The organism is Leisingera sp. UBA4491, from assembly GCF_002388965.1.
Classification (GTDB): Bacteria; Pseudomonadota; Alphaproteobacteria; order Rhodobacterales; family Rhodobacteraceae; genus Leisingera; species Leisingera aquaemixtae.
In genome coordinates, this window is record NZ_DGNN01000021.1 from 1 (window position 1) to 56,693 (window position 56,693).

53 protein-coding genes and 1 pseudogene (1 of these 54 running past the window's edge) are annotated in these 56,693 nt (G+C 64.3%); 40 read left to right on the forward strand and 14 right to left on the reverse strand.

The window, feature by feature from the left end:
• Positions 1-268: 268 nt before the first annotated feature.
• A complete protein-coding gene (locus B2P87_RS11170) occupies positions 269-1,549 on the forward strand; it encodes a DUF3422 family protein (protein WP_141889978.1) in 1,281 nt (426 codons plus the stop codon).
• Here the strand turns inward: B2P87_RS11170 and B2P87_RS11175 are convergent.
• The 4 genes from B2P87_RS11175 to B2P87_RS11190 all read right to left on the reverse strand — a co-directional run bounded on the left by B2P87_RS11175 (position 1,485) and on the right by B2P87_RS11190 (position 6,615).
• Entirely contained in the window at positions 1,485-2,558 is a 1,074-nt protein-coding gene (locus B2P87_RS11175; RefSeq protein ID WP_141889979.1) for a YeeE/YedE family protein, read from the reverse strand. The genes B2P87_RS11170 and B2P87_RS11175 overlap by 65 nt on opposite strands.
• A 232-nt stretch (positions 2,559-2,790) precedes the next feature.
• Positions 2,791-3,762 carry an ABC transporter permease gene (locus tag B2P87_RS11180; RefSeq protein ID WP_208764526.1) on the reverse strand — a complete coding sequence of 324 codons (972 nt, stop codon included), beginning with the start codon at positions 3,760-3,762 and terminating at the stop codon, positions 2,791-2,793.
• Complete coding sequence (locus B2P87_RS11185; RefSeq protein WP_058287879.1) at positions 3,755-4,762, reverse strand: ABC transporter permease; 1,008 nt, start codon at positions 4,760-4,762, stop codon at positions 3,755-3,757. Before B2P87_RS11185 ends, B2P87_RS11180 begins: the two co-directional genes overlap by 8 nt.
• 149 nt (positions 4,763-4,911) lie before the next feature.
• Positions 4,912-6,615 carry a peptide ABC transporter substrate-binding protein gene (locus B2P87_RS11190; RefSeq protein WP_141889980.1) on the reverse strand — a complete coding sequence of 568 codons (1,704 nt, stop codon included), beginning with the start codon at positions 6,613-6,615 and terminating at the stop codon, positions 4,912-4,914.
• 342 nt (positions 6,616-6,957) lie between these two features.
• On the opposite strand from B2P87_RS11190, the gene B2P87_RS11195 reads away from it, so the two are divergent.
• The 5 genes from B2P87_RS11195 (at position 6,958) to B2P87_RS11215 (ending at position 13,215) form a co-directional block, all read left to right on the forward strand.
• Complete coding sequence (locus B2P87_RS11195; protein WP_141889981.1) at positions 6,958-8,778, forward strand: ABC transporter ATP-binding protein; 1,821 nt, start codon at positions 6,958-6,960, stop codon at positions 8,776-8,778.
• A gap of 2 nt (positions 8,779-8,780) precedes the next feature.
• Positions 8,781-9,488, forward strand: a complete 708-nt coding sequence (locus B2P87_RS11200) for an SDR family NAD(P)-dependent oxidoreductase (protein WP_141889982.1) — start codon at positions 8,781-8,783, stop codon at positions 9,486-9,488.
• Entirely contained in the window at positions 9,485-10,651 is a 1,167-nt protein-coding gene (gene argE, locus B2P87_RS11205; protein WP_141889983.1) for an acetylornithine deacetylase, read from the forward strand. The genes B2P87_RS11200 and argE overlap by 4 nt, the downstream gene beginning before the upstream one ends.
• A gap of 200 nt (positions 10,652-10,851) precedes the next feature.
• Entirely contained in the window at positions 10,852-12,018 is a 1,167-nt protein-coding gene (locus tag B2P87_RS11210) for a M20 aminoacylase family protein (protein WP_141889984.1), read from the forward strand.
• Between the two features lie 33 nt (positions 12,019-12,051).
• Positions 12,052-13,215, forward strand: coding sequence for a M20 aminoacylase family protein (locus B2P87_RS11215; protein WP_141889985.1), 1,164 nt, complete (start codon positions 12,052-12,054; stop codon positions 13,213-13,215).
• Between the two features lie 111 nt (positions 13,216-13,326).
• On the opposite strand, the gene B2P87_RS11220 is transcribed toward B2P87_RS11215, so the two are convergent.
• From B2P87_RS11220 to moaA, 3 genes are read right to left on the reverse strand one after another with little or no spacing between them, the layout of a single operon-like run.
• Positions 13,327-14,385 (reverse strand): glycosyltransferase family 4 protein, encoded by a 1,059-nt coding sequence (locus B2P87_RS11220; RefSeq protein WP_141889986.1) that lies wholly within the window; start codon positions 14,383-14,385, stop codon positions 13,327-13,329.
• Positions 14,378-15,694 carry a 3-deoxy-D-manno-octulosonic acid transferase gene (locus tag B2P87_RS11225; RefSeq protein ID WP_141889987.1) on the reverse strand — a complete coding sequence of 439 codons (1,317 nt, stop codon included), beginning with the start codon at positions 15,692-15,694 and terminating at the stop codon, positions 14,378-14,380. Before B2P87_RS11225 ends, B2P87_RS11220 begins: the two co-directional genes overlap by 8 nt.
• Before the next feature lie 2 nt (positions 15,695-15,696).
• Entirely contained in the window at positions 15,697-16,707 is a 1,011-nt protein-coding gene (gene moaA / locus B2P87_RS11230) for a GTP 3',8-cyclase MoaA (RefSeq protein ID WP_058287888.1), read from the reverse strand.
• Positions 16,708-16,797: 90 nt separating this feature from the next.
• On the opposite strand from moaA, the gene B2P87_RS11235 reads away from it, so the two are divergent.
• On the forward strand, positions 16,798-17,247 hold the full coding sequence (locus B2P87_RS11235) for a hypothetical protein (RefSeq protein ID WP_244940788.1): 450 nt from the start codon (positions 16,798-16,800) through the stop codon (positions 17,245-17,247).
• A gap of 88 nt (positions 17,248-17,335) precedes the next feature.
• Here the strand turns inward: B2P87_RS11235 and B2P87_RS11240 are convergent, their stop codons facing one another.
• Genes B2P87_RS11240 through glmU form a run of 3 tightly spaced genes read right to left on the reverse strand, consistent with a single transcriptional unit; the run spans position 17,336 to position 21,200 of the window.
• Positions 17,336-18,019 carry a DNA alkylation repair protein gene (locus B2P87_RS11240; RefSeq protein ID WP_141892047.1) on the reverse strand — a complete coding sequence of 228 codons (684 nt, stop codon included), beginning with the start codon at positions 18,017-18,019 and terminating at the stop codon, positions 17,336-17,338.
• A 5-nt stretch (positions 18,020-18,024) separates the two neighbouring features.
• Positions 18,025-19,845, reverse strand: a complete 1,821-nt coding sequence (gene glmS, locus B2P87_RS11245; RefSeq protein WP_141889988.1) for a glutamine--fructose-6-phosphate transaminase (isomerizing) — start codon at positions 19,843-19,845, stop codon at positions 18,025-18,027.
• Positions 19,845-21,200 carry a bifunctional UDP-N-acetylglucosamine diphosphorylase/glucosamine-1-phosphate N-acetyltransferase GlmU gene (gene glmU, locus B2P87_RS11250; RefSeq protein WP_141889989.1) on the reverse strand — a complete coding sequence of 452 codons (1,356 nt, stop codon included), beginning with the start codon at positions 21,198-21,200 and terminating at the stop codon, positions 19,845-19,847. The genes glmS and glmU overlap by 1 nt, the downstream gene beginning before the upstream one ends.
• Before the next feature lie 131 nt (positions 21,201-21,331).
• On the opposite strand from glmU, the gene B2P87_RS11255 reads away from it, so the two are divergent.
• Together B2P87_RS11255 and B2P87_RS11260 are read left to right on the forward strand one after the other, a co-directional pair.
• A complete protein-coding gene (locus tag B2P87_RS11255; protein ID WP_008556586.1) occupies positions 21,332-21,994 on the forward strand; it encodes an HAD-IA family hydrolase in 663 nt (220 codons plus the stop codon).
• A 79-nt stretch (positions 21,995-22,073) separates the two neighbouring features.
• Positions 22,074-23,267: a DegT/DnrJ/EryC1/StrS family aminotransferase gene (locus B2P87_RS11260; RefSeq protein ID WP_141889990.1), complete on the forward strand. Its 1,194-nt coding sequence runs from the start codon at positions 22,074-22,076 to the stop codon at positions 23,265-23,267.
• Here B2P87_RS11260 and B2P87_RS11265 read toward each other — a convergent pair.
• Positions 23,255-23,713 carry a CreA family protein gene (locus B2P87_RS11265; RefSeq protein WP_286852499.1) on the reverse strand — a complete coding sequence of 153 codons (459 nt, stop codon included), beginning with the start codon at positions 23,711-23,713 and terminating at the stop codon, positions 23,255-23,257. The genes B2P87_RS11260 and B2P87_RS11265 overlap by 13 nt on opposite strands.
• 164 nt (positions 23,714-23,877) lie before the next feature.
• On the opposite strand from B2P87_RS11265, the gene B2P87_RS11270 reads away from it, so the two are divergent.
• Positions 23,878-24,531, forward strand: a complete 654-nt coding sequence (locus B2P87_RS11270) for a DUF1236 domain-containing protein (protein ID WP_141889991.1) — start codon at positions 23,878-23,880, stop codon at positions 24,529-24,531.
• 159 nt (positions 24,532-24,690) lie between these two features.
• Positions 24,691-25,851: an isovaleryl-CoA dehydrogenase gene (locus B2P87_RS11275; RefSeq protein ID WP_141889992.1), complete on the forward strand. Its 1,161-nt coding sequence runs from the start codon at positions 24,691-24,693 to the stop codon at positions 25,849-25,851.
• A 96-nt stretch (positions 25,852-25,947) separates the two neighbouring features.
• Here the strand turns inward: B2P87_RS11275 and B2P87_RS11280 are convergent, their stop codons facing one another.
• Complete coding sequence (locus B2P87_RS11280; RefSeq protein WP_141889993.1) at positions 25,948-26,550, reverse strand: OmpW/AlkL family protein; 603 nt, start codon at positions 26,548-26,550, stop codon at positions 25,948-25,950.
• Between the two features lie 149 nt (positions 26,551-26,699).
• On the opposite strand from B2P87_RS11280, the gene B2P87_RS11285 reads away from it, so the two are divergent.
• The 29 genes and pseudogenes from B2P87_RS11285 to B2P87_RS11425 all read left to right on the forward strand — a co-directional run bounded on the left by B2P87_RS11285 (position 26,700) and on the right by B2P87_RS11425 (position 54,895).
• The gene (locus B2P87_RS11285) at positions 26,700-28,229 is read left to right on the forward strand and encodes an AMP-binding protein (protein ID WP_141889994.1); all 1,530 of its coding nucleotides are present in this window, start codon (positions 26,700-26,702) and stop codon (positions 28,227-28,229) included.
• Between the two features lie 76 nt (positions 28,230-28,305).
• On the forward strand, positions 28,306-29,910 hold the full coding sequence (locus tag B2P87_RS11290) for a carboxyl transferase domain-containing protein (protein ID WP_141889995.1): 1,605 nt from the start codon (positions 28,306-28,308) through the stop codon (positions 29,908-29,910).
• A gap of 87 nt (positions 29,911-29,997) precedes the next feature.
• Positions 29,998-31,935 carry an acetyl/propionyl/methylcrotonyl-CoA carboxylase subunit alpha gene (locus B2P87_RS11295; protein WP_141889996.1) on the forward strand — a complete coding sequence of 646 codons (1,938 nt, stop codon included), beginning with the start codon at positions 29,998-30,000 and terminating at the stop codon, positions 31,933-31,935.
• Positions 31,936-32,015: 80 nt separating this feature from the next.
• Entirely contained in the window at positions 32,016-32,873 is an 858-nt protein-coding gene (locus B2P87_RS11300) for a hydroxymethylglutaryl-CoA lyase (protein WP_141889997.1), read from the forward strand.
• A 20-nt stretch (positions 32,874-32,893) separates the two neighbouring features.
• Positions 32,894-33,676 carry a crotonase/enoyl-CoA hydratase family protein gene (locus B2P87_RS11305; protein ID WP_141889998.1) on the forward strand — a complete coding sequence of 261 codons (783 nt, stop codon included), beginning with the start codon at positions 32,894-32,896 and terminating at the stop codon, positions 33,674-33,676.
• A 233-nt stretch (positions 33,677-33,909) separates the two neighbouring features.
• The gene (locus tag B2P87_RS11310) at positions 33,910-34,275 is read left to right on the forward strand and encodes an NADH-quinone oxidoreductase subunit A (protein ID WP_024090668.1); all 366 of its coding nucleotides are present in this window, start codon (positions 33,910-33,912) and stop codon (positions 34,273-34,275) included.
• Positions 34,266-34,799, forward strand: coding sequence for a NuoB/complex I 20 kDa subunit family protein (locus B2P87_RS11315; RefSeq protein WP_027237089.1), 534 nt, complete (start codon positions 34,266-34,268; stop codon positions 34,797-34,799). Before B2P87_RS11310 ends, B2P87_RS11315 begins: the two co-directional genes overlap by 10 nt.
• A gap of 17 nt (positions 34,800-34,816) precedes the next feature.
• Complete coding sequence (locus B2P87_RS11320) at positions 34,817-35,422, forward strand: NADH-quinone oxidoreductase subunit C (protein ID WP_141889999.1); 606 nt, start codon at positions 34,817-34,819, stop codon at positions 35,420-35,422.
• On the forward strand, positions 35,422-36,645 hold the full coding sequence (locus tag B2P87_RS11325; protein ID WP_208764539.1) for an NADH-quinone oxidoreductase subunit D: 1,224 nt from the start codon (positions 35,422-35,424) through the stop codon (positions 36,643-36,645). The genes B2P87_RS11320 and B2P87_RS11325 overlap by 1 nt, the downstream gene beginning before the upstream one ends.
• Positions 36,642-37,100: a hypothetical protein gene (locus B2P87_RS11330; RefSeq protein WP_141890001.1), complete on the forward strand. Its 459-nt coding sequence runs from the start codon at positions 36,642-36,644 to the stop codon at positions 37,098-37,100. The genes B2P87_RS11325 and B2P87_RS11330 overlap by 4 nt, the downstream gene beginning before the upstream one ends.
• Positions 37,100-38,269, forward strand: coding sequence for an NADH-quinone oxidoreductase subunit E (locus tag B2P87_RS11335; protein ID WP_141890002.1), 1,170 nt, complete (start codon positions 37,100-37,102; stop codon positions 38,267-38,269). The genes B2P87_RS11330 and B2P87_RS11335 overlap by 1 nt, the downstream gene beginning before the upstream one ends.
• A 44-nt stretch (positions 38,270-38,313) precedes the next feature.
• Positions 38,314-38,541 (forward strand): DUF5337 domain-containing protein, encoded by a 228-nt coding sequence (locus B2P87_RS11340; RefSeq protein WP_058287906.1) that lies wholly within the window; start codon positions 38,314-38,316, stop codon positions 38,539-38,541.
• Positions 38,542-38,547: 6 nt separating this feature from the next.
• Positions 38,548-39,845 (forward strand): annotated as a pseudogene (gene nuoF, locus B2P87_RS11345) (NADH-quinone oxidoreductase subunit NuoF).
• A gap of 6 nt (positions 39,846-39,851) precedes the next feature.
• Positions 39,852-40,268 carry an MAPEG family protein gene (locus tag B2P87_RS11350; RefSeq protein WP_141890004.1) on the forward strand — a complete coding sequence of 139 codons (417 nt, stop codon included), beginning with the start codon at positions 39,852-39,854 and terminating at the stop codon, positions 40,266-40,268.
• Positions 40,265-40,630 carry a hypothetical protein gene (locus B2P87_RS11355; RefSeq protein WP_244940789.1) on the forward strand — a complete coding sequence of 122 codons (366 nt, stop codon included), beginning with the start codon at positions 40,265-40,267 and terminating at the stop codon, positions 40,628-40,630. The genes B2P87_RS11350 and B2P87_RS11355 overlap by 4 nt, the downstream gene beginning before the upstream one ends.
• A gap of 101 nt (positions 40,631-40,731) precedes the next feature.
• Positions 40,732-41,136: a DUF5333 domain-containing protein gene (locus B2P87_RS11360; protein WP_141890005.1), complete on the forward strand. Its 405-nt coding sequence runs from the start codon at positions 40,732-40,734 to the stop codon at positions 41,134-41,136.
• Between the two features lie 3 nt (positions 41,137-41,139).
• A complete protein-coding gene (nuoG, locus tag B2P87_RS11365) occupies positions 41,140-43,158 on the forward strand; it encodes an NADH-quinone oxidoreductase subunit NuoG (protein ID WP_141890006.1) in 2,019 nt (672 codons plus the stop codon).
• On the forward strand, positions 43,155-43,541 hold the full coding sequence (locus B2P87_RS11370; protein ID WP_141890007.1) for a hypothetical protein: 387 nt from the start codon (positions 43,155-43,157) through the stop codon (positions 43,539-43,541). Before nuoG ends, B2P87_RS11370 begins: the two co-directional genes overlap by 4 nt.
• Positions 43,542-43,547: 6 nt before the next feature.
• Positions 43,548-44,585: an NADH-quinone oxidoreductase subunit NuoH gene (gene nuoH, locus B2P87_RS11375; protein WP_058287913.1), complete on the forward strand. Its 1,038-nt coding sequence runs from the start codon at positions 43,548-43,550 to the stop codon at positions 44,583-44,585.
• A gap of 3 nt (positions 44,586-44,588) precedes the next feature.
• Complete coding sequence (gene nuoI, locus B2P87_RS11380) at positions 44,589-45,083, forward strand: NADH-quinone oxidoreductase subunit NuoI (protein ID WP_058287914.1); 495 nt, start codon at positions 44,589-44,591, stop codon at positions 45,081-45,083.
• Between the two features lie 73 nt (positions 45,084-45,156).
• Positions 45,157-45,591 carry a carboxymuconolactone decarboxylase family protein gene (locus B2P87_RS11385; RefSeq protein ID WP_141890008.1) on the forward strand — a complete coding sequence of 145 codons (435 nt, stop codon included), beginning with the start codon at positions 45,157-45,159 and terminating at the stop codon, positions 45,589-45,591.
• Positions 45,588-46,190, forward strand: coding sequence for an NADH-quinone oxidoreductase subunit J (locus B2P87_RS11390; RefSeq protein ID WP_141890009.1), 603 nt, complete (start codon positions 45,588-45,590; stop codon positions 46,188-46,190). Before B2P87_RS11385 ends, B2P87_RS11390 begins: the two co-directional genes overlap by 4 nt.
• 4 nt (positions 46,191-46,194) lie before the next feature.
• Positions 46,195-46,500, forward strand: coding sequence for an NADH-quinone oxidoreductase subunit NuoK (nuoK, locus tag B2P87_RS11395; RefSeq protein ID WP_008553673.1), 306 nt, complete (start codon positions 46,195-46,197; stop codon positions 46,498-46,500).
• 6 nt (positions 46,501-46,506) lie between these two features.
• Positions 46,507-48,618 (forward strand): NADH-quinone oxidoreductase subunit L, encoded by a 2,112-nt coding sequence (gene nuoL, locus B2P87_RS11400; protein WP_141890010.1) that lies wholly within the window; start codon positions 46,507-46,509, stop codon positions 48,616-48,618.
• Positions 48,618-50,165: an NADH-quinone oxidoreductase subunit M gene (locus tag B2P87_RS11405; RefSeq protein WP_141890011.1), complete on the forward strand. Its 1,548-nt coding sequence runs from the start codon at positions 48,618-48,620 to the stop codon at positions 50,163-50,165. Before nuoL ends, B2P87_RS11405 begins: the two co-directional genes overlap by 1 nt.
• A gap of 15 nt (positions 50,166-50,180) precedes the next feature.
• Entirely contained in the window at positions 50,181-51,620 is a 1,440-nt protein-coding gene (nuoN, locus tag B2P87_RS11410; RefSeq protein WP_141890012.1) for an NADH-quinone oxidoreductase subunit NuoN, read from the forward strand.
• A gap of 69 nt (positions 51,621-51,689) precedes the next feature.
• Complete coding sequence (locus tag B2P87_RS11415) at positions 51,690-52,436, forward strand: biotin--[acetyl-CoA-carboxylase] ligase (protein WP_141890013.1); 747 nt, start codon at positions 51,690-51,692, stop codon at positions 52,434-52,436.
• Between the two features lie 12 nt (positions 52,437-52,448).
• A complete protein-coding gene (locus B2P87_RS11420) occupies positions 52,449-53,231 on the forward strand; it encodes a type III pantothenate kinase (protein WP_058287921.1) in 783 nt (260 codons plus the stop codon).
• A complete protein-coding gene (locus B2P87_RS11425; protein ID WP_141890014.1) occupies positions 53,228-54,895 on the forward strand; it encodes a ribonuclease J in 1,668 nt (555 codons plus the stop codon). The genes B2P87_RS11420 and B2P87_RS11425 overlap by 4 nt, the downstream gene beginning before the upstream one ends.
• Positions 54,896-55,112: 217 nt before the next feature.
• Here B2P87_RS11425 and B2P87_RS11430 read toward each other — a convergent pair whose 3' ends face one another.
• Both B2P87_RS11430 and B2P87_RS11435 read right to left on the reverse strand, forming a co-directional pair.
• The gene (locus B2P87_RS11430; protein WP_058287923.1) at positions 55,113-55,292 is read right to left on the reverse strand and encodes an RSP_7527 family protein; all 180 of its coding nucleotides are present in this window, start codon (positions 55,290-55,292) and stop codon (positions 55,113-55,115) included.
• Positions 55,293-55,506: 214 nt separating this feature from the next.
• On the reverse strand, positions 55,507-56,693 hold the 3' portion of the coding sequence (locus tag B2P87_RS11435) for a DEAD/DEAH box helicase (protein WP_141890015.1). 217 nt of this gene lie beyond the right edge of the window; only the last 1,187 of its 1,404 coding nucleotides appear in the window; its start codon lies beyond the right edge, outside the window; it ends in the stop codon at positions 55,507-55,509.

Consider the following 56,693-nt stretch of genomic DNA (forward strand, 5'->3'; position numbering starts at 1 on the left):
AGCAGAGCCTCGATACGCTGCTGGGCCTGATCCAGTAGGTCAATGCTCAACAAGACAGGGAAAGGCGCTCCAACCGGGGCGCCTTCTCAATTTCCGGACCCTTCTTCTGGCTGAAAATATCCCGGGGGAGGCCGCAGGCCGGGGGCAGAGCCCCCAGAAACACCGGCCCTGTATACCATTGCATTCACCTAACGCATTGAAATAAAACATTTCTGTACATCTTTACGAGGGCGTTCTATGGTCACCGGCATTGCCCCGGAGACCAAGAATGCCCCCGATCCAGGACCACCCCCTGCGGTATCCGCTGACCAACGAACTGCACGCCCGGCCGTTCCCCGCCATGTCCAGCCCCTGCACGGTGGTCTACCTGGCGGTCAAACAGCCCAATGAGGCCGAACACCGCGACCGGATGCAGGATCTGCACCATCTGACGGATCTGCTTGACCGCCACGGTGCGCCGCACCCGCAGCCGGGGGCGACTCATTATATGGCGCAGATCGGCCGCCACATGCTGAAGTGGGAACAGCATACCGAGTTCGTCAGCTATACCGTCTACAGCGACGGGACCGGCACCCGGGCCTTTGATCCGGCGGATTTTGAGGTGTTCCCGGCGGAATGGCTGGCCGCCGCGCCGGGCCAGCGCATTACCTCCACGATGTTCCGGGTCGAGCCCCGGCCTGCGGACGCCGCAGTCAAGACCCTGGCGCAGGAGTGGTTCGTGCCGGAAAGCGTGGTGGTCTCGCAGGTGCTGGACGGCAGCGCGGTGATTGCGGGCGATTTCCGCATCGACCCGGCGGGCCACATGCGGTTTGCGGTGTTTCCGAACGCGGAGACCGGCAGCCAGCGCATCGGCCGGATTGTGCAGCGCTTGTGCGAGATCGAAACCTACCGGGCGATGGCGATGCTGGGGTTCTCCCGCGCCCGCGGCCTGACTCCGACCATCAGCGCGCTCGACACCCATCTGAGCGAGATGATGGTTGCGATGACAGCCGGATCAGCACCGGCTGAGCAGACCTTGTCGCAGCTGCTTACGGTCTCCGCCGAGCTGGAGGCGATGGCGGCGCGCTCTGCTTTCCGGTTCAGCGCCACCGGGGCCTATGACGCCCTGGTCAGCCAGCGCGTCAGCCTGTTGCGCGAGACGCGGTATGAGGGGTTCCAGACGCTGGCGGAATTCATGCTGCGCCGGTTTGAGCCGGCAATGCGCACGGTGAAATCCACCGAAAAGCGGCTGGAGACGCTGGCCGACCGGGCCCGCAGGGCAGGGGAGCTGCTCCGGACCCGGGTGGATGTCGAGCGGTCTGCGCAGAACCAGGCGCTGCTGGCCAGCATGGACCGCCGCGCCGATATGGCGCTCAGGCTGCAGCACACGGTTGAGGGGCTGTCGGTGGTGGCGATCAGCTATTACGCGGTGTCGCTGGCCGCCTATGCGCTTTACCCGCTAACAACGGCGCTGGATATCAGCAAGGGCAGCCTGACGGCGCTGATCACTCTGCCGGTTGTCGGGCTGGTATGGCTGGCCGTGCGGCGGATCCGGAAGAAGCTGCACTGAGCACGGCGTTCATGCCGAGGCCGCCAACTGCGATGAAGGCCAGCGCCAGCAAGGCTGCGAGGCTGAGCGTCGGAATGCCTGCCAGCCCGGCGCCCACGGTGCAGCCGCCGGCCAGTACGCCGCCCATGCCCATCAGCAGAGCACCGGCCAGGTAACGGCCGGTCTGGCGGGGGCTTTCGAAGCTTTGCCACTGGAAGCTGCCGCTGACCACCGTGGCGGCCAGCGCACCGGCCAGCACCCCGCCGGCCAGCCCGGCGCCAAATCCCGCAGGGATGGAGCTGGAGGCGATCACGAAGAACAGCGTGTCGGCGGCAGGGGCGGTGAAGGAGAGGCTCTCCATCGCGATGGGGTCGAATTCGTCAAACAGCACATAGCCGGTGCCAACCCAGGCCACGGGCACCAAGAGGCCGAGCGCCGCCGCGCCAGCAAGCGTGGGCGCCCGGTTGCCGGAGCGCAGCGCGGTCAACAGGGCTGCCGCCACGATCACACCGCTCCACAGCAGTGCGCCGCCGGGCAGGGCGGCAAGGGAGACCTGCTCCCCCGCGGGCAGGGTAACCGCGCCAAGCGCGGTGCGCACCGGGGCCAGCACGCCCTTCAGCGTGGCATGGGCCGTGATGGCAAAGACAGCCATCACCATAAGTGCCCGCAGGTTGCCGCTGCCCGCCAGCACCAGCAGACGCGAGGCGCAGCCGCGGGTCAGGATCATGCCGGCGCCGAACATCAGCCCGCCAAGCGCGATGGCCAAGAGCGGCAGGTCCTGCGCCATCAGCCGGTGCTCCGCAAAGCTGATCCAGCCCTGCGCCACGGCCGCCTGGGTGCCGGCAACGGCCACCGCCAGGGCCATTGCCCAGACGCCTGCGGCCTGGCGGCGGTCCTCACCAGCCAGGGCGCGGCGGAAGCAGAAGCGGGTCAGCTGCGCCAGCACGCCGAACAGGACGCCGATGCCAAGCGCAAACAGGACGGAAACCTCCCGTGCTGTGGTCTCTTCAAAGCCGAATGTTTCGAACATGGCGCTCTCCAGCTGCGGATTTGGAACGTTTTCCCGCAATGGCGGGTTTTTCGTGCCCGGGCAAGCGGCGGACGGCGGTCAAAACAGGGCAGGGGCGGGAAGAAGTTCCGGCTTGGGCAGGCCGGGCGAAATGCTGATTTTGCCGGACAGCGCTGCTGCAAAACAAACTGGCCGCTTTGGGGAAAGCGGCCAGAAGGCATGTTTTTATTTGAATGTGTGCGTGCGTTCCGCCTCAGCGGCCGCGGATCCGCGGATCCAGCGCATCGCGCAACCCGTCGCCCAGGTAATTCACGCTCAGCACCGTCAGCGAGATCGCCATGCCGGGCCAGAACACCCGCTCAGGATACTGCTGCAGGTAATCGGTCGCATCGAACAGCAGCCGTCCCCAGGTCGGGAAGTCCGGCGGGAAGCCGAGGCCGAGGAAGGAGAGCGAGGATTCCGTAATGATCGCCGTGGCGATGCCCAGCGTGGCCGAGACCATGATCGGCGACAGCACATTGGGCAGGATGTGCCGGGTGATCAGCCCGCTGTTGGTGGTGCCGATGGAGCGCGCCGCCATCACGAACTCGCGCTCTTTCAGCGCCAGCACATCGCCGCGCACGATCCGCGCGGTCGGCATCCAGCTGGTCACCCCGATCGAGGCCACGATCAGGATAAAGATCCCCTGTTCCGGCCCGAAGGCCGCATTCAGCGGCTCGCGGAACAAGAGCATCATCACCAGCAGCAGCGGCAGAAGCGGCAGCGCCAGGAACAGGTCGGTCATCCGCATCAGCGGGCCGTCCAGCCTCTTGAAGAAGCCGGCCAGTACCCCGATGAAGGAGCCCAGGAACAGCGCCAGCAGCATCGCAGTCAGGCCCACGGAAACCGAGGTCGCGCCGCCTGCCATCATCCGGGCCAGCATGTCGCGGCCCAGCTGATCGGTGCCGAAGGGATGCGCCCAGCTGGGGCCCTGGTTGCGGGCGCGGATGTCGATCTTGGTGGCGTCAATGTCCCAGACATAAGGCCCCAGGTAGACCGCCAGGATGATGAACAGGAACAGGGCCCCGCCCATCAGCGCGCCGCGGTGCGATTTGAACTGGTCCCAGACATCCTGCCACTGGCTGCGCGGCGGGTTGTGAAGCTCCTCCAGCGCGCCGGCGCCGGGCACCGCGGTCGAGGCGGGCGCCATGCCTTCGTCGGGCACAAAGCGTTCCTTGTCAGTCATAGCGGATCCTCGGGTCAAGAATGCCGTACAGCACGTCGGCGATCAGGTTGAACAGCACGATCAGCACCGCAAAGATGAAGGTGAGCGTCTGCACCATCGGCAGGTCGTTGGCCTGGATGGCGCCGATCAGAAGCTGGCCGATGCCGTTCACCTTGAACACCTGCTCGGTGATGATGGCACCGCCAAAGATCGACGGGATGCCGAGCGCGATCACGGTGACCACGGGGATCATCGAGTTGCGCAGTACGTGGACCATCACCACCACATATTCGCTCAGGCCCTTGGCGCGGGCGGTGCGGACATAGTCCTGGTTCAGGTTGTCCAGCATCGAGGCGCGCATGAAGCGGGAGAGCTGCGCGGTGATCTGCAGCGCCAGCACCATCACCGGCATGATCATCTGCTTCAGCTGGTAGACAAAGCTGTCCCAGCTGTCGACGGTATGAGTGGTATCATAGATCGACGGGAACCAGCCCAGCTGCACCGAGAAGATCACGATCACCAGCACGCCGGAGAAGAACGGCGGCACCGAGAAGCCCACCATCGACACGAAGGTTCCCAGCTGGTCGAACCAGCTGTACTGGCGGTAGGCGGAATAGATGCCGATCGGCAGCGCGATCAGGATGGCGACCACATAGGCGGTGCCGACCACCCACAGGGTCTGCGGGATACGCTGGATCACGATGTCCATCACCGGCGAACGGGTCTGCCAGGAGATCACCCTGAGGTCGCCTGCAGAGAAGGAGGTGCCCAGGTAGTGGTCGATCAGAACCTGCGGCTCGATCCAGAAGAACTGCACCAGCCATTTCCAGAAACGGATATGCATCGGCTGGCCAAGGCCAAGCGCCTCGCGCATTTTCTCTTTGACTTCAGGGGGCACGGTCAGGGGAACCTGCGCCATCGGGTCGCCCGGGGCGAGCTCCAGCAGCAGGAAGATCACGAGGCTGATGAACAGCAGTGTTGGTACTGCCAGGATCAGCCGCCGGATTGTAAAGGTCAGCATCAGGTAGGCGCCTTTGCAACTTGTATTAAGGTCGGAGCAGGCGGGGAGGGCCTCACATCCATGTCACGCGCAGGCGGTTAAACGTAACCAATGCTGAATGGCAAGGGGCCCCGATGTAACGTCAGGGCCCCAAGTGAGGCAAGCGCTGCTTACTTGATGCGGTACCAGTCAGCTGCGTTCCACAGCTCGCTGTCCCAGACGTTCAGGTGAACGCCGCCCAGCGTGTTGGAGTGCGCCGACAGGCGGCCGCGATGCACCAGCGGGATCATGCCGCCGTTTTCGACCATGATGTCGTTGAGGCGGCGGCCGATTTCGGCGCGGGCCTCAAGGCCGGCAGTCTTGGTCAGCTCAGCGTGCAGCTGGTCGAACTCCTCGTTGCAGAAGCGCGAGATGTTCTCACCCTGCCACTGGGATTCCGGTTTCGGTGCCTTGTCGCACAGGCCGTTGGCCAGATAGGCCTGCGGGTCGGTGCCGTCGAAGTTGTTGGCGTACATTTCCACGTCAGCATAGAACTTCTGGAAGGTGTCGGGCGAACCCGGGTCGCCGCCGAAGAACACCGAGGCGTTGATGTTGCGCAGCTCGGATTCGATGCCGATCTGGCTCCACCACTCCTTGATCAGCGCCTGGAAGTCCTGGCGCACGGCGTTGGTCGAAGTCTGGTACAGGATCTTCATCGGCTTGCCGTCCGGGGTTTCCCGCACGCCGTCGCCATTGGTGTCCTTGTAACCAGCTTCCTCCAGCATCGCCTTGGCGCCTTCGATGTCCTGAGTGGAGCAGTCAAAGGTGTCAGACGCAAAGGCCGCAGGCGCAGGCACCCAGTTGCAGCCGACCTTGCCGGCCTTGCCATAGCCGATTTCCACCAGCAGCGGACGGTCGATGGCCATCGACATCGCCTTGTAGACCGCCGGGTCCTTCAGGAACGGATGCGGATGCTTGGCGGTGGAGCGCTCGCCCTCCGGCAGGTCCGGCGACGGGTCGGTCTGGTTCAGCATGATGCGTTCCACCAGCGAGCCGAAGCCCGCAACCGGCTTGCCCTTGCCGCCTGCTTCCATCTGGGCGATCACTTCCGGCGCCAGCTGCAGGTTCCAGGCATAGTCGAACTCGCCGGTTTCCATCACCGCGCGGCCCGCAGCGGTTGCGTCACCGCCGCCCTTGAACAGCACCTTGGCAAACGCGGGCTTGGCCGGATCGCGGTAGTTGGGGTTGGCCGACATGGTGATCACGTCGTTCGGCTTGAACTCATCCACCACAAACGGACCGGTGCCGATGGGGGCAAAGTTGGCGTCGGTGCATTCCGGCGCCCGGGCGCCCATGCAGTTCTCGAACTGCGCTTTCTGCAGGATCGGGCTTTCACCGCCGGAGAACGGGCCATAGGGGAAGGGGGTCGGCTTGTCGAAGGTGACCTTGACGGTCATGTCGTCCACCAGCTCGACGGAGGTGACACCCTCGAACTTGGTCAGCTGCGCGCAGCCGCCTTCGGGGTGCATACAGTAATCGGCGGTGAACTTCACGTCATGAGCGGTGAAGTCGGTGCCATCGGACCACTTGATGCCGGGTGCGATCTTCCAGGTGATCGAGGTCAGGTCTTCGCTGACGCCGCCGTTCTCGACGGTCGGGATCTCGGTTGCCAGATAGGGCACCATGTTGCCCTCGGGGTCATAGCGGGCCAGCGGCTCAATCACCAGCGAGGCGGCCTGGATGTCCTTGGTGCCGCCGGACAGGAACGGGTTCAGGATCGACGGCGCCTGCCAGTAGATGATGTTGACCTGGCCATCGGACCCGCGCTCAGCAAAGGCTGCCGGCGCCAGGGCCGCCGTGGCAACGGCCCCCATCAATAGGGATTTGAGTTTCATCACACTCTCCTTGTCGGACACGTTTTGTGTCTTTTTGTTGGCCGGACCGCAGCGGGCCCGGAGATTTGCCGCATGGCTGCGGAAGGGTCGCAATCGCACCTGCGCGCAGGCCGGAATTGCAGGCATTAAGCACTCTTAACATGTTGCCGGACAGACCGGCGCATGACGCTCTGCAGGCAACCACGCGGGTATCGAAAACCACTTCCCGGGAAATTGCAAATTCCAATTTTAAAAACCCTATGCATTATTTGCATGAGCATTTTTGTGCAAAGTAGAGTTTACTCCGGATGCTGGGGCCGCCATCCGCGGCTGGCCCGGGGAATGAAAGATAGGGAAGCCGTCATGCTGGACAACGCCATTGCGTCCATTCGAAACCTGCGTGTTGAGTTTCAGACCAAGGATGGCCCGGTGGTCGGGGTGGAGAACGTCTCCTTTGACGTGAGCCCGGGCGAAACCGTCTGCATCGTTGGGGAATCCGGCTCCGGCAAATCGGTTTCCTCGCTGTCGCTGATGCGCCTGGTGGAATTCGGCGGCGGCGAGATTGCGGGCGGCGAGCTGCTGTTCAACCGGCGGGAGGGCGGCGAGACCGACCTGGCCGCCTCCGAGCAGGATATGATGAAGCAGATCCGCGGCAATGAGATCGGCATGATCTTCCAGGAGCCGATGACCGCGCTGAACCCGGTGTTCACTGTCGGCCGCCAGCTGACCGAGGGCCTGCGCATCCACAAGAACATGTCCAAGGCCCAGGCCGAGGAACGCGCGCTGGAGCTGCTGCGCCAGGTCCGCATCCCGGAACCGGAGCGGCGCCTGCGGCAGTACCCGCACGAACTGTCCGGCGGCATGCGCCAGAGGGTGGTGATCGCGATGGCTATGGCGTGCGAGCCGCGGCTGCTGATCGCGGACGAGCCGACCACCGCGCTGGACGTGACCATCCAGGCCGAGATCCTGGCGCTGATGGACCGGCTGAAGCGCGAGACCGGCACGGCGGTGATGTTCATTACCCATGACATGGCGGTGGTGGCACAGATGGCCGACCGCGTGGTCGTCATGTACCGCGGCAACAAGGTCGAGGAAGGCCCCGTCGAGGAGATTTTCGAGAACCCCAAGCACGACTACACCAAGGCATTGCTGGCGGCGGTGCCGAAGCTGGGCGAAATGCGCGGCAAGCACTACCCCGAGCCGATGAAGCTGATGGGGGTCGAGGACCAGAAGATTGAGCCGATCAAGGGCACCGACGAGGTGCTTCTGGACGTGCAGAACCTGACCACCCGCTTTCCGGTCAAGGGCGGCCTGCTGCGCCGCACCATTTCCAACGTGCACGCGGTCGAGGACGTGTCCTTCAAGGTCCTCAAGGGCCAGACCCTGTCGCTGGTCGGGGAATCCGGCTGTGGCAAATCCACCGCGGGCCGCTCGATCCTGCGGCTGGTGGAGCCGCTGTCGGGCAAGGTGGATTTCGAAGGCCGCGACGTTCTGAAATTCAGCGCCTCCCAGATGCACAAGGCGCGCCAGGACATGCAGATGATCTTCCAGGATCCCTTTGCGTCCCTGAACCCGCAGATGCAGCTGATCGACCAGGTGGCAGAGCCGCTCCGCAACTACGGGCTGGCCAAGGGATCGGAGCTGCACGACCGCGTCGCCAGCCTGTTCGACCGCGTCCACCTGCCGCGCAGCTTCATGCGCCGCTACCCGCACGAGATGTCCGGCGGCCAGCGCCAGCGCATCGCCATTGCCCGCGCCCTGGCGCTGAACCCCAAGCTGATCGTCGCGGATGAGGCCGTCTCGGCGCTCGACGTGTCGGTGCAGGCGCAGGTCCTGAACCTGATGATGGAGCTGCAGGCGGAACTGGGCCTTTCCTTCCTGTTCATCAGCCACGACATGGCGGTGGTGGAACGCGTCAGCCATCAGGTGGGCGTCATGTACCTGGGCCGCATCGTTGAGATCGGCCCCCGCGACCGCGTGTTCGAGAACCCGCTGCACGCCTATACCCAGGCGCTGATGAAGGCGGTCCCGATCGCCGACCCGCGCCAGCGCAAGTCGGAGAAAGAGCTGAACTTCAAACCGATCCCGTCGCCCATCCATGAGGTCGGCTATCAGCCGGAGCCGTCGGAGTATCTGGAACTGGAGCCCGGCCATTTCGTGCTGACCACCGACAGCGGCTACTGATCATGATCCCGACACCGCAGGACCGGCCTGTTGCCTTGGTGACAGGGGCTGCCCGCGGGATCGGGCAGGCCATCGCTCAGGCGCTGGCCGCAGACTACTCCGTTGCGATAACCCATTTGGAAACCCGGCCTGAGGGCGACACTTTTCTGGCCGTACGCGCAGATTTCCGTGACCCGGAAGCTCCGGCGATGGTGGTGGAGCGCACGCTGCAGCATTATGGCCGGATAGATCTGACCGTTAATAATGCCGGTGCTTTCGCATCGGAGGGTCCGGAAGTTTTCGACTACTCTGCTCTGCGGGAAATGTTCGATGTAAACCTCTTTGCCGCTCAGGGATTGCTGGCTGCCGCGCTTCCACATCTTCCGCCTGGCGCGGCCGTGATCTCGATTTCTTCGGTGAATGCAACTTTGCCTCCGGCTGGAGCCGCGCTGTTCGGGGCCAGCCAGGCGGCGCTGGAACTGTGGACCCGCGGCATGGCAAAAGAGCTGGGAGCGCGCGGTATCCGGGTCAATGCCGTGGCTCCGGGGGCGGTCAATGATCCGCATAACCCAAGGCCGCCGGAGCTGGTGGCTGAATTTGAAGAGTTGACTGCGCTGGGCCGTTTGCCCTCACCAACCGATATAGCGGCGGCGGTTCGCTTCCTGGCCGGAAACGAGGCAAGCTTCGTAACCGGCGAGGTGCTTACCGTCTCAGGGGGCTACAGATTATGACTGCGAAACTGACACCGCTGGAGATCATGGGGCGCCTGGTCTCTTTCCCGACGGTGAGCCGGGATACCAACCTGCCGCTGGTGGAGTGGGTGCAGGACTATTTGTCCTCCCATGGCATTGAAAGCCACCGCTGGGTGGACCCGGACCAGCCGCACAAGGCTGCGGTCTTTGCCCATGTTGGCCCTTGGGAAGAGGGCGCGGTGGTGCTCTCGGGCCATACCGATGTGGTGCCGGTGGACGGCCAGCCCTGGGACACCGACCCGTTCACGGTGGTGGAGAAGGACGGCAAATACTTCGGCCGCGGCACCTGCGACATGAAGGGCTATGATGCCCTCGCCATCTGGGCGCTGGTCGAGGCACATGAGCAAGGCGTCAAACGCCCCCTGCAACTGGCGCTGAGCTTTGACGAGGAAATCGGCTGCACCGGGGCGCCGCCGATGATCGAGGCAATGCAGCCCGTGCTGCCCAAGGGCTCCGCGGTGATCGTCGGGGAACCTTCGATGATGAAGGCGGTGACCGGCCACAAGGGCGGCACTGGATTTGCTACCCATGTTGTCGGGTTCGAGGTGCATTCCTCGCTCATGCACACCGGCGTCAGCGCCATCATGCAAGGCGCCCGGCTGATCGACTGGGCCAACCAGAAAAACACGGAGAACATGGCCAAGGAGCCGGGGGAGGTGCAGGCGATGTTCACCCCGCCCTGGAGCACCTGCCACGTCGGCATGATCGAGGGCGGCACCGCCCACAATATCACTGCCAAGGACTGCCGCTTCATGATGGATTTCCGGGTGGTGCCGGGGGAGAACCCTGCCGGTTGGGAGGCCGCCTATCTCGCCAAGGTCCGTGAGGTGGAGGCAGAGATGCAGGCCGTCCATCCGGAGGCCCGTATTGACGTGTCCAAGCATTTCGACGTCCCCGGCCTGGTGCCGGAACAGGACGGCGCCGCGGAGGCGCTGGTGCGCAGCCTGACCGGCGACAACGGCTCCCATGTGGTCAGCTACGGCACCGAGGCGGGGCAGTTCCAGCAGGCGGGCTACTCCGCCGTCATCTGCGGCCCCGGCGACATCGCCCAAGCGCATCAGCCGAACGAGTACATCACCGTGGCGCAGTTCAACGCGGGCCACAGCTTCATGCGCGGGCTGGTAAAGAAGCTGCGGGCCTAAGCTGCGCGTACCTTGAAACCGGGCGCAGGATGCGCAGATTGATGCCAGGCGGTGCACAGACGGTGCACAGGGGGTGCACGCATGCCACCCCCGCTCTGGCGGGTCGCGCCGCGTCCCGGCGGCACCGGATACTTGCGAAGCTAAGTTTTTTCGCGGACAGTCTGCCGCAACGGAACCTGAAACATAAAAGGGAGGGGAATATGCCGGCCAAGAACCGCTTTGCCGAGATGCACCAGGAGATCACCGCCTGGCGCCATCACCTGCACGAGAACCCCGAACTGATGTACGAGGTGCATGAAACCGCCGCCTTTGTGGTGGAGCGGCTGAAGGCGTTCGGCATCACCGATATCACCACCGGCGTCGGCCAGACCGGCGTGGTGGCGGTGATCGAGGGCAAGACCAACACCTCCGGCCGCGCCATCGGCTTGCGTGCCGATATGGACGCTTTGCCGATCCCCGAAGCCTCGGGTGTGGACTATGCCTCCAAGATGCCGGGCGTGATGCACGCCTGCGGCCACGACGGTCATACGTCGATGCTGCTGGGGGCGGCCAAGTACCTTGCAGAGACACGGAATTTCGACGGCAAGGCAGTGCTGATCTTCCAGCCCGCGGAGGAAGGCGGTGCCGGCGGCAAGGCGATGTGCGACGACGGTCTGATGGACCGCTGGGGCATTCAGGAGGTCTATGGGCTGCACAACATGCCGGGCCTGCCGGTCGGCGAATTTGCCATCCGACCGGGCCCGTTGATGGCGTCCTCGGACGAATTCATCATCACCGTCACCGGCAAGGGCGGCCACGCCGCCGCCCCGCATGAGGCAATTGACACCACGCTGGCGGCCTCGCAGATCGTGGTCTCGCTGCATTCCATCGTCTCGCGCAATGTGGACCCGGTGAAACGGGTGGTGCTGACCGTCGGCACCTTTGAAACCGACAGCACGGCGTCAAACGTGATTGCCCATACCGCCAGGCTGCAAGGCACCGTCCGCACGCTGGACCCCGAATACCGCATTCAGGCCGAGGAGTGGGTGCGCCGGGTTGCCGAAAGCACAGCTGCGGCCTTTGGCGCCACGGCGGAGGTCGAATGGGTGCCGGGCTATCCTGTTACAATAAATGATGAAAACGGCACCGCCCACGCGGTGGAGGCGGCGCAGGCGGTCGCGGCCAAAGTGAACGCCGTGACCCCGCCGATCATGCCGTCCGAGGATTTCTCCTACATGCTGGAGCAGCGCCCCGGCGCCTATATCTTCCTTGGCAACGGCGACACCCAGATGTGCCACCACCCGGCCTATGTCTTTGATGACGAAGCGATCCCGCTGGGATGCAGCTGGTTCGCCGAGCTGGTGGAACGAAGAATGCCCGCGGCCTGAGGCTGCGGGGACAGACAACCAAAGGAGTGAGAAATGCCGGTCAAGAACCGCTTTGCCGAACTGCAGGATGAAATCACCGCCTGGCGCCGTGACATCCACGAAAACCCGGAAATCCTGTTCGAAACCCACCGCACCAGCGCGCTGGTGGCGGAGAAGCTGCAAGACTTCGGCTGCGACGAGGTGGTGACAGGCATCGGCCGCACCGGGGTTGTCGGCGTGATCAGGGGCAAGGCGGACAGCTCCGGCAAGGTCATCGGCCTGCGCGCTGACATGGACGCGCTGCCGATCCACGAGCAGACAGGCTTGGACTACGCCTCCAAGACCCCCGGCGCGATGCATGCCTGCGGCCATGACGGCCACACCGCGATGCTGCTGGGCGCCGCCAAGTATCTGTCGGAAACGCGCAATTTCGACGGCACCGTGGTGGTGATCTTCCAGCCGGCCGAGGAAGGCGGCGGCGGTGCCAAGGTGATGTGCGACGACGGGCTGATGGACCGCTGGGGCGTGCAGGAAGTCTATGGCCTGCACAACTGGCCGGGCCAGCCGCTGGGCACCTTTGCCATCCGCCCCGGATCTTTCTTCGCCGCCACCGACCAGTTCGACATCACGTTTGAGGGCCGCGGCGGCCATGCCGCCAAGCCGCATGAGACCATCGACACCACTGTTCTGGCTGCACAGGCAGTTTTGGCGCTGCAGACCATCGCGTCGCGCAATGCCGATCCGGTGCATCAGATTGTGGTCTCGGTGACGTCCTTCGAGACCTCCTCCAAGGCGTTCAACGTGATCCCGCAGAAGGTGCAGATCAAGGGCACTGTGCGCACCATGTCCAAGGACATGCGCGACCTGGCCGAAAAGCGGATCAAAGAGGTCTGCACCGGCATCGCGGCAACCTTCGGGGGCACTGCCGATGTCACCTATAACCGCGGGTATCCGGTGATGGTGAACCACGAGGAGCAGACGGAATTTGCCGCCAAGGTGGCGGCCAGTGTCTCCGGCTCCTGCGAGGATGCGCCGCTGGTGATGGGCGGCGAGGATTTCGCCTTCATGCTGGAAGAGCGCCCCGGCGCCTATATCCTGATGGGGAACGGCGACACCGCGATGGTGCATCACCCGGAGTACAACTTCAACGACGAGGCCATTCCGGCGGGCTGCAGCTGGTGGGCGGAGATCGTCGAGCAGCGGATGCCGGCGGCTTAAACGGTGCAGGGGAGGGGGCTGTCTGCCCCCTCTTGAGCCTGCGGCTCAATTCACCCCCGAGGATATTTACAGCCAGATGAAGAGGGATCAGGTTGCGCTATGGCGCAGGGGTCAGTGCTCCAGCATCTCGCGGTAGATGGCGACCAGAGTCTCGGCCTCCTTCTCCAGCGCGAAGTTGGTCATGGCGTGCTTGCGAGCGGCCACGGACCATTCTGCTAGCCGGCCTTCGGTGGACAGCACGTCGTTGATGGCCGCCACCATCTGCCCGGTTTCGCCGGGGTCGATCAGCAGGCCGGTCTCGCCGGGCGCGATCAGCTCCTCAAAAGCGCCGACGCGGGTGGCCACCGCCGGCACGCCGCAGGACATCGCTTCGAGCGGGGTGAGGCCGAACCCCTCCCAGCGCTGCGGCGCGACGTAGAGGTCCAGCGCCTGATACCAGCGGGAAACCTCCCAAACCGGCACCTCCGGCGGGAACAGCAGCCGCTCGGAGAGGCCGGCAGCCTCGACCCTGGCGCGCAGTTCCTTTTCGAACGCAACGTGTTTTTCCGTCGCGCGGCCCATCACCAGGCCGACCGCCCTGGGATGGGCTTTCAGCACCTCCAGCATGGCGTCGACAAAGACATCGGTGCCTTTTTGCGCCCGGATCCGCCCGTAGCAGCCGATCAGGATGGCGTCTTCCGGCAGGCCCAGCTCGCGCCGCAGCGCCGGTTTGTCGGCGGGCGGGGAGAATTCTTCGGTGTTGATCCCGTGATGCACCACCTGCACGGGCTTTTCCAGATAGGCCGCGCCCTTGGCCGAGGTGGCGATCACCCGGTCCATCCTGGACATCAGCCACTTGGTATAATCCGAGTGGTGGCGCTGCGAGGCGGAGGTGAACAACAGCTTCAGCCGCTTGCCCAAGAGGTATTTCAGCGCCAGTCCGCCCAGCATTTCCACATTGCGCCGGGCGTGCCAGACGCGGGCGCCTGCGGGGCCGTTGCGGCTCATGAACACAAGCTGCGCCGCTGACAAATGCGGCATATCTGCGGGCAGGCCGCTGCCTGCGGTGGCGATGGCGATGTGTCGCCGCTGCAGCGGCACCAGCCGCACGATGGTGGAGGTGACGCCGGACAGGCGGCGTTTGAAGTTCGGCGCGATGACTTCAACCGTGCGGGCGTCCACTTCAGCCATCGCAGCCTCCTTCATGGGGCAGAAGCGCCAGCAGGGCGTCCACCGTTGTGTCCAGTTGATCCGACTGCCGGGAGATGAACTGCGCAGCCGCATCGCGGGCGGACTGGAAAGCTCCCGGCTTCTCAAGCCATTCGGCAACCTGGCCTGCCAGTTCCGCCGCTGTGCGTACTTCCGCCGCGGCGCCAAGGGCGGTCAGCTCTGCATAGGTCTCGGCAAAATTGTAGTGCCCGGTGCCGGAGATCACCGCGGCGCCCGCCTGCATCGGCTCAAACGGGTTGTGGCCGCCGATGTCGCGCAAGGAGCCGCCCAGGAACACCAGCGGGCAGAGCGCGTACCAAGTGCCAACCTCGCCCAGCGTGTCGGCCAAATAGACTTGCGTCTGGGTGCCGGGCAGAACGCCCTTGCTGCGCCGCGCGCAACTGAGGCCCGCCTGTTTGACCAGCGCCTCCACTTTGCCGCCGCGTTCCGGGTGGCGGGGGGCCAGCAGCAGGCAGAGACCGGGGTGCTGTTTCTGCAGCGCCTTGTGGGCCTCCAGCACGGTTTCTTCCTCACCTTCGTGGGTGGAGGAGGCGACCCAGACCGGGCGCTCGCCAATGCTGCCGCGCACCTTGGCGAGGGTGTCTTGATCGACCGGCAGCGGCGCAGAGACGGCCTTGAGGTTGCTGCCGGGGCGGATGCGGTCCGGGGCGGCTCCCATCGCCTTGAGGTTCGCAGCTGTCTTCCGGTTCTGAGTGACCAGCAGATCGAACTGATCCAGGATGAACCGCGCGGTGTCCGGGCGTTTTGTCCAGCCCGCGACCGATTTGTCCGAGAGCCGCGCGTTCAGCAGCACCAGCGGGCAGCCTGTTTTGCGGGCGCGCACCAGCATCTGCGGCCACAGCTCGCTTTCGACAAACACACCCAGATCCGGGCGCCAATGGGCCAGAAAGCGGTCCACGGCGGCAGCGGTGTCCAGGGGCGGGAACTGGTGGCGGCAGCGCGGCGGCATCCGTTTGGCGATCAGCTCAGCCGACGTGGGCGTGCCGGAGGTGATCAGGAATTCAGCATCCGGCGCCTGTTCGCCCATGCGGGCAATCAGGGTCAGCACCGACAGGCTTTCCCCGACCGAAGCCGCATGGAACCAGATCAGCCGCCCGGCCGGGCGCGGCAGGGAGGCATGGCCGAGGCGTTCGCGCACGCGGTCTTCCGGCAGGCCATAGTCGCGCAGCTTGCCCGCGACCTTGCGCCAAGCAAAGGGGGCGATCAGCGCGCTGGCGCCGCAGTAAAGGGAATAGAGCAGCGTCGCGCGCGCTGGGGCGGTCCTGGACATGGTCAGCCGCCGGTGTGGCTCATGTGGCGGGACATCTTGCCGCCGACGTCTTGCCGCGAATAGTCGAAGTCATGGCCGCGGGGCTTGTCGCCGATGGCGGCGCGGATGGCGGCCTCCAGCACACCAGCGCCTTCCTCGTTGGCGCGCAGCGGCGCGCGCAGGTCGGCTTTGCCTTCCTGGCCGAGGCAGGTGTAGATCTCGCCGGTGCAGGTGACCCGCACCCGGTTGCAGCTTTCGCAGAAGTTATGGGAGAGCGGGGTGATGAAGCCGATCTTCTGGCCGGTTTCCTCCAGCCGCACATAGCGGGCCGGGCCACCGGTGCGCTCTGCCAGATCGGTGACGGTGTAGTGGTTTTCATACTCCGCGCGCACGTCCTTCAGCGACCAGTACTGGCCGATGCGCTCCATATTGCCGATGTCTTCGCCCATTGGCATCACCTCGATCCAGGTGAGGTCCATGTCCCGCTCGGCGCACCAGCGGGTGATGGCGGGGAGTTCCTGCTCGTTAAAGCCCTTGAGCGCCACGGCATTGATCTTGACCCTGAGGCCCGCGTTCTGTGCCGCATCAATCCCCTTCAGCACCTGCGGCAGGCGGCCCCAGCGGGTGACATCGGCGAATTTCTGTTCGTCCAGCGTGTCGAGCGATATATTCACCCGGCGCACCCCGGCGGCGTAAAGGTCGTCGGCGTATTTCACCAGCTGCGAGCCGTTGGTGGTCAGCGTCAGCTCTTTCAGCGCGCCGGTGTCCAGATGGCGGCTCATCGCCTGGAAAAAGGTCATGATGCCGCGGCGCACCAATGGCTCGCCGCCGGTGATCCTGAGCTTCTCGACACCCAGCCGGATGAAGGTGGAGCACAGCCGGTCCAGTTCCTCCAGCGTCAGCAGGTCCTTCTTGGGCAAAAAGGTCATGTTTTCCGACATGCAATAGACGCAGCGGAAATCGCAGCGGTCGGTGACCGAGACGCGCAGGTAGGTGATTGCGCGGGCGAAGGGGTCGATAAGCGGTGCCGTCATGCTTCCTAGGTAAAGCGGGGCACCGCCCGCGGCAAGGGGGGACAGCTTTTGTGTCTGGCAAAGAGTTTCGCGCAAAGCTAGGGTTTGCCTATGCGTATGATAATCCTTTCCCTTACTTCGATTTCCCTGCTGGCGGCTTGCGAGGGCATCCAGCTGAATTCTTCCGTTCTGAACGGGCAGGACAGGCCGGCGGTGGCTGAGCCGCAGGACCCTGTGCTGGAGCCTGTGCCCGGGATTGATACAGCAGAGGCGGATCCGGCAGCGCCTGCGGGCTCTTCTGCGCCGTCATTCCGCGGCTCCGCCACCACGGTGGCGTCGCTGGGCGATCCCTCGGTTCCGGGGATGTGGATGGAGACCCCGCTGGTGGCGGCGGAGCAGCAGGCGCTGATCCGGACCAGCCGCAACACCGAGGCGGTGGTCACCCTGAAGCCCGTGCCGGGCACGGACACGGGCAGCAGCCGGCTGTCGATCAGCGCCATGCGGGCGCTGGGCCTGCCGCTGACCGAGCTGGCCGAGGTGCAGGTCCTGCCCGCGGGCTGAGCTCTGTTTTCCCGGAAGGGGGAGCGCCCGCCCTCTTGGGGCGGGGGCGTGCGCTGCCCGGCGGCTGCCGGGCGGGACCCTGGCAGGCCTAGGCGTGTTTCAGGTATTTCGCCGCTTCCTTGCGGGCAAAAGCTTTCATCTGAGCGCCATGCGCGTCCAGAAAGGCGCGGGTGTGGGCGGCGTCATGCTTGCTGAGGTCGCGCAGCCACCAGCCGATGGCCTTTTGAATGAACCAGTCCCGGTCCGGCACGTAGCCGGCCGCCCAGCCCAGAACACGCTCGCGCGCTTCCTGATCCGCCGGTTTCAGGTTATTCATCTTGGCCCAGGGCAGGGTGGCCACCAGCGCGGCGCGCCGGGTCCACATGTGATCAGATTGCGTCCAGCGCTCCACCGTATCCAGCCGCGCAGGCTCTGCCTGCAGGCGCTTGGCGATGGCAGAGCAGGCGTGGTCGGCAATCGCCCAGCTGTCGAAGTCCGGCACCCAGGATTGCAGCAGATCCCAGACGGCCGCGTCGTCCTTGATCCGGGCTTGGGTCAGCAGCTTGGCAGCGGCAATGCGGGCCTCGAAGACATCGCTATCCCACAACGCCTGCGCGAGCGAGACGCGCTCCTCAGTGGTCAGGGCCTGCCGCCAAGATTTGGTCAGGTCATTGGTGGCCGGGTTGGGCACCCCAAGCACTTCGCGGCTCTGCTTGTGGTAGGCGGCCATCTGCTCTGCCCGGCCGGGTTCCGCCTGGGCCTTGAGCTGCGCCAGCGCCTCCTGCAGTGTCACGCTGGTCACTCCACCGTCACCGATTTCGCCAGGTTGCGCGGCTGGTCCACGTCGGTGCCTTTGGCAACCGCGGTGTGATAGGCCAAGAGCTGTGCAGGAATGGCATAAAGGATCGGCGACAGCGCCTCCTTGACCTTCGGCATCCGGATTGCGCACCAGACGTCGTCGCCGGCCTCGTCAATCCCGTCCTGGTCGGAGATCATCAGAACCTTGCCCTTGCGGGCCAGGACTTCCTGCATGTTGGAGACGGATTTGTCGAACAGCGAGTCCCGCGGCGTCAGCACCACCACCGGCATGTTCTTGTCGATCAATGCGATGGGGCCGTGCTTCAGTTCGCCGCTGGCATAGGCTTCGGCGTGGATATAGCTGATTTCCTTGAGCTTCAGCGCGCCTTCCAGCGCCAGCGGATACATCAGGCCGCGGCCCAGGAACAGCACGTCGCGGGCCTCGCTGACCTTCTGCGCGGCTTGGCGGATCGCCTCGTTCTGCTCCAGCGCGGCGGACAGCACGTTGGGCAGCCCGCGGATGGCGGTGGCGTAACCGGCCATGTCCTCGGGCGAGAGGTGCCCGCGGTCGCAGGCCGCCTTGAGCGCCAGCGCCAAGAGCACGGTCAGCTGGCAGGTGAAGGCCTTGGTGGAGGCGACGCCGATTTCCGGCCCAGCAAAGATCGGCAGCGCCAGATCGCTTTCCCGCGCAATGGAGCTTTCGGGGACGTTCACCACCGACAGGATCTTGTCCGCTTTTTCCCGGCAATAGCGCAGGGCGGCCAGGGTGTCGGCGGTCTCGCCCGACTGGGACACGAACAGCGCCAGCGTCTTGGCGGGGACCGGCGGCTCGCGGTAGCGGAACTCCGAGGCGATATCGACTTCAACCGGCAGCCTGGCGATTTGCTCGAACCAGTATTTCGCGGTGACGCAGGCGTAATAGGCGGTGCCGCAGGCCACCATGGTCAGCCGATCAACCTGAGAGAAGTCGACCTCTCCGGGCAGCCGCACGGTGTCTTCCTCGACCGGCAGGTAATGGCGGATTGCCTCGGCAATCACCTGCGGCTGCTCGGCGATTTCCTTGGCCATGAAATGCTTGTGGCCGGCCTTGTCGACCTGAGCGGCGTCGATCTGGATGGTTTTGGTCTCGCGGTTCACGATGTCGCCATGCGCGTTGCGGATTTCCGCGCCCGCGCGGGTGACAACAGCGCGGTCGCCTTCCTCCAGATAGGTGATCCGGTCGGTCAGCGGTGCCAGTGCGATGGCGTCGGAGCCCACGAACATCTCGCCGTCACCGTGGCCGATCGCCAGTGGCGAGCCCTTGCGGGCGGCGATGATCAGATCCTCCTCGCCGTCAAACAAGAACGCGAGTGCAAAGGCGCCCTCCAGCTGGTTCAGCGTCGTAAAGGCCGCATCAACGGGGGTAAGCCCCTCTTTCAGATACCGTTCCGTCATCAGGGCAACGGTTTCGGTGTCGGTCTCGGTGCGGAACTCCATGCCGCAGTTCAAAAGCTCTGCACGCAGTTCCTTGTAGTTTTCGATGATGCCGTTGTGGACCACGGCCACCGCGCCGGCGCGGTGGGGATGGGCGTTGCTGACCGACGGCGCGCCATGGGTGGCCCAGCGGGTGTGGCCGATGCCGGACTTGCCGGCCAGCGGCTCATGCACCAGGAGGTCGCTGAGGTTCACCAGCTTGCCGACCGCGCGGCGGCGGCGCAGGGTGCCGTTGTTCACGGTGGCGATGCCCGCACTGTCATAGCCGCGGTATTCCAGCCGCTTCAGCGCCTCGACCAGGATCGGGGCGGCTTCGTGATTACCGAGAACGCCGACAATTCCGCACATCACTTGGCTCCCTTCTGCAATCGGGCCTTCTTGGCGCGCAGCATCTCCATCAGCTTGCGCGCGCGGCCCGGTTTGTTGGTTTGTTCGGCGCGGCCAATGGCCAAGTCGCCGTCTTCGACATTCCTGGTCACCACCGCGCCGGTCGCCGTCATCGCTTCATTGCCGATCCGGACCGGGGCCACCAGCATGGTGTTCGACCCGATAAAGGCGCGGGCACCGATCTCGGTGCGGTGCTTCATCACCCCGTCATAGTTGCAGGTGATCGTCCCTGCGCCAATATTGGCCGCCTCGCCGACAAAGGCATCGCCGATATAGCTAAGGTGGTTCACCTTGGCGCCTTCGGCAATCTCGGCGTTCTTAATTTCGACGAAATTGCCGATGTGTGTGTTCTCCGCCAGTTCCGCGCCGGGGCGCAGGCGGGCATAAGGACCGACCTTGGCGCCGCGGCTGACGTGGCAGCCCTCCAGGTGCGAGAACGCCCGGATCAGCGCGCCGCTTTCCACCGTCACGCCGGGGCCGAAAACCACGTTGGGCTCGATCACCGTGTCGCGGCCGATAAAGGTGTCAAAAGCGAGGTAAACCGTTTCAGGCGCCATCAGGGTGACGCCCAGGTCCAGCAGCTCTGCCCGGGCGCGCGCCTGGAACAGCGCATCGGCCTGTGCCAGCTCGGCGCGGGAATTGACGCCCAGCGTCTCCGCCTCGTCGCAGGACACGGCGGTCACCTTCAAGCCCTCGTGCCTGGCCAGCTCGACCAGATCGGTCAGGTAATACTCGCCGGAGGCGTTCTCATTGCCGACCTTGGCGATCAGATCAAAGATTGCGCTGGCTTTGCCAGCCATCAGGCCGGAATTGCAGAAGGAGATGGCGCGCTCCGCCTCGCTAGCGTCCTTGAACTCGACGATCCGCTCCAGGCTGTCGCCATCCATCACCAGACGGCCATAACGGCCCGGGTCGGCGGCCTCGAACCCCAGGATCACCAGATCGGCGCGCTGGCGGGCCTCGACCATGCGTTCCAGGGTTTCGGCGCTGACAAAAGGCGTGTCGCCATAGAGCACCACCACATCGCCCTCGAACCCGTCCAGCGCGGCGCGGGCCTGATCGACCGCGTGCGCGGTGCCCAGCTGCTCTTCCTGCAGGACGACCTCGGCCTCTTCGTCGATCTCTGACACTGCGGCGCGCACTGCCTCTGCCCCGTGGCCTGCCACGATGATGGTGCGCTCCGGCGCCAGCGCCCGGCCTGCGGCCATCGCGTGCTCCAGCATCGGCGCCTGGGCGATCGGGTGCAGGACTTTGGGGAGGTCGGAGTTCATCCGCGTGCCTTTTCCGGCCGCCAGGATGACAAGGGCAATGCTCATAATCGCTTTTCTCTTTGTCTTTTTAGCGCTCCCGTTTTATCCGCTAACAGGCGGGGCGCAAGGGATGGCGCCATCAAACTAGATTGCGGCCTGCAACATGCGGCGGCGGAAAAGTGCCGAAAGGGCAGGGAATGCGGACGGTTATCTTCGATCTGGACGGCACGCTGGCGGATACGTCGGGCGATCTGCTGGCCGCGGCCAATTTCTGTTTCCGGCAGATGGGGCTGGGCGATGTGCTGAGCCATCCCGGCGATGCAGGCATTGCCCTGCGCGGCGGCCGCACGATGCTGACCGCAGGCCTGAAACGGGCCGGTCAGTTCAACCCGGCCACGGTGGATGAGTTCTACCCGGTGCTGCTGGAGGCGTACCGGGATGCCATCGACCATCACACCGTGCTTTATCCGGGCGCGATGGCCGCGGTGGAGGCGTTGAAATCCGCAGGCTTTGGCGTTGGGATCTGCACCAACAAGCCCGAGGCGCTGGCGGATCAGCTGATGCGCAGCCTGGGCGTGCGTGACGCCTTTGCCTCGCTGGTCGGGGCGGACACGCTGCCGGTGCGCAAACCCGACCCCGCGCCGCTGTTCGAGGCCGCCCGCCGCGCAGGCGGTGATCCGGCCCGCACCCTGCTGGTGGGCGACAGCGACACTGACCGCAGCACTTCCGCCAATGCGGGCGTGCCGTCAGTGCTGGTGACCTTTGGCCCCTCCGGCGATGACATGGGCGCGCTCAAGCCCGAGGCGCTGTTGCACCGGTTCGAGGACCTTCTGGACGTCGCAGAGCGGCTGATTGCGTGATCCCGTAACTCAGTTCCGGGAAAACCGTCTGTCCGGCTTGCCTCTTGACCACTGACCGCCCGCGGCTCACAAACGCCGCATGAGCGAGACATTTACCGGGTCTTTCACCCAGCAGGAACCCATCCCCGAAGACGCCATCGAGGCTGCGCTGGCCGTGCTCCGCCACGGGCGGCTGCACCGCTACAACGTGGCCGAGGGCGAGGCGGGGGAAACCGCGCTGCTCGAACAGGAGTTCGCGGCGCAGATGGGCGCGAAATACTGCCTGGCCGTGGCGTCCGGCGGCTATGCGCTGGCGACGTCGCTGCGGGCGGTCGGGGTAAAGCCTGGCGACAAGGTGCTGACCAACGCCTTCACCCTGGCGCCGGTGCCGGGCTCCATCGCCTCCGTCGGGGCGGAGCCGCTGTTTGTCGAGGTGACCGAAAACCTGACGATCGACTTGGATGACCTTGCCGCCAAGGCGGATCAGGCAAAGGTGCTGATGCTGTCGCACATGCGCGGGCATCTGTGCGACATGGACCGGCTGATGGAGATCTGCAATGCGGCAGGCATCACCGTGATCGAGGATTGCGCCCACACCATGGGCGCCTCGTGGAATGGGGTGCTGTCGGGCCGCCATGGCGCGGCCGGCTGCTATTCCTGCCAGACCTATAAACATGTGAATTCGGGCGAGGGCGGGCTGCTTGTCACCGATGACGACGAAATCGCCGCCCGCGCCATCATGATGTCCGGCTCCTACATGCTTTACGGCCGCCACCTGGCCGCGCCGGGACCGGAGGTGTTCGAGCGGGTGAAATACGAGACCCCGAACATCTCGGGCCGGATGGACAACCTGCGCGCCGCCATCCTGCGGCCGCAGCTGCGCGATCTGGACACCCAGGTGGCGCGCTGGAACGACCGCTACCGCGCGGTGGAGGACGGCCTGCGCGGCACGCCCGGCCTGACGGTTGTGGAGCGGCCGAAGCAGGAGATTTATGTCGGCTCCTCCATCCAGTTCCTGCTCTTGGACTGGAGCGAAGACGCGGTGCAGGAGGCTGTCCGCCGCTGTGCCGCCCGCGGGGTGGAACTGAAATGGTTCGGCACGCCGGAGCCAGTGGCCTTCACCTCCCGCTATGACAGCTGGCGCTATGCGGACACCCCGCGGCTGCCGCAAAGCGACCGCATCCTGGCAGGCATCATCGACATGCGGGTGCCGCTGACCTTCAGCCTGGAGGACTGCGCCCAGATCGCCCGGATCATCCGCGCCGAGGTTTCCGCCGTTTATCAGTCGGGCTGATACAGCGGCACGGTCGAGATCGAGACCTTGGCAGAGCCGTCCGTCAGCTCAGCCGCGTGGGCGACGTAGATCAGCGTCTGGTTGGCTTCATCAAACAGGCGCTTGACCCGCAGCGACTTGAGGATGATGGACCGGGACTCCCGGAACACGTCCTCGCCGTCATCGCTGCGGTCGATATCCCCCAGCGTGATTGGCCCGGTCTGGCGGCAGGCCAGCGAGGCGTTGGAGGGATCCTCGAACCAGTTGCCTTTGGACAGGCGGTCGATCAGCCCGCGCTCGAAATAGGCGATGTGGCAGGTGACGCCTTCGACCTTGGGGTCGGAGATCGCCTCGATCACAATGTCATTGCCGACCCAGTCGACCCCGATCTGGCCGATCTCCTCGGCGGCGGCGGGCAGGCTCAGCATACAGAATGCGGCAGCCAGGGCGCGGTTCAAACGTTTCATGAAAATCTCCTGATTCTATCGGGCGGTGCGGGGTGCGCCCGCCTTATCATTACTTACGCGCAGAAGCGGGGAAGGATCCATGGAACCTTTTTCCGCCGGTGGAGTTACTCCTGCTCAACGGCGCGTTGAGGCGCCGCAGACAGGAAATGGAAGAGGAGACTACTATGTTTACGCCGAAACGCGCCCTGACCGCATCTGCCCTGGCCCTGCTGGCTGCACCGGTTTGGGCCGGCGCCCAAGTGCAGGCCGTGACCGACCTGAACCTGCGCGCAGGCCCCGGACCGCAGCACGAAATCATCGGTGTTATCTCCAAAGACGGTGCTGTCAAACTGGACGGCTGCCTTGAGCAGAGCAACTGGTGCAAGGTCGGCTATGACGGTGCCGAAGGCTGGGCCTATGGCGAGTATCTGACCGAAACCGTTACCGAGAAATACATTCCGGTTGTCGCCAAGGACAGCCCGGTCGAAGTCACCACCGTGACCTATGAAAACACCGGTGAAGCCGATGCGCCGCTGGGGGCAATCGGCGGTGCCATCACTGGCGGTCTGATTGCAGGCCCGGCCGGGGTTGTTGCCGGCGCGATCGCCGGGGCTGCCGCAGGTGAAGCAGCTGTGCCGGACGAGGAAGTGGTGACCTATGTGCGCACCAACGCGACCGAACCGGTTTATGTGCAGGGCGAAGTGGTGACTGGCGTGATCATCCCGGAAGAAGTCCAGCTGACAGACATCCCGGACTCGAACTTCCGTTACGTTTATCTGAACGGCCTGCCGGTTCTGGTGGAGGCGGACAGCCGCACCGTGATCCACGTAGTCCGCTGATTTTCCTGATACTGTCTGATTGCGGGCGGCCCTGACGGGCCGCCCGTTTTCGTGCGCGCACCAGCACCCGGGGTCAATGCGATTGACGCGAATCATGTGGTCGTCTATTGAATTGAACAACTGTTCATATAATCGGCTGTGCCCTGGAGGATCTGCGGGATGTTCAACGCAAGCATGAGTTTTGATCTTGGTGAGGATGTTAACGCCCTGCGCGATATGGTTCACCGCTGGGCGCAGGACCGCGTCAAGCCGATGGCGCAGGAGATCGACCAGAAAAACGAATTCCCTGCCGATCTTTGGCAGGAGATGGGCGAGCTGGGCCTGCTGGGCATCACAGTGCCGGAGGAATTCGGCGGCGCCGGCATGTCCTATCTGGCCCACACCGTCGCGGTGGAGGAAATCGCCCGGGCCTCGGCCTCCGTCTCGCTGTCCTACGGCGCGCATTCCAACCTGTGCGTCAACCAGATCAAGCTGAACGGCAACGCCGAGCAGAAGCAGAAATACCTGCCCCGGCTGATCTCGGGCGAGCATGTTGGCGCGCTGGCAATGTCCGAGGCGGGCGCGGGCTCTGACGTGGTGTCGATGTCGCTGCGTGCCGAAAAGCGCAACGATCACTTCCGCCTGAACGGCAACAAGTACTGGATCACCAACGGCCCGGATGCCGACACGCTGGTGGTCTACGCCAAGACCGATCCGGAGGCGGGCTCCAAGGGGATCACTGCGTTCCTGATCGAAAAGGAAATGAAGGGCTTCTCCACCTCCAAGCATTTCGACAAGCTGGGGATGCGCGGCTCCAACACGGCTGAACTGGTGTTCGAGGATGTGGAAGTCCCGTTCGAGAACGTGCTGGGCGAAGAGGGCAAGGGCGTGCGCGTTCTGATGTCCGGCCTGGACTATGAGCGTGTGGTGCTGGCGGGCATCGGCCTCGGCATCATGGCGTCTTGCATGGATGAGATGATGCCCTACATGGCGGAGCGCAAGCAGTTCGGTCAGCCGATCGGGAACTTCCAGCTGATGCAGGCCAAGATTGCCGATATGTACACGGCGATGAACTCCGCCCGGGCCTATGTCTATGAAGTGGCGAAATCCTGCGACAATGGAACCGTGACCCGCCAGGACGCGGCGGCCTGCTGCCTTTATGCCTCCGAGGTGGCGATGACCCAGGCGCATCAGGCGGTGCAGGCCTTCGGCGGCGCGGGCTACCTGTCCGACAACCCGGTCGGCCGCATCTTCCGCGATGCCAAGCTGATGGAAATCGGCGCAGGCACCAGCGAGATCCGGCGGATGCTGATCGGCCGCGAGCTGATGGGCACCATGTAACAAAAGAAAACCCCGCGCTTCCGAGGGAGGCGCGGGGTTTGAAACAAGCCTGGCGGCACGAGGTCAGCCGCCAGACCGGAACCAGGTCACTTAGGATCAGAAGCGGTGCACGTAAGCGAAGTTCACGACAACCGGATCGATCTCTGCGGTGCCGATGCTGGCGCCGTTCAGGGTCGCGTCGGTGTCGATGTCCATCCAGCGCACGTTGAACCGCAGCGCGCCATTGTCGGAGATCTGGTAGTCGGCACCGGCGTTGACCGCCACACCAAAGCTGTCGTCAAGGTCCAGCGTGCCAAGCGCGGTCTCTTCCTCGAAGAAGGTGGTGTAGTTCAGGCCCAGGCCCACGAACGGCTTGACCTTGCCGGCGGTCGGGAAGTGGTAGTTGACCGACAGGGTCGGCGGCAGCTGCTTGGCGGACGCTGCAAAAGCGCCGTTCAGGCGGATGTCGTGCTCAAACGGCGAGGCCGCCAGCAGCTCGACACCCCAGTTGTCGCGGAAGAAGTATTCAACGGTCAGCGACAGCGCGGTGCCATCGTCGATATCCGCGGCGGCGCCAGCCAGGGTGCCATTGCCGGATTTCGGGTTGACGTTGGCGATACCAACACCAACGGTCCAGTCGCCTTGCTGCTGGGCCAGCGCGGGGCCGGCCAGGGCGGCGAGGGCAGAAGTCAGTGCCAAAGCGGAAACCATGCGTTTCATCGGGTGCGTCCCTTTTCTTGTGTTTACCCCGCAGTGGTGCCCCATGGAGCGGCGGAAAACTCTGATCTGGATCAAGGGCCGGATCGCTTTGCTATTGAAAATCCAGTGAAAAATTGCATGGCTGCCATGCGTTTCAGGAATGTCTAAATATGCATGATGCTTGTAACATTCCTGGACTTCGCCCGGATGGCAGCTGGGACCTGCCGGAGCAGCTGAACATGGCGGCGCAATGCCTGGCGCATCCGGCTGAAAAGACCGCCCTGATCGACATGACCGCCGCCGCGCGGCGCGACATTTCTTATGGCGAGCTTTCGGAGATGACCGACGGGCTGGCCCGCTATCTGCTGACCCGCATCCAGCCCGGCGACCGGGTGGGCGTGCTGCTCAGCCAGTCGCCCTGGTGCGCCGCGGCGCATCTGGCGATCTGGAAGGCGGGCGGCATCTCGGTGCCGCTGTTCAAGCTGTTCAAACACGATGCGCTCGCATCGCGTGCCGGTGACGCGGGCGTGCGCTTCGTCTTCACCGATGCCGAGGGCGCCGGCCTGCTGGGGGATCTGGCCGAAGCGGTGATCGCGGACAGCGCCGGGCTGGAGGGCGCACCGGTCCCCTTCGCGGATACCGCGCCGGAAACCCCGGCGGTGCTGATCTATACCTCCGGCACCACCGGCAGCCCCAAGGGCGCGCTGCACGGCCACCGGGTGCTGACCGGCCACCTGCCGGGAGTTGCCATCAGCCATGACCACCTGGGCCAGCCGGGCGATGTCCTCTGGACCCCTGCCGACTGGGCCTGGATCGGCGGGCTGTTCGACGTGCTGATGCCGGGCCTGGCGCTGGGCGTTCCGGTGGTTGCCGCGCGGCTGGACAAGTTCACACCGGAGGCTTGCGCCGATCTGATCGCCAAGGCCGGGGTGCGCAACATCTTCTTCCCGCCAACCGCATTGCGGATGCTGAAGGCAGCGGGGCAGGGGCTCCACGGTCTGCGTTCCGTTGCCAGCGGCGGAGAGCCCCTGGGCGCAGAGATGCTCGCCTGGGGCCGGCGCCGCTTGGGCGTCACGATCAACGAATTCTACGGCCAGACCGAATGCAACATGGTGGCCTCCTCCTGCGCTGCGGGTTTTGAGCCGCGCCCGGGCTGCATCGGTAAGGCGGTTCCGGGGCATGAACTGGCAGTGATCGACGAAGCCGGGAACCCCACGGAGGATGAGGGCGATGTCGCCATCCGCCGCGGCTCCGCCTCGATGCTGCTGGAATACTGGAACCGGCCCGAGGAGACCGCCGCCAAGTTCCGGGGGCCTTGGCTGGTGACCGGCGACCGCGGCATCTGGGAAGGGGAATACCTGCGTTTTGTCGGCCGCGAGGATGATGTGATCACCTCCGGCGGCTACCGCATCGGCCCGGCGGAGATCGAAGATTGCCTGCTGACCCATCCGGCGGTGGCGACCGTGGGCGTGGTCGGCAAGCCGGATCCGCTGCGGACGGAAATCGTCAAGGCTTATGTGGTGCTGAAGGCAGGGGGCGACGCCTCCGAGAAGGAACTGCAGGACTACGTCAAGGACCGGCTCGCGCACTATTCCTATCCGCGCGAAGTGGCGTTCCTCGACGCGCTGCCGATGACCGTGACCGGCAAGGTGATCCGCAAGGAGCTAAAGGCGCGGGCTGCGGGGGAGACCGCGCAATGACCCGCGGTGTTGCATACCCGGCGCACGCCGCGCCAACCGGAAATAAAGATCTCAACCCTATAACGGGAGAGTGGACATGAAACTCACATCCAAGGCGTTGCCTTCCTCGGAAGGCTTCAAGCAGAACCGCGAGGCGCATCTGGCGGCCCTTGCGCAGATCAGCGAGGCGGCCGAGGCCGCGCGCATGGGCGGCGGCGAGAAATCCCGTGAACGCCATGAAAGCCGCGGCAAGATGCTGCCGCGCCGCCGGGTGGCGAACCTCTTGGATCCGGGTTCCCCGTTCCTGGAAATCGGTGCCACCGCGGCACACGCAATGTATGACGGCGCAGCACCTGCGGCCGGCGTGATCGCGGGCATCGGCCGGGTGCACGGACAGGAGGTCATGGTGGTCTGCAACGACGCCACCGTGAAGGGCGGCACCTATTACCCGATGACTGTGAAGAAACACCTGCGCGCGCAGGAGATCGCCGAGGAGAACCGCCTCCCCTGCATCTACCTGGTCGACTCCGGCGGCGCCAACTTGCCGAACCAGGATGAGGTCTTCCCCGACCGCGACCACTTCGGCCGCATCTTCTACAACCAGGCGCGGATGTCGGCCAAGGGCATCCCGCAGATCGCTGTGGTCATGGGGTCCTGCACCGCGGGCGGCGCCTATGTGCCCGCGATGTCGGACGTCACCATCATCGTGAAGGAGCAGGGCACCATCTTCCTCGCGGGCCCGCCGCTGGTGAAGGCTGCCACGGGCGAGGTCGTCAGCGCCGAGGACCTGGGCGGCGGCGACGTGCACACGCGCCTCTCCGGTGTGGCCGATTACCTGGCCGAGGACGACGCCCACGCGCTGGCGCTGGCGCGGCGCGCGGTGCAGTCGCTGAACATCACCAGACCGCTGACGGTGAACTGGGCGACCCCGGAAGAACCCGCCTATGACCCTGAGGAAATTCTTGGCGTGGTGCCCGGCGACCTGCGCACGCCTTATGATATTCGCGAGGTGATCGCGCGGCTGGTCGACGGCTCCCGCTTTGACGAGTTCAAGCCGCGCTTCGGCGAGACGCTTGTGACGGGTTTTGCCCACCTCAAGGGGTGCCCCATCGGGATCATCGCCAACAACGGCGTGCTGTTCTCGGAAGCCGCTCAGAAAGGCGCGCATTTCGTGGAGCTGTGCAGCCAGCGCAAGATCCCGCTGGTGTTCCTGCAGAACATCACCGGCTTTATGGTGGGCCGGAAGTACGAAAACGAGGGCATCGCCCGCCACGGCGCCAAGATGGTGACCGCGGTGGCCACCACCAATGTGCCGAAAGTTACCATGCTGGTCGGCGGCTCCTTTGGCGCGGGCAACTACGGCATGTCGGGCCGCGCCTACCAGCCGCGCTTCCTGTGGACCTGGCCGAACTCCCGCATCTCGGTGATGGGCGGCGAGCAGGCGGCGGGCGTGCTGGCGACGGTGAAACGCGACGCCATCGAACGCCAGGGCGGCAGCTGGAGCGCTGATGAAGAGGCCGAATTCAAACGCCCCACCATCGAGATGTTCGAGGAGCAGAGCCACCCGCTTTATGCCTCGGCGCGCCTTTGGGACGACGGCATCATCGACCCGCGCAAGAGCCGCGACGTGCTGGCGCTCTCGCTCAGCGCGGCGCTGAACGCCCCGATTGAAGAGACCAAATTCGGCGTCTTCCGGATGTAAGCGCCGTCGCTTTCATCTTTCGCAAAATACTCCGGGGGTCCGGGGGCAGCGCCCCCGGTCCGGCGATCCAGACAAAGGACCAACCCCATGTTTGACAAGATCCTGATTGCCAACCGCGGCGAAATCGCCTGCCGCGTGATGGAAACCGCCCGCGCCATGGGCGTGCGCACGGTGGCGGTCTATTCCGACGCCGATGCGGCCGCAAAACATGTGCAGCTGGCGGATGAGGCGGTGCACATCGGCGGCCCGGCCCCGGCGGACAGCTACCTGAAGGGCGACGAGATCATCCGGGTGGCCCGGGAAACCGGCGCCCAGGCGATCCACCCGGGGTACGGCTTCCTGTCGGAAAACCCGAAATTCGTCGAGGCGGTGGAGGCTGCGGGCCTCGTGTTCATCGGGCCGTCGGCGGATGCGATCCGCAAGATGGGCCTCAAGGACGCCGCCAAGGCGCTGATGGAGGAGGCCGGCGTGCCGGTGGTGCCGGGCTATCACGGCAGCAGCCAGGACCCGGAGTTCCTGGCAGGCGAAGCCGGGAAGATCGGCTATCCGGTGCTGATCAAGGCGGTGGCCGGCGGCGGCGGCAAGGGGATGCGTCTGGTCGAGAAGCCGGAGGAGTTTGCCGACGCCCTGAAAAGTGCGCAGGGCGAGGCGACCACGGCCTTTGGCAATCCCGACGTTCTGATCGAGAAATACATCCAGCAGCCCCGCCATATCGAGGTGCAGGTCTTTGGCGACGGGACGCAGGCGGTGCATCTGTTTGAGCGCGACTGCTCGCTGCAGCGCCGCCATCAGAAGGTGATCGAAGAAGCCCCGGCGCCCGGCATGACCGAGGAAATGCGCGAGGCGATGGGCCAGGCCGGCGTGCGCGCGGCCGAAGCTATCGGCTATAAGGGCGCGGGCACGGTGGAATTCATCGTCGACGGCTCCGACGGGCTGCGCCCAGATGGCTTCTGGTTCATGGAAATGAACACCCGCCTGCAGGTGGAGCACCCGGTGACCGAGCTGATTACAGGTGTCGACCTGGTGGAATGGCAGCTGCGCGTGGCTTCGGGGGAGAGCCTGCCCGCCAAGCAGGAAGACCTCACCATCACCGGCCATGCGTTTGAGGCAAGGCTTTATGCGGAGGATGTGCCGAAGGGCTTCCTGCCCGCAACCGGCACCCTGACCCATCTGTCCTTCCCGGCAGAGGCCCGCGCCGACAGCGGTGTGCGGGCGGGGGACACCATCAGCCCCTGGTACGACCCGATGATCTCCAAGGTGATCGTGCATGGCTCCACCCGCAAGGTGGCGCTGTCGCGGCTGGCGCGCGCGCTGGAGGACACCGAGGTCGGCGGCACCGTCACCAACCTGGCGTTCCTTGGCGCGCTGGCCGCGCATGAGGGGTTTGCCAATGGCGAGGTGGACACCGGCCTTATCGCCCGCGATCTGGACGCTCTGGTGGCCGCGCCGCAGGTCGAGCTGCGCCACAAGGCGGCGGCGGGCATGGTGGCGCTGGACCTCGTGCAGGCCGCAGCGCACACCGGCTTCAGCCTGTGGACGCCGCTGCACCGCGCTGTGACCCTGACCCATGCGGGCGCGGAGTTCACTGCCGATGTGCAGGTCGACGGTCCCGACCGGCAGCTGTGGACCATCGAAGGCAACACCGTCGTGGCTGAGCGCAGCCAGGGCCAGTGGCGCATCGGCGAGCGCCGGATGCCAACAGTCTCGCAGTCCGGGTCCCTGATCACCGTGCATGATGCCTACGGGCTGGAATTCACCGTGGTGGATCCGCTCGACCGTGCGGCCGTTGCGGGCGGCGATATGAATGTGGTCGAGGCGCCGATGCCGGGCCTGGTCAAGGCGGTGTTTGCCGAAGCTGGCCAATCGGTGAAGGAGGGCGACCGGCTTGCCGTTCTGGAAGCCATGAAGATGGAGCATTCGCTGCTGGCGGCGCGCGATGGTGTCGTCGCGGAGGTGCTGGCCTCGGCCGGCGACCAGGTCGAGGCGGGGGCCGCGCTGGTGCGGCTGGAAGAAGACGACAGCTGACCTGAAGTCCGGGGCGGCGCGTCTGCCGCCCCTGCCGGGATTTGAGTATTTTTGGAAAGATGAAGCCGAAGGGGCGTTTCATGAGCGAGTTTGCCGAGATTTTTGAGGTCGGTCCGCGCGACGGGCTGCAGAATGAGAAACGCGAAATTCCGGTGGCCGAAAAGGTGGCGCTGACTGATTGCCTGAGCCGCGCCGGGTTCAAGCGGATCGAGGTGGCAAGTTTCGTGTCGCCCAAATGGGTGCCGCAGATGGCGGGCAGCGCAGAGGTGCTGGCCGGCATCACCCGCGCCGCTGGAGTCCGCTATGCGGCGCTGACGCCCAACATGCGCGGGTTTGAGGATGCTGTGGCCGCAAGGGCGGATGAGATCGCTGTTTTTGCGTCCGCCTCCGAAGGGTTCTCCAAGGCCAATATCAACGCCACCATCGAGGAAAGCATCACCCGCTTTCTGCCCGTTCTGGACGCGGCAAAGGACATGGGGCTGCCGGTCCGCGGTTATGTGTCCTGCGTGACCGACTGCCCGTTTGACGGGCCGACCCCGCCGCAGAAGGTGGCAGAGGTGGCGCGCCGGCTGTTCGATCTGGGCTGTTATGAGATTTCGCTGGGCGACACCATCGGGCAGGGCACGCCGGAAACGATCTCGGCAATGCTGCGGGCCGTGGTCCAGCAGGTCCCGGCCGGGCGGCTTGCCGGCCATTATCATGACACCGCGGGCAGGGCGCTGGACAATATCGAGGCCTCTCTGGATCTTGGCGTGCGGGTGTTCGATGCCGCCGTGGGCGGCCTTGGCGGCTGCCCCTATGCGCCGGGGGCCGCGGGCAATGTGGCCACGGAAGCGGTGCACAAGCGCCTGACGGAGCTGGGCTATCACACCGGCCTGGACGCGGATGTGCTGGACGAGGCCGCCGCGATGGCCCGCGCCATGCGCGGCCTGCAGTAAGATTTCAGCGGAGAAGCAAGATGTTTGAAACAATCACCCTGGAAACCGACGCCCGCGGCGTCTGCACCCTGACGCTGAACCGCCCGGACAAGCACAACGCCATGTCCGGCCAGATGCTGCAGGAGCTGACCCTGGCGGCAAAGCGGCTGGCCGCGGATGACTCTGTGCGCGTGGTGGTGCTGACCGGCGCGGGCAAGAGCTTTTGCGCGGGCGGCGACCTGGGCTGGATGCGCCAGCAGATGGATGCGGACGCCGAAACCCGCGGCCGCGAGGCGCGGGTGCTGGCAGAGATGCTGATGGCGCTCAACACCCTGCCCAAGCCGGTGATCGGCGCGCTGCAGGGCAATGCCTTCGGCGGCGGCGTCGGCATGGCCTCGGTCTGCGATGTGGCGATCGGCGCTGATCATCTGAAGATGGGCCTCACTGAGACCAAGCTGGGGCTGATTCCCGCCACCATCGGCCCCTATGTGATTGCCCGCATGGGCGAGGCCAAGGCACGCCGCGTGTTTATGTCGGCGCGGCTGTTCGGCGCGGACGAGGCCGTGGAACTGGGCCTGCTGGCCAAGGCGGTTCCGGCGGACCAGCTGGACGAGGCGGTCGAGGCGGAGGTTTCCCCCTATCTCAACTGCGCGCCGGGTGCCGTGGCCGCCGCCAAGAAGCTCGCCCGCGACCTGGGGCCGCGGCTGGACGATGCGGTGATCGACCATACAATCAAGGCGCTTGTGGAGCGCTGGGAGGGGGAGGAGGCCCGCGAGGGCATCACCGCTTTCTTTGAGAAGCGCAAACCCGGCTGGCAGGCCTGAAAACCGGCATTCCCGATACATTTTTGGAGGGCGGCCGCAGCTTTCGTTGCGGCCGCTTTTCTTATGAAATCACTAAGAAATCACATCAGCGTTGCGGCTGTGCTTTTTCCTGTCACAAACCCCGTTGTTTAACCTTGCCTTAGTTGACGCTGTAGGGGCGGAGGGGTAGACACACTTCAAATCAACACGCCAATTGACGTCGCGCGGGAAACCGCCGGGGAAAGGAGCTGCTCTTGGAAGAGATGTTGAGGGAATACCTGCCGATCCTGGTCTTCCTGGCCGTCGCGGCAGGCTTGGGGATTGTCCTCATCCTGGCAGCCGTTGTGCTGGCGGTCCGCAACCCGGACCCGGAGAAGGTCAGCGCCTACGAATGCGGTTTCAACGCTTTCGACGATGCCCGCATGAAATTCGATGTCAGGTTCTATCTGGTGTCGATTCTCTTCATTATTTTCGACTTGGAAATCGCTTTCCTGTTTCCCTGGGCCGTCGGTTTCAAGGACATCAGCGACACCGGCTTCTGGTCGATGATGGTGTTCCTGGGCGTGCTGACCATCGGATTCGCCTATGAGTGGAAGAAAGGGGCCCTGGAATGGCAGTGATGACCGGAGCCAACACCGCTGGTGTGGACAAGGAAGTTGTCACCCGGGCCCTGAATGCAGAGCTTCAGGACAAGGGTTTCCTGCTCACCTCGGCCGAGGACATCATCAACTGGGCACGCACAGGTTCGCTGCACTGGATGACCTTCGGCCTGGCCTGCTGCGCGGTTGAGATGATGCACACCTCGATGCCGCGCTATGACGCCGAACGCTTCGGCATCGCACCGCGCGCCTCGCCGCGCCAGTCGGATGTGATGATCGTCGCAGGCACCCTGACCAACAAGATGGCGCCGGCCCTGCGCAAGGTCTACGACCAGATGCCCGAGCCGCGCTACGTGATCTCGATGGGCTCCTGCGCCAACGGCGGCGGCTACTACCACTACAGCTATTCCGTGGTGCGCGGCTGCGACCGGGTTGTGCCGGTTGACGTCTACGTGCCCGGCTGCCCGCCGACGGCTGAGGCGCTGCTTTATGGCCTGATGCAGCTGCAGCGCAAGATCCGCCGCACCGGCACCCTGGTGCGCTGAGGAAGGGCGGAAAAAACATGACTGATGCACTGAAAGAGCTTGGCGCCCAGATCGAAGCCAAACGCCCCGATTGCGTGGTGGCCTGGAGCGTGTCCTTTGACGAGCTGACCATTGACGTGACGCCCTCGAACATCGCCGGTCTGGTGGAGTTCCTGAAATCGGACCCGAATTGCAAGTTTTCAACCCTGGTGGACATCACCGCGGTGGATTACCCGGAACGCGCCAAGCGGTTCGACGTGGTTTATCACTTCCTGTCGATGTACCGGAACCAGCGCATCCGCCTGCGCGCCGCCGTGCGCGAGGATGAGATGGTGCCCTCCATCGTGAAGGTGCACCCCTCGGCCAACTGGTTCGAGCGGGAAGTCTACGACATGTTCGGCATCCTGTTCTCGGGCCACCCGGACCTGCGCCGAATCCTGACCGACTACGGCTTCCGCGGCTACCCGCTGCGCAAGGACTTCCCGACCACCGGCTATACCGAGGTGCGGTATGACGAGGCGCAGAAGCGCGTGGTCTATGAGCCGGTGAAGCTGGTGCAGGAATACCGCCAGTTCGATTTCATGTCCCCGTGGGAAGGTGCCGAATACATCCTGCCCGGCGACGAGAAGGAGGGGGCGCAATGATGGACGGCTCCAAATTTGACGACGGCAGCGTCGACGCGCTGAGCGGCGAGCAGAAGATCCGCAACTTCAACATCAACTTCGGCCCGCAGCACCCTGCGGCGCATGGGGTTTTGCGTCTGGTGCTCGAACTCGACGGCGAGATCGTCGAGCGTTGCGATCCGCATATCGGCCTGTTGCACCGCGGCACCGAAAAGCTGATGGAAAGCCGCACCTACCTGCAGAACCTGCCGTATTTCGACCGCCTCGACTATGTGGCGCCGATGAACCAGGAGCACGCCTGGTGTCTCGCCATCGAGAAGCTGACCGGCACCGAGGTGCCGCGCCGCGGCCAGCTGATCCGGGTGCTCTATTCGGAAATCGGCCGGGTGCTGAACCACCTGCTGAACGTCACCACGCAGGCGATGGACGTCGGCGCACTGACCCCGCCGCTGTGGGGCTTTGAAGAGCGCGAGAAGCTGATGATCTTCTACGAGCGGGCCTGCGGCGCGCGCCTGCACGCGGCTTATTTCCGCCCCGGCGGCGTGCATCAGGACCTGCCGGATGACCTGCTGGATGATATCGACCTCTGGGCGATGGAATTCCCCAAGGTGCTGGATGATATCGACGGCCTTCTGACCGAAAACCGCATCTTCAAGCAGCGCAACTGCGATATCGGTGTGGTGACCGAGAAGGAGATCCAGGAATACGGCTTCTCCGGCGTCATGGTGCGCGGCTCTGGCCTCGCCTGGGACCTGCGCCGCGCGCAGCCTTATGAATGCTATGACGAGTTCGAGTTTCAGGTGCCGATCGGCAAGAACGGCGACTGCTACGACCGCTACCTCTGCCGGATGGAAGAGATGCGCCAGTCGACCTCGATCATCCGCCAGGCGATTGCCAAGCTGCGCGAAGCCACCGGCGACGTGGTGGCCCGCGGCAAGCTGTCCCCGCCCAAGCGCGGCGACATGAAAACCTCGATGGAAAGCCTGATCCACCATTTCAAGCTTTACACCGAAGGCTTCCACGTGCCCGCAGGCGAGGTCTACGCCGCCGTCGAGGCGCCCAAGGGCGAGTTCGGCGTCTATCTGGTGGCGGACGGGTCCAACAAACCCTACCGCTCCAAGATCCGCGCGCCGGGCTTCCTGCACCTGCAGGCGATGGATCACATTGCCAAGGGCCACCAGCTGGCCGACGTCGCCGCCATCATCGGCACCATGGACGTAGTGTTCGGGGAGATCGACCGGTGAGATTGGATGACATCCTAAAGTACTTGGGAATTGCTTGGAGCGTAGTCGCCTTTGTTGCTGTTGTAGCTTTCTTTGCCGGTGATCATTGGACCACTTGGAAGGAAGTGCGAAAAGCGCATGATCAGGAACTGGCGATCTTTGGCACTCAACCTGATTTGGGCGAACTGGAAGCCAAAATTCAGCGTTTGTATCAGGTCTTGGCTCTTGCCGAGATGCCTGACGGACAGGGGCGTTCCAAATATCTGGAAGAGATTGAGGCCAGAGTTAAGCAACTAGAAAACGTGCCTGCGATTTCGCTCCCCGACTTTGGCCAGTTCGTGAAAGTGGGTGATCGGGTCATTCTGCAAGGCAAAAGTCAGCTATATCTGTACGACAATGACGGGCAGGGGCAGGACGAAAAAGATCTGCTTATGAACGGCGTCCAAGATCCCTGGATTATTCGGAAGGCAAACTAATGCTGCGTAGGCTCCACCACGAACAACCCGCGAGCTTTGCCTTCACCCCGGCCAACCAGGCCTGGGCCGAGGCGCAGATCACCAAATATCCTGAGGGCCGCCAGGCCTCCGCGGTCATTCCGCTCTTGTGGCGCGCTCAGGAGCAGGAAGGCTGGGTCACCAAACCGGCGATCGAGTCCATCGCCGATATGCTCGGCATGGCCTATATCCGGGTGCTGGAAGTTGCCTCCTTCTACTTCATGTTCCAGCTGCAACCCACGGGTTCTGTTGCCCATGTGCAGATCTGCGGCACCACTTCCTGCATGATCTGCGGGGCAGAGGACCTGATCGCGGTTTGCCAGGAAAAGATCGCACCCAAGCCTTTTACCCTGTCGGCGGACGGCAAGTTCACCTGGGAAGAAGTCGAGTGCCTGGGCGCCTGCACCAATGCCCCGATGGCGCAGATCGGCAAGGATTATTACGAGGATCTGACGGCAGAGGGCTTTGCCAAGCTGCTGGACGATCTGGCGGCCGGCCAGCTGGTCGCGCCCGGCCCGCAGAACGGCCGTTACGCGGCTGAGCCGAAGTCCGGCCTCACCTCGCTGACCGAGTTCGACAGCGGCAAGACGCAGTACAATGCCAGCGCGCAGCTGGCGATGGACGTCAAGGATGGAATCAAGCGCATTCAGGGCGATGAAGTGCCGCTGCTGACCCCCTGGATCGGCAAGGACGGCACCGTTGCCGGCCGCGCTGCCGAGGGCCAGCCGCCCAAGGCGCCGGAGGCTCCGCTTCCCGCAGCCCGGCAAGCGGAGGCGCTGAAGACCGCACCGACGAAGAAATCCGATGCGGCTGAGCCGTCCTCGCCCGAAGGGGCTGCGGCCAAGGCAACCGAGGAAAGCGAGCCGGAGCTTTTGAAGGAAGCCCGCGGCGGGCTGGCCGATGACCTCAAGATGCTGAAGGGCGTCGGCCCCAAGCTGGAGGCAAAGCTGAACGAGCTTGGCTTCTACCACTTCGATCAGATCGCCGACTGGACCGAGGAAGAGATCGCCTGGGTCGATTCCCGGCTGCAGTTCCGGGGCCGGATCGCCCGCGATGGCTGGGTCGAGCAGGCGAAGCGGCTGCAAGTGGGCGATGAGACCGAATTCGCGAAACGTGCCAAAGAAAAGCACATCTACGACGACGACGAATAATCAGGCCGCGGCCCCCGGGGCCGGGCTTAGGTGATAGGGAACAGATGACCAGGGAACAGGACCAGGCCATTGCAGCAAAGGGCCGGCACATCGCGCTTGTGATTGCCGGGACCATCTCGCTGTGGGTCGCGCTGTCGCTGTTCATCGGCCCCATGCTGGGGCTGCCGGGGCGCTATGCGCTGCTGTTCGACTTCGCCGCGCTGGCGGGCATGATCTATGCCCTGGTCAACATATTTCAACTCTGGCGCATGCGCCGGGACAGCCAAAGGTAGGCACACATGCTGAAGGATCAGGACCGGATCTTTACCAACCTTTACGGGATGCACGACCGCACGCTGGCGGGCGCCAAGGCGCGCGGCCATTGGGACGGCACCGCGGGCATCATCGAAAAGGGCCGCGACTGGATCGTTCAGACCATGAAAGACTCGGGCCTTCGCGGCCGCGGCGGCGCGGGGTTCCCGACCGGCCTCAAATGGTCCTTCATGCCCAAGGAAAGCGACGGCCGCCCGGCGTATCTGGTGGTGAACGCGGATGAATCGGAGCCCGGTACCTGCAAGGACCGCGAAATCATGCGCCATGATCCGCACACGCTGATCGAGGGCTGCCTGATCGCCTCCTTCGCGATGAATGCGCATACCTGCTATATCTACCTGCGCGGCGAATACATCCGCGAGCGCGAGGCGCTGCAGGCGGCGATTGACGAAGCTTACGACCAGGGCCTCCTGGGCAAGAACGCGGTCGGCTCCGGCTGGGACTTCGACATCTTCCTGCACCACGGGGCAGGGGCCTATATCTGCGGCGAGGAAACCGCCCTGATCGAAAGCCTTGAGGGCAAGAAGGGTATGCCCCGGATGAAGCCGCCGTTCCCGGCGGGCGCGGGCCTGTACGGTTGCCCGACCACCGTGAACAACGTGGAATCCATCGCCGTTGTGCCCACCATCCTGCGCCGCGGCGCCGACTGGTTCGCAGGCTTCGGCCGCCAGAACAACGCAGGCACCAAGCTGTTTGCAATCTCCGGCCACGTCAACAACCCGTGTGTTGTCGAAGAAGCGATGTCGATCTCCTTTGAGGAGCTGATCGAGAAGCACTGCGGCGGCATTCGCGGCGGCTGGGACAACCTGCNNCGGTGATCCCCGGCGGCTCCTCAGTCCCGTGTGTGCGCGGCGAGAATATGCGCGACGCGCTCATGGACTTCGACTACCTGCGCGGCGAACTGGGCTCCGGCCTCGGCACCGCGGCGGTGATCGTGATGGACAAGCAGACCGACATCATCAAGGCGATTTGGCGCCTGTCCAAGTTCTACAAGCACGAAAGCTGCGGCCAGTGCACGCCCTGCCGCGAAGGCACCGGCTGGATGATGCGCGTCATGGACCGTCTGGTCAAAGGCGAGGCGGAGCTGGAAGAGATTGACATGCTGTGGGACGTGACCAAGCAGGTCGAGGGCCACACCATCTGCGCGCTTGGCGATGCAGCGGCCTGGCCGATCCAGGGCCTGATCAAGAACTTCCGCGAGGAAATCGAAGACCGCATCAAGGCCCAGAAAACGGGCCGCATGGGCGCGATGGCGGCGGAATAACTTTTGATGGACGTTTTTGCCGCATATTCCCACGCTCTGGCCGCGCTGGTGATCTTTACCCTGATCATCCTGGCGCTGTCGCCAGTTTCGGCGCTGGCCAAGCAGAAGGCGGGCCTCGCTCCCGGCGCCACGCCGCGGGAGGATTATGCGGACAAGGCCTACCGGCTGAACCGGGCCTATCTGAACGGCTGCGAGACGCTGCCGGCTTTCCTGACCGTGACGCTGGTGGCCATTCTGGCCGGTGCGGCGCCGTTCTGGGTGAACCTGCTGGCCTCGCTGGTGCTGGTGTCGCGGATGGTGATGATTGTCATTCACCTGCGCGGGGCCGGCAAACCGCACGGCGGGCTGCGGTCGGTATTCTACGTGATTGGCTGGGCCTGCATGGGCGGCCTGGCGCTTTTGACATTGGCGGCAGTATTTTGAGCATTTTGAAGACATACCGGATCGCCGCGCCGATGGCGTGCCTGGCAGCGATGACGCTTGTTACGGCCTGCGGCAGCTCCCTCAGCAACCGGGAGCGCCAGCTGTATGACGGCGTGCCGTTCAAGGCCAAGGCCAAGCCCGTCGACAAGAAGACGGACCGGGCCGTGTTTTACGTTGAGATCAAGGGGGCAGACCGCTCCGTCAAGGGCGCGCGCGAGGCTGCGGCCCATGCCGGCACGACTTACTGCGTGGTCAACTACGGCTCTTCCAGTATCGCCTGGGCCATCGACCCCAGGGATGAGGCAGCACCGCTGACCCTGACCGATGGCCGCGCAACCTTTCAGGGAACCTGCACCCCGTGAGCGGATTTCAGGCATATCCGGGTCGGAAGGCCGGTCTGCTATTGAATAGCAGCGCAGCATGCACGCGCATGGGGGCTTTCACATCGAAGGAGTCCCCTGTCATGCGTGCCTTGATTGCCATTGCCCTGTCCGCCTTTGTTGCCCTGCCTGCTGCGGCGATGGCCAAGCCGTCGCTGCGCGACGTGCAGGAAATCGAAGATCCGCTGTTTGCCGTCGCCGTGGCGAAAGAAGTTTCGGATTACTGCGACGATATCTCCCCCCGGTACCTGAAAGGGCTGGGCGAGTTGCGCCGGCTCAAAGCGCGGGCAAACGCGTTGGGATACACGGACGCGGAAATCCGCGATTACATCGAATCTGATGCCGAAAAGGACCGGATGCGCGCCAAGGGGGAAAAGCTCCTGGCGCAGAACGGCGTGGATTACGGCAAACCGGAAACCTTCTGCGCCTATGGCCGCGCGGAAATCGAAAAGAACAGCGCGATCGGCGTGTTACTGAGGGCGAAATAGACCATGTCTGACCTCCGCAAGATCAACATTGACGGAACCGAGATCGAGGTGGATGGGGCGATGACCCTGATCCAGGCCTGTGAGGAGGCCGGTGTCGAGATCCCGCGCTTCTGCTATCACGAGCGGCTGTCCATTGCGGGCAACTGCCGCATGTGCCTGGTTGAGGTTGTCGGCGGCCCGCCGAAGCCGGCGGCCTCCTGCGCGATGCAGGTGCGCGATCTGCGCCCCGGCCCCGAAGGCCAGGCGCCGCAGGTGAAGACCAACTCGCCGATGGTCAAGAAGGCCCGTGAAGGCGTGATGGAATTCATGCTGATCAACCACCCGCTGGACTGCCCGATCTGCGACCAGGGCGGCGAGTGCGACCTGCAGGACCAGGCGATGGCCTATGGCGTCGACTTCTCCCGCTTCCGCGAGCCCAAGCGCGCGGTGGATGATCTGGATCTGGGGCCGCTGGTCGGCACCGCCATGACCCGCTGCATCTCCTGCACCCGCTGCGTGCGCTTCACGACTGAGGTCGCGGGCATCACCCAGATGGGCCAGACCGGGCGGGGCGAGGATGCGGAGATCACCTCCTACCTGAACGAAACCCTGCAATCGAACCTGCAGGGCAACATTATCGACCTGTGCCCGGTGGGCGCGCTGACGTCGAAGCCCTATGCGTTTACCGCACGGCCCTGGGAGCTGACCAAGACCGAAACCATCGACGTGATGGATGCGCTTGGTTCGAACATCCGCGTCGACACCAAGGGCCGCGAAGTGATGCGCATCCTGCCGCGCAACCACGACGGCGTGAACGAGGAGTGGATCAGCGACAAGACCCGCTTTGTCTGGGACGGCCTGCGCCGCCAGCGCCTCGACCGTCCCTATGTGCGCGTCGATGGCAAGCTGAAGCCCGCCACCTGGCCGGAAGCCCTGGCTGCCGCGGCGAACGCCATGAAGGGCAAGAAGGTTGCGGGCCTGATCGGCGACCTGGTCCCGGTTGAGGCGGCCTTTGCCTTGAAACAGCTGGTCGAAGGCCTGGGCGGCAAGGTGGAATGCCGCACCGACAACGCCCGTCTGCCGATCGGCAACCGCGCGGGCTATGCCGGCACCGCCGCCATCGAGGACATCGACACCGCCAAGTTCATCCAGCTGATCGGCACCAACCCGCGCGACGAGGCACCGGTGCTGAACGCCCGCATCCGCAAGGCCTGGCTGAACGGCGCGCAGATCGGCCTGGTCGGCCAGCCGGCAGACCTGACCTATGAATACACCCACGTGGGCACCGACCGCGCCGCGCTGGACAGCCTGCTGGACAAGGACTACGGCGCCGTCAAGGACGCGCCGTCCCTCGTGATCGTGGGGCAGGGCGCCCTGCGCGAGGCCGACGGCCTGGCGGTGCTGGCTGCCGCGCAAAAGCTGGCTGCGGACACCGGCTCCAAGCTGCTGGTGCTGCACACCGCCGCCTCCCGCGTCGGCGCGATGGACATTGGCGCGGTGACCGAAGGCGGCATGGCAGCGGCCATCGACGGGGCAGAGGTGATCTACAACCTCGGCGCCGATGAGGTCGAAATCGACGCAGGCGCCTTTGTGATCTACCAGGGCAGCCACGGCGACCGCGGCGCGCACCGCGCCGACGTGATCCTGCCGGGCGCGGCCTACACCGAAGAAAACGGCCTGTTCGTGAACACCGAAGGCCGCCCGCAGCTGGCCATGCGCGCGGCCTTCGCGCCGGGCGAGGCCAAGGAAAACTGGGCTATCCTGCGCGCGCTCAGCGCCGAAGCCGGTGCCACGCTGGGCTATGACTCGCTGGCGCAGCTGCGCACAAGCCTGGTGGCCGAAGTACCGCATCTGGCCCGGATCGACGAAGTGGCCGACAAGGACGGCGAACCGCTGGCGCAGGACAAGCTTGGCAACGCCGGTTTCCTGCCGGCGGTCAAGGATTTCTACTTGACCAACTCGATCGCCCGCGCGTCCCAGCTGATGGCGGAACTGTCCGCCGGCGTCAAAGCCCGCGCAACCGGGAAACTGGCCGCCGAATGAACCGTCTCGCCCTCATAACCCCCTTGGCTCTGGCCGCCTGTGCAATGGCGCCCGGCAGCGGAGGCGAGCGGCCCGCCCCGGTTTACGAAGGGGTGGAAACCAGCCTGCTGGAGGGCGATCTGGTGCAATTTCACGTCTCCATGCGCGGCCCGCGCATGGTCGGCGATCTCGATACCTATGCGGAATGCGCCGCCGCGCAATACGCGCTGATCCGGGGTTACGGGTTTGCGCGCCATGTGCGCACAACAATGACACAGGCAGGGGGCAGCCGGACCGCCGACGCGGTCTATCTGATTTCGCCCTCTCTGCCGCGCGGCCTGCGCACCATCGACGCCGAAGTCGTGGTCGCGGATTGCGCGGCGAACGGAATACCCACGGTGTGAGGACCTATGGCTGATTTCTTTAACACTCCAGGCGGCATCGCTGTTCTGATCCTGGCGCAAGTGCTTGCAGTTGTTGCCTTTGTGATGATCTCGCTCCTGTTCCTCGTCTACGGGGACCGCAAGATCTGGGCCGCGGTCCAGATGCGCCGGGGACCGAACGTGGTGGGCGTCTTCGGCCTGCTGCAATCGGTGGCCGACGCGCTGAAATACGTTGTGAAAGAGGTGGTGATCCCGGCCGGTGCCGACCGCACCGTCTTTATCCTGGCGCCGATGACCTCTTTCGTGCTGGCGATGATCGCCTGGGCGGTGATCCCCTTCAACGACGGCTGGGTGCTCTCGGATATCAACGTCGCCATCCTCTATGTTTTCGCGGTCTCCTCGCTGGAGGTCTACGGCGTGATCATGGGCGGCTGGGCGTCGAACTCGAAATACCCGTTCCTGGGCTCCCTGCGCTCCGCCGCGCAGATGATCTCCTATGAGGTCTCCATCGGCCTGATCATCATCGGCGTGATCATTTCCACCGGCTCGATGAACTTCGGTGACATCGTGCGCGCGCAGGACGGCGATCTGGGCCTGTTGAACTGGTACTGGATCCCGCATTTCCCGATGGTCTTCCTGTTCTTCATCTCGGCGCTGGCAGAAACCAACCGCCCGCCCTTCGACCTGCCGGAAGCGGAATCGGAACTGGTGGCGGGCTACCAGGTGGAATATTCGGCGACGCCCTTCCTGTTGTTCATGGCCGGTGAATACATCGCGATCTTCCTGATGTGCGCGCTGACAACCCTGTTGTTCTTTGGCGGCTGGCTGTCCCCGATCCCGGGCCTGCCGGACGGCGTCCTGTGGATGGTCGCCAAGATGGCGTTCTTCTTCTTCCTCTTCGCAATGGTAAAGGCGATCACCCCGCGCTACCGCTACGACCAGCTGATGCGCCTGGGCTGGAAAGTGTTCCTGCCGTTCTCGCTGGCCTGGGTGGTCTTCGTGTCCTTTGCTGCAAAATTTGACTGGTTCTGGGGCATCTTCGCCCGCTGGACCGTGGGAGGCTGACCGATGGCGAACATCGACTACACCCGCGCCGCCAAGTACTTCCTGCTGCAGGATTTCTGGGTCGGCTTCAAACTGGGGATGAAGTATTTCTTCGCTCCCAAGGCTACCCTGAACTACCCGCATGAGAAGGGCCCGCTGTCGCCCCGCTTCCGCGGCGAGCACGCGCTGCGCCGCTATCCGAACGGCGAGGAGCGCTGCATTGCCTGCAAGCTGTGCGAGGCGATCTGCCCGGCGCAGGCGATCACCATCGACGCGGAACCGCGCGAGGACGGCAGCCGCCGCACAACGCGCTATGACATCGACATGACCAAATGCATCTACTGCGGTTTCTGCCAGGAAGCCTGCCCGGTGGATGCGATTGTCGAAGGCCCGAACTTCGAATTCGCCACCGAAACCCGCGAGGAGCTGTTCTATGACAAGGAGAAGCTGCTTTCGAACGGGGAGCGCTGGGAAGCCGAGATTGCCCGCAACCTGGAAATCGACGCGCCCTACCGATGAGGCGCCCGCGCAAAAGTTTTCTGAAAACTTTTGCCAAGAATTTTACTGAAAATTCTTGGCCGGAGGAGAGGACATGACCAAACAGCCGCCCAATCCGTTTGAGGCCATGATGCAACAGATGCAGGCCCAGGCCCAGCAGATGGCCAAGGCGTTCAACCCGGCGCTGGAGAACTTCTCGCCCTCCGAGGCTTTCAAGGAGTTCGAGGCGCTGTGGCCCACCATGCCCAAAGAGGTCATGGAGATGATGTTCGGCAACACCGTCAACAAGGACGGTCTGGATGCCAAAACCCGGCTGCTGCTGACGCTGGCCGGGCTGACTTGCCAGGGCGCGCAGGCTGACTCAGCCGTGCGCCAGACCGTGCGCCACGCCCTCGCGGCCGGCGCCAAGAAACAAGAGATCGTGGAAACGATCGCACAGATGTCGGTGTTTGCCGGCATTCCGGCCATGAACCGGGCGCTGGATCTGGCGCAAGCGGTCATGGACGACAACAAGGACGATGAGACATGAGCGTTTTTGCCTTCTACCTCTTCGCCATCAGCGCCATCACCGGCGGGCTGTTCACCGTGATCAGCCGCCAGCCTGTGCATTCGGTTCTGTGGCTGATCCTGGCCTTCCTGTCTTCGGCCGGGCTGTTCGTGCTCCTGGGGGCGGAATTCGTCGCCATGCTGCTGGTCATCGTCTACGTCGGCGCGGTCGCGGTGCTTTTCCTGTTTGTGGTGATGATGCTGGATGTGGATTTCGCCGAGCTGAAGGCGGAAATGGCGAAATACATGCCGCTCGCCCTGCTGATCGGACTGGTGATACTGATGCAGTTCGTGATGGCCTTCGGCGTCTGGGAAACCGCGCACCTGGCGCCGGAGCTGCTGGCCAATCCGGTGCCTGCCAACCGCCACAACACCGAGGCGCTTGGCCTCATCATCTATGATCAATATTTCCTTCTGTTCCAGCTGGCGGGCCTGATCCTGCTGGTGGCGATGATCGGCGCGATTGTGCTGACCCTGCGCCACCGCACCGATGTCAAGCGCCAGGACGTGGTTGCCCAGATGATGCGCGACCCGGCCAAGGCGATGGAGCTTAGGGATGTGAAACCGGGGCAGGGGCTGTGAGCACATGATCGGACTTGAACATTATCTGACCGTCGCGGCGACGCTGTTCGTGATTGGCATCTTCGGGCTCTTCCTGAACCGCAAGAACGTGATCATCCTCTTGATGAGCATCGAACTGATGCTCTTGGCGGTGAACATCAACCTGGTCGCCTTCTCCAGCTTCCTGGGCGATCTGGTGGGGCAGGTCTTTACCCTGTTTGTGCTGACCGTGGCCGCCGCCGAGGCCGCCATCGGCCTTGCGATCCTGGTCTGCTTCTTCCGCAACCGCGGCACCATTGCCGTCGAAGACGTCAACGTGATGAAGGGCTAAAGAACAATGGAAACCATCCTTCTCTTTGCCCCGCTGGTTGGCGCAATTATCTGCGGCTTCGGCCACAAGATGATCGGCGAAAAAGCCGCCACCGTGACCGCCACGGCGCTCCTGTTCCTGTCGGCGCTGCTCAGCTGGATCACCTTCCTGTCGTTTGACGGGGTGACCCAGAACATCGAGATTTTCCGCTGGATCGAAAGCGGCTCACTGTCGACCTCCTGGGCGATCCGCCTGGACCGGCTGACCGCGATCATGCTGATCGTGATCACCACGGTATCCTCGCTCGTGCACCTCTACTCCTTCGGGTACATGGACCATGACCCGCAGTGGAAAGAGGGCGAAAGCTACAAGCCGCGCTTCTTTGCCTACCTGTCGTTCTTCACCTTCGCGATGCTGATGCTGGTGACGTCGGACAACCTGGTGCAGATGTTCTTCGGCTGGGAAGGCGTGGGCGTGGCCTCCTACCTGCTGATCGGCTTCTACTACCGCAAGCCTTCGGCCAATGCCGCGGCAATGAAAGCCTTCATCGTGAACCGGGTCGGCGACTTCGGCTTTGCGCTGGGGATCTTCGGGCTGTTCTTCCTAACCGACAGCATCAACTTGGCGGACATCTTTGCCGCTGCCCCGACGCTGGCGGAAACCCAGGTGTCCTTCCTGTGGACCGAATGGAACGCGGCGAACCTGCTGGCCTTCCTGCTGTTTGTCGGCGCGATGGGCAAATCGGCACAGCTGCTGCTGCACACCTGGCTGCCGGACGCGATGGAAGGCCCGACCCCGGTGTCGGCGCTGATCCACGCCGCAACCATGGTGACCGCGGGCGTGTTCCTGGTCTGCCGGATGTCGCCGCTGATGGAATTCGCGCCTGAGGCCACTGCCTTCATCACCGTGCTGGGCGCTGCGACCGCGTTCTTCGCGGCAACTGTCGGCCTGGTGCAGAACGACATCAAGCGCGTGATCGCTTATTCGACCTGCTCGCAGCTGGGCTACATGTTTGTGGCGGCTGGCGTTGGCATGTATTCGGCCGCCATGTTCCACCTGTTCACCCACGCCTTCTTCAAGGCGATGCTGTTCCTGGGCGCCGGTTCGGTGATCCACGCGATGCATCACGAACAGGACATGCGGAACTACGGCGCCTTGCGCAAAAAGATCCCCTATACCTTCTGGGCGATGATGATCGGCACCCTGGCCATCACCGGCGTCGGCATCCCGCTGAGCGGCTGGGTTGGCTTTGCCGGCTTCGTGTCCAAGGACGCGATCATCGAAAGCGCCTATGCGGGCGGTTCCATGTTCGGCTTTTGGGCGCTGGTGATCGCGGCCTTCATGACCTCCTTCTACTCCTGGCGCCTGATGTTCATGACCTTCTACGGCAAGGCGCGGGGCGACAAGCACACCCACGACCACGCCCATGAAAGCCCCTGGACCATGCTGGTGCCGCTGGGCGTGCTGGCAGTGGGCTCAATCACCGCAGGCATGATCTGGTACAGCAGCTTTTTCGGTCACGCCGACCAGGTCGGCAAGTTCTACGGCATCCCGGTGGCGGAAGCCTCCGCTGCGGATCATGGCGAAGAGGCCGCGCATGGTGAGACCGCCGCCCACGGCGAGGAAGCTGGCCATGGGGAAACTGCGGTGGAGGGCGAGCACCATTATGTGTTTGCCGGCCAGCCGGGCGAGGGCGCGCTCTATATCGCGCCGGACAACCACATCCTGGAGGAGGCCCACGAGGCACCGAAATGGGTAAAGCTGTCGCCGTTCGCAGCGATGCTGGGCGGTCTGGTCCTGGCGCTGTGGTTCTACATCTGGAATCCGTCGCTGCCGAAGCGCCTGGCCGAACAGCAGCGTCCGCTGTATCTGTTCCTGCTCAACAAATGGTACTTTGACGAAATCTATAACGTGATCTTCGTCAAACCGGCCTTGGCCCTGGGCCGCTTCTTCTGGAAACGCGGCGATGGCAACACCATCGACGGCTTCCTGAACGGCCTGGCCATGGGCGTTGTTCCCTTCTTCACCCGCCTCGCGGGCCGGGCGCAGTCCGGTTACATCTTCACTTACGCCTTTTGGATGGTGCTGGGCATTGCGGCCCTGGTCACCTGGATGTCGATCGGCGGAGGAGCGCACTGATGGACAATCTCCTTTCTATTGTCACCTTCATCCCGGCGCTCGCGGCGGCCATCCTGGCCCTGTTCCTGCGCGGCGAGGATAAGGCGGCGCAGCGCAACGCCAAGTTTGTTGCGCTCTTTGCCACCTCGATCACTTTCCTGGTGAGCCTTGGCATCTATTTCGAGTTCGATCCCGCCAACACCGGTTTCCAGTTTGTGGAAGAAGCGGAGTGGATTTTCGGGCTGAAGTACAAGATGGGCGTTGACGGCATTTCGGTGCTCTTCGTGCTGCTGACCACCTTCATCATGCCGCTGACCATTCTGGCCAGCTGGAATGTGACCACCCGCGTCAAGGAATACATGGTAGCCTTCCTGCTGCTGGAGACCCTGATGCTGGGCGTCTTCATGGCGCTGGACCTGGTGCTGTTCTACCTGTTCTTCGAGGCAGGCCTGATCCCGATGTTCCTGATCATCGGCATCTGGGGCGGCAAGGAGCGGATCTACGCCTCCTTCAAGTTCTTCCTCTACACCTTCTTCGGCTCGGTGCTGATGCTGGTGGCGATGGTGTTCATGTATGTGGATGCCGGCACCACCGATATCGAGACCCTCTTGACCCACAGTTTCTCGGCAGCGTCCTTTGACGTGCTGGGCATTCATATCGTGGGTGGTGCGCAGACGCTGATGTTCCTGGCCTTCTTTGCCTCCTTCGCGGTGAAGATGCCGATGTGGCCGGTCCACACCTGGCTGCCGGACGCGCACGTGCAGGCGCCGACCGCGGGGTCCGTAGTGCTGGCGGCGATCCTCCTGAAGATGGGCGGCTACGGCTTCCTGCGCTTCAGCTTGCCGATGTTCCCGGTGGGCGCGGACGTGATGACCGATGTGGTCCTGTGGATGTCCGCGATTGCGGTGGTCTACACCTCGCTGGTGGCGATGGTGCAGGAAGACATGAAGAAGCTGATTGCCTATTCCTCGGTTGCGCACATGGGCTTTGTCACCATGGGCATCTTTGCCGCCAACCAGCAGGGCATCGACGGCGCCATCTTCCAGATGCTGTCGCACGGCTTCATCTCCGCCGCGCTCTTCCTCTGCGTGGGTGTGATCTATGACCGGATGCACACCCGTGACATCGACGCCTACGGCGGCCTGGTGATCCGGATGCCGGCTTATGCGCTGGTCTTCATGTTCTTCACCATGGGCAACGTCGGCCTGCCGGGCACCTCCGGCTTCATCGGCGAATTCCTGACCCTGATGGGCACCTTCCAGAAGAACACCTGGGTGACCGCGGTTGCGGCAACCGGTGTGATCTTCTCGGCCGGCTATGCGCTGTGGCTCTACCGCCGCGTGGTGTTCGGCGACCTGATCAAGGGCAGCCTGATGGGCATCAAGGACATGTCCGCGCGCGAACGCTTCGTCTTTGCGCCGCTGATCGCCATGACCCTGATCCTGGGCGTCTACCCGGCGGTGGTCACCGACATCATCGGCCCCTCGACCGAGGCGCTGATTGCAAACTTCAACCAGTCTCTGGCGGCGGCCGACACCTCGGCCGCCACCCAGATTGCTTCGCATTAAGGGAGCATCAGGCAGATGATCCAAGCTGATCTTACTGTAATCCTGCCAGAGATCGTTCTGGCGCTGTACGCCATGGCCGCGCTGATCGGCGCGGTCTACACCGGCAAGGACAAGCTGGCCGCCCCGCTGGTCTGGAGCACTGCGGCGCTGATGGCCGTGGTGGCCTTCTGGATCGCCACCAGCCCGGCCGGCACCCAGACCGCTTTTGGCGGCATGTTCATCGACGACAGCTTCTCGCGCTTTGCCAAGGTGGCGCTGCTCTTGGGCGCGTCCGCTGTTTTGCTGATCGGCCAGGACTACATGGCGCGCCGCGGCATGCTGAGGTTCGAATACCCGGTTCTGGTGTCGCTGGCTGCCGTCGGCATGATGATGATGGTGTCCGCAGGCAACCTGATGTCCCTCTACATGGGGCTGGAGCTGCAGTCGCTGTCGCTTTACGTCGTCGCCGCCATGCGCCGCGACAGCGTCAAGTCGACCGAGGCGGGCCTCAAGTACTTCGTGCTGGGAGCGCTGTCCTCCGGCCTGCTGCTGTACGGTGCCTCGCTGGTCTACGGCTTTGCCGGCACCACCCAGTTCGCGGGCATCATCCAGGTGGCAGAGCAGGGCCAAATGTCTCTCGGCATGCTGTTCGGCCTGGTGTTCATGATCTCGGGTCTTGCGTTCAAGGTTTCGGCGGTGCCCTTCCACATGTGGACCCCGGACGTCTACGAAGGTTCGCCGACGCCTGTGACCGCCTTCTTTGCCACCGCGCCCAAGGTAGCGGCGATGGGCCTGTTCGCCCGCGTGCTGCATGACGCCTTTGGCGGCGCCATTGCCGACTGGCAGCAGATCATCGTGGTGCTGTCGGTGCTGTCGATGTTCCTGGGCGCCATCGCGGCGATTGGCCAGCGCGACATCAAGCGCCTGATGGCCTTCTCCTCGATCGCTCACATGGGCTATGCGATGATCGGCCTGGCAGCGGGCACCGAGGCGGGCATCACCGCGATGCTGGTTTACCTCGCGATTTACGTGACCATGAACATCGGCACCTTTTCCTTCATCCTGATGCTGCAGAAGGACGGCAAGCCGGTCACTGACATTCTGGCTCTGAACCAGTTCGCCGCGCGCGAGCCTGGCAAGGCGCTGGCGGTACTGATCCTGATGTTCTCGCTGGCAGGCGTGCCGCCGATGCTGGGCTTCTTTGCCAAGTTCGGCGTGTGGCAGGCGGGTGTGGATGCGGGGCTGATGGGGCTGGTCGTGGCCTCCGCCATCGCCTCGGTAATCGGCGCATTTTACTACCTGCGCATTGTCTTCTACATGTACTTCGGCACCGGCGAAGACGATGTCGAGGCCAAAGGCTCGCCGGTGCTGACTGTTGCGCTGATGGCGTCTGCCGCGATGATGCTGGTCGGGCTGGTTTACCAGTTCGGCGTGGACACTGCGGCGGCAGCCGCCGCAGCAACCCTTGTAAATTGATCTGCTTTTCAGGCAGGCTGGAAAGGCCCGGTCACGCGACCGGGCCTTTTCGCACTTTCGAGGAATGAGATGAGCTGGCCAGCAGGATATGGAAAACGGGTGCTTGCCGAGGTGGACAGCACCCTCAATGAGGCCGCCCGCATCGCCGGGGAACTGGCAGGACCGGAGTGGATCCTGGCGCTGCGCCAGACTCAGGGAAGGGGCCGCCGCGGCCGCGACTGGAAGGACCCCAAGGGCAACTTTGCCGCCACCCTGGTGATGCGCCCCGAAGGCACCCCTGATCAGGCGGCGCTGCGCAGCTTTGTCGCCGCCCTGGCCGTTTACGATGCCTGCGTCGCAGTGACGGGCCGCAGCGAGGGGCTGTCGCTGAAATGGCCCAACGACGTGCTGCTGAAGGGCGGCAAGCTGGCGGGCATCCTGCTGGAAAGCGCGGGTAACGGGCAGGGGGTCAACCACCTGTTTGTCGGCATCGGCGTGAACCTGGTGGAAACCCCGATGCAGGAATGGCTGGAACCCGGCGCGGTCTACCCGGTGTCGCTGCTGTCGGAAACCGGCGTGCAGGTCACGCCAGAGGAGTTCCTGGAGGCCGTCGCCGGCGCGTTCGCCCGCTATGAGCAGCAGTTTGCGACCTACGGGTTTGAGCCGATCCGCACCGAATGGCTGGCGCGCGCCGCCAAGCTGGGCGAGGTGATCACCGCCAAGACCGCCAGTGCGGAAACCGAGGGCACCTTTGAAACGGTGGACGCCAGCGGCAACCTTGTCCTAAACACCGCCAAGGGCCGCGTCAGCATCCCCGCGGCCGACATCTATTTCTAGGAAGGGGCAGCAATGCTTCTGGCAGTTGATTGCGGCAACACAAACACCGTCTTCTCGATCTATGACGGCGAAAAGTTCATCGCTCTGTGGCGCACCGCCACCGACTGGAAGCGCACCGCCGACCAGTATTATGTCTGGCTGAACACGCTGATGCGGCTGCAGGGGATCGAGGCGGATATCACCGACATGATCGTCTCTTCCACCGTGCCGCGGGTGGTGTTCAACCTGCGGGTGCTGGCGGACCGCTATTTCAATACGCGGCCCTTGGTGGTGGGCAAGCCCGAATGCCTTCTGCCCGTCTCGGTGCGGGTGGACGAGGGCACCGCCGTCGGCCCTGACCGGCTGGTCAACACGGTTTCGGGGTTCGACACCTACGGCGGCAACCTGATCGTGGTGGATTTCGGGACCGCCACCACCTTTGACGTAGTGGCCGAGGATGGCGCCTATGTCGGCGGGGTGATTGCGCCGGGTGTGAACCTGAGCCTGGAAGCGCTGCACCAGGCCGCCGCGGCGCTGCCCCACGTGGACATTTCCAAGCCGCAAAATGTCATCGGCACCAACACCGTCGCCTGCATGCAGTCCGGCGTGTTCTGGGGCTACGTTGGCCTCGTGCGCGAAATCTGCGCCCGTATCAAGGCCGAGCGCGCAGTGCCGATGAAAGTGATCTCAACAGGCGGGCTGGCGCCTCTGTTCCAGCAATCTGCTGATCTGTTTGACGCATATGAGGACGATCTCACCATGCATGGGCTGCAGATCATCCATAAATACAACAAGGAAAATGGTACTGACGCATGAGCAGTGAAAGATTGATCTACCTGCCCCTCGGCGGGGCGGGTGAAATTGGCATGAATGCCTATGTCTATGGCTACGGCCCGAAGGACAAGGAACGCCTGGTTCTGGTCGACCTGGGCGTGACCTTCCCCGATATGGACACCACCCCGGGCGTGGACTTGATCATGCCCGACATCACTTGGCTGAAGCAGCGCGCTGACCGGCTGGAGGGGATCTTTATCACCCACGGGCATGAGGACCACATTGGCGCCATCGCCCATATGTACGGGCATCTGAACGTGCCCGTCTACGCCCGCGCCTTCACCGCCAATCTGGCGCGCCGCAAGATGGAGGAAGCAGGCCACGACCCGGCCAATGTGCACACCGTGCAGGCCTGGCCCGAGGTGACGAGGCTTGGCCCCTTCACCATCGGCGTTGCGCCGATGAGCCACTCGATCCCCGAAAGCGGCGGACTGGTGATCGACAGCCCGGCAGGGCGGGTGGTGCACACCGGCGACTTCAAGCTGGACGCCAACCCGCTGGTGGGCGAACCCTTCGACCCCGGGATGTGGGCGCAGATTGCAGGCGACGGCGTTCAGGCGCTGGTCTGCGATTCCACCAATGTGTTCTCGCAGCATCCGGGCCGTTCGGAATCCGAACTGCCGGAGGAGATCACCAAGCTGTTTGCTGAGGCCAAGGGGCTGGTGGCCGCGACCACTTTTGCCTCCAATGTGGCCCGTGTGAAAACCCTCGCCGTGGCTGCCGAGAAGGCGGGACGTTCCGTGGTCCTTCTGGGCCGCGCCATGCGCCGCATGATCGAGGCGGCGGTCGAAACCGGCGTGCTGACGGAGTTCCCGAAGACGATCAGCCCCGAGGACGCCGCCAACGTGCCGCGTGACAACCTGATGCTGATCACCACCGGCAGCCAGGGCGAACGCCGCGCCGCCAGCGCGCAGCTGGCGCGCGGCAAGTACCGCGGGCTGGAGCTGAAGGAGGGCGACCTGTTCCTGTTCTCCTCCAAGACCATTCCAGGCAACGAAAAGGGCGTCATCCGCATCATCAACCAGTTCTCCGAAATGGGGGTGGATGTGGTTGATGACAGCTCGGGCCTCTACCACGTCTCGGGCCATGCCAACCGTCCGGACCTGGAGGAGGTGCACCGCCTCTTGAAACCCAAGATGCTGATCCCGATGCATGGCGAGCACCGCCACCTGCGCCAGCACGCCCGCCTGGGCGAGGAGAAGGGCATCGCCAGCGCCGTTGTCGTCAACGGCATGATGATGGACCTGACAGGCGACGTGCCGAAAGTGACCGAATGGATCGAAACCGGGCGCACCTATCTGGACGGCACCGTCAAATACGGCGCCATGGACGGGATCGTGCGCGACCGTATCCGCATGGCTCTGAACGGCCATGTGCTGGTGACGGTGATCCTGGACGAGGAAGACGAGCCGCTGGGCGAACCCTGGTGCGATGTCAAGGGCCTGCCCGAAACCGGCACCTCGAACGCGGCACTGGTCGAGGTGATGGAAGAGGACCTAAACCAGTTCCTGATGCGGGCAGGCGCCAAGACCCTGCGCGATGACGACAAGCTGGAGCAGGAGCTGCGCCGCATCGCCCGCCAGAGCGCCTTCAGCGAGATCGGCAAGAAGCCAGAGGTCACGGTGGTGGTCAGCCGTATGCGCTGATCCCGCCGGGCCGGACCTTGCAGGGCAGGGCAGTGCTCCCGCCCGGCCCAAGCTGCATCAAAGATGCAACAGGCCCCGTTGGGCCAGGCGCCGCGGGGCCCTGACGGGCCCGCGGCGCGGGCGCAGAACGCCACCGCTGGAAAACGAAAAACGCCGCGGCCCTCAGGGGCACGCGGCGTTTTCAATTCCGTGCGGCTGCCGGAATCCGGCAGGCGTCTCAGCCGTGCAGCGGGCGGGCGCAGCTGGGGCAGGAGATGACCTTGCGCGGCGCGCGGACAAGAGCGCGGAACAAGCTGCGCATCATGCTGGCAAATGCCTCTGCGCGCAGCTCATGGGCGCGGGCCTCGATGGCCTGGAATTGGGAGATCGTCAGTGTTTTGGTGTCAGTGGTGTTCATGGCTTAGCCCATCGTCAATGGCGCGTTTCTGTGTCGCGATCCCTATACGCCCGTTGCCGCAGGCTGACACCGGCCAAGATCGAAGACCCGGTATGCTGCAACTGCAAAGGTCACTATGCTGCGGCTGCATGGCCGCTGAGGGCAGCGCAGCTGGGAAGCCACCAACGAAAAAGGCCGCTCCGAAGAGCGGCCCTGAAACGTTCTGTTGCGCTGCTTAGCTGGCGCGGCGTTCGGCAAAGCTGAGCGCGATGAAGCTAGGCAGGTGGTCGCCCATGCCAACCACGGCCTTGTCGTCGCGCTTGCCGTATTTCCCGCGCGAGGACGCGCGCTCGGGCTTCTGCGCAGCCTTGTCCTCCTTGCGGGGGGCGCGCGATCCGGTGTCTGCCTTGGCAGTGTCCTGCTTGGCTGTGTCCGGCTTCGCAGCGTCCGGCTTGGCAGGCCGGGAGGGCTTTTCCTGTTTCGGTTCGGGCTTGACCGGGTTGTCCAGGCGCTTGATCTCCTTCTGGATCAGCTTCTCCACTGCATCCAGCGCCTTTTCGTCGCGCGGGGTGCAGATGGTGATCGCCTTGCCCTCGCGGCCGGCACGGCCGGTGCGGCCGATCCGGTGGACGTAATCCTCGGCGTGGCCCGGCACGTCGAAATTGAACACATGGCTGACGCTGGGCACGTCCAGGCCGCGTGCGGCCACATCCGAGGCCACCAGGATACGCAATGACCCCTCACGGAAGGAATCCAGCGTCCTGGTCCGCTGGCTCTGGTCCAGGTCGCCATGGATTGCGGCGGCGTCATAGCCGTATTTCTTGAGCGATTTCGCGCAGATATCCACATCCGTCTTGCGGTTGCAGAAGATGATGCCGTTGGTCAGCTTGTCGCCTTCGCCGTCGATCAGGGCGCGCAGAACCGTGCGCTTCTCGCTGCCCTCGCGGTCGCGGCGCGACGGTTTGACCTGCACCACGGCCTGTTCGATGGTTTCCGACGCGGTCGCCTGGCGCGCCACCTCGATACGGGCCGGACCCGACAGGAAGGTGTTGGTGATCCGCTCGATCTCCGGCGCCATGGTGGCGGAGAAGAACAGCGTCTGGCGGGTAAACGGCGTCAGCGAGAAGATGCGTTCGATATCCGGGATGAAGCCCATGTCGAGCATCCGGTCGGCCTCATCCACCACCATGATCTGCACGCCGGTGAGCAGGAGCTTGCCGCGCTCGAAATGGTCCAGCAGCCGGCCCGGGGTCGCGATCAGCACATCGACGCCCTTGTCGATCAGCGCGTCCTGCTCCTTGAAGGACACACCGCCAATCAGCAGCGCCTTGGTGAGCTTCACATGCTTGGCATAGGTGTCGAAGTTTTCCGCCACCTGAGCGGCCAGCTCGCGGGTGGGGCACAGCACCAGGCTGCGCGGCA

Coding starts and splice junctions, on each gene's coding strand:
- B2P87_RS11170 (WP_141889978.1), top strand. CDS start 269: ATGCCCCCGATCCAGGACCACCCCCTGCGGTATCCGCTGACCAACGAA.
- B2P87_RS11175 (WP_141889979.1), bottom strand. CDS start 2,558: ATGTTCGAAACATTCGGCTTTGAAGAGACCACAGCACGGGAGGTTTCC.
- B2P87_RS11180 (WP_208764526.1), bottom strand. CDS start 3,762: ATGACTGACAAGGAACGCTTTGTGCCCGACGAAGGCATGGCGCCCGCC.
- B2P87_RS11185 (WP_058287879.1), bottom strand. CDS start 4,762: ATGCTGACCTTTACAATCCGGCGGCTGATCCTGGCAGTACCAACACTG.
- B2P87_RS11190 (WP_141889980.1), bottom strand. CDS start 6,615: ATGAAACTCAAATCCCTATTGATGGGGGCCGTTGCCACGGCGGCCCTG.
- B2P87_RS11195 (WP_141889981.1), top strand. CDS start 6,958: ATGCTGGACAACGCCATTGCGTCCATTCGAAACCTGCGTGTTGAGTTT.
- B2P87_RS11200 (WP_141889982.1), top strand. CDS start 8,781: ATGATCCCGACACCGCAGGACCGGCCTGTTGCCTTGGTGACAGGGGCT.
- argE (WP_141889983.1), top strand. CDS start 9,485: ATGACTGCGAAACTGACACCGCTGGAGATCATGGGGCGCCTGGTCTCT.
- B2P87_RS11210 (WP_141889984.1), top strand. CDS start 10,852: ATGCCGGCCAAGAACCGCTTTGCCGAGATGCACCAGGAGATCACCGCC.
- B2P87_RS11215 (WP_141889985.1), top strand. CDS start 12,052: ATGCCGGTCAAGAACCGCTTTGCCGAACTGCAGGATGAAATCACCGCC.
- B2P87_RS11220 (WP_141889986.1), bottom strand. CDS start 14,385: ATGGCTGAAGTGGACGCCCGCACGGTTGAAGTCATCGCGCCGAACTTC.
- B2P87_RS11225 (WP_141889987.1), bottom strand. CDS start 15,694: ATGTCCAGGACCGCCCCAGCGCGCGCGACGCTGCTCTATTCCCTTTAC.
- moaA (WP_058287888.1), bottom strand. CDS start 16,707: ATGACGGCACCGCTTATCGACCCCTTCGCCCGCGCAATCACCTACCTG.
- B2P87_RS11235 (WP_244940788.1), top strand. CDS start 16,798: ATGCGTATGATAATCCTTTCCCTTACTTCGATTTCCCTGCTGGCGGCT.
- glmS (WP_141889988.1), bottom strand. CDS start 19,845: ATGTGCGGAATTGTCGGCGTTCTCGGTAATCACGAAGCCGCCCCGATC.
- glmU (WP_141889989.1), bottom strand. CDS start 21,200: ATGAGCATTGCCCTTGTCATCCTGGCGGCCGGAAAAGGCACGCGGATG.
- B2P87_RS11255 (WP_008556586.1), top strand. CDS start 21,332: ATGCGGACGGTTATCTTCGATCTGGACGGCACGCTGGCGGATACGTCG.
- B2P87_RS11260 (WP_141889990.1), top strand. CDS start 22,074: ATGAGCGAGACATTTACCGGGTCTTTCACCCAGCAGGAACCCATCCCC.
- B2P87_RS11265 (WP_286852499.1), bottom strand. CDS start 23,713: ATGAAACGTTTGAACCGCGCCCTGGCTGCCGCATTCTGTATGCTGAGC.
- B2P87_RS11270 (WP_141889991.1), top strand. CDS start 23,878: ATGTTTACGCCGAAACGCGCCCTGACCGCATCTGCCCTGGCCCTGCTG.
- B2P87_RS11275 (WP_141889992.1), top strand. CDS start 24,691: ATGTTCAACGCAAGCATGAGTTTTGATCTTGGTGAGGATGTTAACGCC.
- B2P87_RS11280 (WP_141889993.1), bottom strand. CDS start 26,550: ATGAAACGCATGGTTTCCGCTTTGGCACTGACTTCTGCCCTCGCCGCC.
- B2P87_RS11285 (WP_141889994.1), top strand. CDS start 26,700: ATGCATGATGCTTGTAACATTCCTGGACTTCGCCCGGATGGCAGCTGG.
- B2P87_RS11290 (WP_141889995.1), top strand. CDS start 28,306: ATGAAACTCACATCCAAGGCGTTGCCTTCCTCGGAAGGCTTCAAGCAG.
- B2P87_RS11295 (WP_141889996.1), top strand. CDS start 29,998: ATGTTTGACAAGATCCTGATTGCCAACCGCGGCGAAATCGCCTGCCGC.
- B2P87_RS11300 (WP_141889997.1), top strand. CDS start 32,016: ATGAGCGAGTTTGCCGAGATTTTTGAGGTCGGTCCGCGCGACGGGCTG.
- B2P87_RS11305 (WP_141889998.1), top strand. CDS start 32,894: ATGTTTGAAACAATCACCCTGGAAACCGACGCCCGCGGCGTCTGCACC.
- B2P87_RS11315 (WP_027237089.1), top strand. CDS start 34,266: ATGGCAGTGATGACCGGAGCCAACACCGCTGGTGTGGACAAGGAAGTT.
- B2P87_RS11320 (WP_141889999.1), top strand. CDS start 34,817: ATGACTGATGCACTGAAAGAGCTTGGCGCCCAGATCGAAGCCAAACGC.
- B2P87_RS11325 (WP_208764539.1), top strand. CDS start 35,422: ATGGACGGCTCCAAATTTGACGACGGCAGCGTCGACGCGCTGAGCGGC.
- B2P87_RS11335 (WP_141890002.1), top strand. CDS start 37,100: ATGCTGCGTAGGCTCCACCACGAACAACCCGCGAGCTTTGCCTTCACC.
- B2P87_RS11340 (WP_058287906.1), top strand. CDS start 38,314: ATGACCAGGGAACAGGACCAGGCCATTGCAGCAAAGGGCCGGCACATC.
- B2P87_RS11350 (WP_141890004.1), top strand. CDS start 39,852: ATGGACGTTTTTGCCGCATATTCCCACGCTCTGGCCGCGCTGGTGATC.
- B2P87_RS11360 (WP_141890005.1), top strand. CDS start 40,732: ATGCGTGCCTTGATTGCCATTGCCCTGTCCGCCTTTGTTGCCCTGCCT.
- nuoG (WP_141890006.1), top strand. CDS start 41,140: ATGTCTGACCTCCGCAAGATCAACATTGACGGAACCGAGATCGAGGTG.
- B2P87_RS11370 (WP_141890007.1), top strand. CDS start 43,155: ATGAACCGTCTCGCCCTCATAACCCCCTTGGCTCTGGCCGCCTGTGCA.
- nuoH (WP_058287913.1), top strand. CDS start 43,548: ATGGCTGATTTCTTTAACACTCCAGGCGGCATCGCTGTTCTGATCCTG.
- nuoI (WP_058287914.1), top strand. CDS start 44,589: ATGGCGAACATCGACTACACCCGCGCCGCCAAGTACTTCCTGCTGCAG.
- B2P87_RS11385 (WP_141890008.1), top strand. CDS start 45,157: ATGACCAAACAGCCGCCCAATCCGTTTGAGGCCATGATGCAACAGATG.
- B2P87_RS11390 (WP_141890009.1), top strand. CDS start 45,588: ATGAGCGTTTTTGCCTTCTACCTCTTCGCCATCAGCGCCATCACCGGC.
- nuoK (WP_008553673.1), top strand. CDS start 46,195: ATGATCGGACTTGAACATTATCTGACCGTCGCGGCGACGCTGTTCGTG.
- nuoL (WP_141890010.1), top strand. CDS start 46,507: ATGGAAACCATCCTTCTCTTTGCCCCGCTGGTTGGCGCAATTATCTGC.
- B2P87_RS11405 (WP_141890011.1), top strand. CDS start 48,618: ATGGACAATCTCCTTTCTATTGTCACCTTCATCCCGGCGCTCGCGGCG.
- nuoN (WP_141890012.1), top strand. CDS start 50,181: ATGATCCAAGCTGATCTTACTGTAATCCTGCCAGAGATCGTTCTGGCG.
- B2P87_RS11415 (WP_141890013.1), top strand. CDS start 51,690: ATGAGCTGGCCAGCAGGATATGGAAAACGGGTGCTTGCCGAGGTGGAC.
- B2P87_RS11420 (WP_058287921.1), top strand. CDS start 52,449: ATGCTTCTGGCAGTTGATTGCGGCAACACAAACACCGTCTTCTCGATC.
- B2P87_RS11425 (WP_141890014.1), top strand. CDS start 53,228: ATGAGCAGTGAAAGATTGATCTACCTGCCCCTCGGCGGGGCGGGTGAA.
- B2P87_RS11430 (WP_058287923.1), bottom strand. CDS start 55,292: ATGAACACCACTGACACCAAAACACTGACGATCTCCCAATTCCAGGCC.